Raw genomic sequence first — 56,014 nt, forward strand, 5'->3', positions numbered from 1 at the left:
CGCTCGACTTGCATGTATTAGGCACGCCGCCAGCGTTCGTCCTGAGCCAAGATCAAACTCTCCAAAAAAGTTTGTTTCAAATGATCAAAAATCATTTGAAGTTCTTAGCTTTTAGAGGAAAAACCTCTATTTTTTAAAAAGAAAAACGAGTTTCTTTTTCTTGACATACTGGTTGTTTTGTTCAGTTTTCAAAGAGCAATTCATGTCGTCTTTTAACGACAGATATTAATTTATCATACTACATTTGCTTTGTCAACAAGTTTTTGAATGAACTTTAAAATGTTCTTTCGTTTTTCTAGCGACAAGAAATAATATAGCACATGATTATAGTAAATTCAATAGAAAATATAGAAGAAAGAGTATTCTAATTTAAATATACAACTAACCCTACTATTTCCTAGACGCTTTCGGCATATATTTTATACAATCCTTTTCATTCCCTAATCGACGTAGCAATTGAAATAATACATGATACCTATCTTTCATTGCCGCTTTTACACTATTATCAATTCTAGTATCTTCTAAATCAATTCGTATTTCTTCCAATTCTCTTTTAACCATATACTCCATTTCCCTTTTTTCCATTTTATTAATAAGTAAGCCTAACATTTCCTTCACCTCTCCTAATAAATTCTTAAACATCTTCATTTACTATTCCCATTTTTTTATAAAAAGTATCCTCATTTTTAATTTTTATTAAAGTTCATCTAATAGCTTGTTCATATTTATATTTATCCCTCATAGAATCTTATAAGGGATAAAGTTACTTTGGGGGAATTATAATGAAACATTTTCATGTTTGGAAATTCGGTCGCTTAAAGCGATGGGGACTTATTGCAGTACTTGCATTTTTCACTGCTATGATATTGTGGATTAATGAAAATGGAAGTTTTTCCGTTATTTCATCGAAGGAATCGGCTGCTATAAGTAAAGGAAATGCAGATGATCCTAATATTGCATTAACGTTTAACATTAGTTGGGGTGAAGAAAAGGTACATGAGATTTTAGAAAAGCTTAAACAGAATAACATCCAAGCTACATTTTTTGTTAGTGGGGAATGGGCTGAGCGTCATCCAACTATATTAGACAAAATAGTAGAGGAAAAGCACGAAATTGGCATGCTAGGTTACCGTTATAAAAGTTATTTAGATCAGGATATAGAACAAGTTAGAAGAGACTTAATTAAAGCGCAGGAAATTTTTAATAAGCTTGGGTATGAAGATGTAAATCTTTTAAGACCACCAAGCGGAAAATTTAATAAAGAGATTCTTAAACTAGCTGAGGACATGAATTATCAAGTTATACATTGGAATGTTAATCCAAATGACTGGGAAAACCCAGGAACACAAACTATTGTGGACAACATAATGAAAAGCACGAAAAATGGGGATATCATCCTTCTTCATGCATCAGATTCCGTAAAACAAACTGTCGAAGCTTTAGACACCATACTACCAGGGCTTAAAAATAAAGGATATAACTTTATATCCATGACCGAGCTAATTAATCAAGCACACGCAGATTCAAAAATAGTGGATTAAGAAACAAAGGCGTAAGCGCCCGTTTAGCGACGTACGGACTGGACTGAGCCGTAGGAGATAAAGGAAACACGACGAACGGAGTGAGTCGATGTTGACTTATCGCACGAAGGTGAAGGAAGTCTCGCTAGTCGCTGGGCGCTGGAGCCGGACGTGGCCTTTTCTGAATAATTATCCACATGCAGCAAATTTTTTAATTTCGCTAAACCATAAAAAAACCACCAATACAGGTGGTTTTTTTAGGCTTTACTATGTGATGGTCTTTTATTATTGGAAGATGAAATATTCTTTTTGGAAGTGAGCTCACTAGACTTTTGATTCATTCGATGTAAGGCAAGTATTTGGTAAGTATTACACGCTAATAAGGGGGCAATCATTAACCATGCATATTCCGTGCCTTCTGCTTGGAGACCTGGAACCCACTCCACCGCAGTCATCACAATCATGAAAAACAATGCTGGTATAAATGCATTTTGCTTTGTTTCTTTTGCCTTTCTTTTCGCAACAAACCAACCGTAAACAAAGAACACAAGTACCATCAAGATATACCAACGAATAGAAACCTCACCTTTTGTTGCTTGATAAGGAAAGTATACTAAGTCAAACAGAACAAATGCAATTAATAATAGTTGAACCGTGGGCCAAAATGAACGAAACAAACTAATTCCATACCGATGAACGAATAAATAAGCAAAGAAACCGGTCATACTAAGTACACTAAAAGTTAAACCGAGACCAATATTAAAAATAAATAATCCAATTAATTCCCAATAATTAAATGGGCTTAAATATGATACATAAATATCAAATTGAACAAAAAAACTAATAATAAGTCCCGCAATTCCACCTATAACAGCTGTTTTAAATAAGAAATTCACCAAATAACGTGTTTTCAATCTCATAATCCTCCTGATCGTACACATCCTATAATGCGTATTCTAACATGAAAACGCATTTCTTTCCTTCATCATGGCTTATGATTCCAGTAAATTTCTTTAATCGGAATAACTAATGAAGTTTTCATCCTATAGGACGTATAGTTTATATTTTTAAAAACCATATTAAGAATATACGGAAGGAGGATTTCCTAATGTATCGCTTTATATATGTGACAATAATAGGATTTTGCCTCTTATTTTTAACCGCTTGTGGTGGAGGTAATGCTTCCACTAAGGATAGTGATTATGATCAAACGAAGAAAATGGTTATAGATATATTACAAACGGATGAAGGAAAAAAGGCACTTACCGACACATTATCTGATGAAAAATTAAAAAAGGAATTTGTCATCAATTCAGAAGAGGTAAAAAAGGCAATCAACGAAACACTTGTTTCCGATGAAGGAAAAAAGATGTGGCAAGAGATGTTTAAGGATCCAAAGTTTGCTGAAGCCTATGCTAAATCAATGGAAGATTCCCAAAAGGATTTACAAAAAAGCTTAATGAATGATTCTGAATATAAACAGCAAATGATTGACTTATTAAAGGATCCGCAAATGATGTCTCAGTTTTTAACTGTTTTAAAGAGCCAAGAATTTAGTTCTCATTTGGAGAAAAGTATACAAAGGACTATTGAGACCCCTACATTTCAGGCAAAAATACAAGAGATATTGTTAAAAGCGGCTGAAGAGCAAGCTAAAGGCCAAGGAGGAAAAAACTCCTCTGAAGGTGGCGGCGGTATTCAAGAAGGTGGCGGTAGTAACGAGAAGAAAGGCGGCGGTGGACAAGGTGAAGGCAACAGCGGAGGTGGATAGCTTCCTACAGAATAATAACAAAGGCGCAAGCGCCCGTTTAGCGACGTACGGACTGGACTGAGCCGTAGGAGATAAAGGAAACACGACGAACGGAGTGAGTCGATGTTGACTTATCGCACGGAGGTGAAGGAAGTCTCGCTAGTCGCTGGGCGCTGGAGCCGGACGTGGCCTTTTCTGAATAATTATCCACTTGCAGCGAACTTTATAATTTCCTAAACGAGGACAAAGAGGACGTCAGAAAACGTCCTCTTTGTTCATTTATTCTTCAATTTTAGCAATAATTTTTGCTGCCATTTTATGATATTCTTTACCATTTGGGTGGTCTTCCTGATACACTCCAGGAGCAAATTCTTCTTCATCCATATAAGGCTGCTGTAATTGCAAGCGACCAAGTACTTTTGTTTTAAGCACTTCGGCTAGCTTATCTCCGCCACCTTGGCCAAAAACATGTTCTTTTTCTCCAGTCTTCTTACTTACAAAATAAGACATATTTTCAACTACACCAAGAATTTCATGGTCCGTTTTCATTGCCATCTGTCCAGCACGAGCAGCTACAAATGCAGCGGTAGGATGTGGTGTTGTAACAATCACTTCTTTACATGTTGGAAGAAGTTCGTGAACGTCCATCGCAATATCACCTGTTCCTGGTGGTAGGTCAAGTAGTAAGTAATCTAAATCTCCCCATTCCACTTCAGAAAAGAAACTATTCAGCATTTTCCCTAACATCGGCCCTCGCCAAATAATAGGTGAATTATCTTCTACAAAGAATCCCATAGATATAACCTTTACACCAAAACGTTCAACAGGAATAATCTTTTTACCACGAACAACTGGACGTTCTTCAATACCCATCATATCTGGAACGCTAAATCCATATATATCGGCATCAATAATCCCTACTTTTTTACCCAAACGCGCTAAAGATACAGCCAAATTAACGGTAACAGTAGATTTTCCCACTCCACCTTTACCACTAGCAACTGCAACAAATTTTGTATTTGAGTTACCACCCATCAAGGAAGCTTCTTTAGCTTGATCAACAGCTGGCTGATATTTCTTAATGATTTCATCGGGTAATTGTTCAAAGCGTAGGCCTACCGTGTTGGCACCATTTCTTTTTAATATACCGACAATTTCTTGTTGCATCTGCATTTGTTCACCGGTATTTAATTTAGAAATACCAACTTTAACACTAACATGCTTTTTATCCTCTTTAATGTTTACATTAATTATTCCATCTGTTTCTTCTAACGTTTTATGTAAAAATGGGTCTTTTACCTGGCTAATTAGTTTTATTACTTCTTCATTTGTTAGCAAAGAACTCACCATCCCTTTATTCCATGTTAAGTCAACTTAGAAAACCTGGCATTCGCTTTAGGTGTACGAATGCCATAGTTGCACTTATGCAGACAAGAAGATTTTTATACCTTCCTACCTACTAAAATAAGTATAACATAAATTTTGGAAAACCTAAGGAAAGTGAATCCCCTTTCACTCATTATCTTCTGCTTTTATCTCCTCGGTTGTATATCGTAAAATCCCTTCGTAAATGCTTGCCGCCATTTTATCTTGATAATCTTCTTGTTTTAATAACTCTCTTTCATCTACATTTGATAGAAATCCAATTTCTACTAATGCACCAGGAACTTCCGCATGTTTCAATAGATACATTTCCGTTTTAGCGAGAGCCTCACGATTTGTATTTTCTAAATTACGAATGATTTCCGCTTGAATCATTTTGGCTAAATGTTTATTTTCATCTTTACCCGGATAATAGAAGGTTTGTGCACCACGCCACCTTGTTGAGGGTAATGCATTCAAATGAATACTAAGAAAAAAGTCTGCTTTATGATTATGGATAAAGTTCATGCGATTACGAATATCTTCAGCTTTTCTCCGAGAGAGTCCCTTTGATTCTTCACTAGCTAGGTCTTTATCCTCTTCTCTTGTTAAGTAGACAGTTGCACCAGCCTCTTTTAAATACGTACTTAATTTCTTTGAAACCGCGAGAGTGATTGCCTCTTCTGTAGTTCCGTCCTTACCAACAGCACCTCCATCCGGCCCACCATGCCCCGGATCAAGTACAATAGTTTTCCCTGATAGTGGCAAGGAAAATTTAGTTACATCTAAGCTCTTATTCATTGGAAATTGAATGAGAAATACTAATAAAGCTAATCCTAATAACCAAAAACCAACTTTTATCATTCGTTTCATCCTTCTCGCCCCTTAACTTGAAGTGCGTGTTCAAAAAGGAGGATGAAAAGGACCGAGCAGTTCGAGGCGGCGTAGCTTTGAGTACCGGAACGTATGCAGTAAATACGTGAGGAACGGAAAAGCAAGCCAACGAAGAAATGCGAAGTGTCATTTTCACCGGACTTTTTGAACAACCTCTTGAACTATGATTATTTTATGGGACAAGATAAAAGTTTATGACAGATTGCAAAATATGGTATGCTATTATAGTAATTGTAAAATCTATATATAATGCTATTTGTAATGGAAAAATTGAATAATCGGAAGGGGTTATTATATGCTTTGGCTAGGAATAGGCATTTTAGTAATAGGTGTGGCATTATTACTATTAGCTATCGTTTTAATTAAACCACTTTTTAAATTAGCAGGGGTTCTTAGTAATCTGCAGAAAACAACAGATACATTGCCAAATCAGTTAAAGGAGATCACTTCCCAAACAACGAATGTCATTGGAGCAGGAGTGGACACTTTAAATGAGATCAACACTCAAGTGAAAAAACTCAATCCTATCTTTAATACTATTAGAGATATTGGTCAGGCAACAAATAAACTTAGTTCATCCATCGTTAGTAAAGTTAATGGTATTAACAACAAAACTGAAGCCGCCGAGTCCATTTCAACCACAAAAGGATTGGAAGGTTTTTATGCATTAATCGCACTTGTATTTTTACTTTTTAAAAGAAAATAAGGATGCCCTCCCCTAGGGTCATCCTTATTTTAATCCTCTTTATCAATATCCCGCTTTATATCCTGTAATAAATCAGCACGTTTTTTACCTTCTAAATAAAGCTTCCGATCTAATGCTTTGATTCTATCCTTTACACGATTAGAACTACGAAGGTTTTTATGACTTTTTCCTTCCAATAAAGCAGCTGTAAGACCACTTGCGAAGGCTAGGACTATGGACAATCCTGATTTATTGTTCATCAAATTTAGTTCCCTCTTCCTTTTTTAATTCATTACGCTTCTTAAACCAGTAATAAGCGAGTGCAAATGTTCCATATAAACCGCCAACTTTATTTTTTTCTGCCACGTCTCGAGCGCCTTCTGTTTTTGACTTCATCGTATCCGTAACATTCGCAACAGAGGATGTGAATTTTCTCGTTACATTTCCAACATCACCAACCACATAAAATAGTGGACTTAATTGTTTTAATTTATCATTAACGTCTGCTAAGGTGTTATTACTCTCGCTAATCATATCTCCTGTTTTCTTCATAATATCATCCATTTGTTTCGGTAATTGTTCTACTGTCTGGTCCACGCCTTTGAGCACATTTGCCAAATTATTCAACGTATGTCCGATAAAAACAGCTAAAACTAACAAAGCCACACCTATTATAATTACTCCAATTCCAATTAGTGTCATATTCTCATCACATTCCTTCCTGTAACTAATTTACCCTTTTCCACTTCTTAATAACTTGCACAGCCGCTTCTCCCCATTTAATCGCTTCTACCGTTGGACGCAGCTGCTTTTTTATTTTTTCATCGGTTATTCCGTCTTTATAAACTCTATACGTATCATTGATACTATTAATAGAATTACCTACATTTCCAATCGTTTCAAATACACTATCTGTCGCTTTCATATCTTCTGAAATTTCATCAATGGTTGTATGTACTTCCTGAATGGTTTTTGTTAATTGGGGGGTTATGTATTCCAATTGTTTCTCTACATCTCTCATCGTTTCCCCTAGTGAGCTTGTAACATTAGCTAACCGTTTTAAGGTTATGGAAATATATATAGCAGCTATAAAAAATGCAATAGAACAAAGCAAAATACCAAAATAAATAATTTCCACCACGTTCCCTCCTTCTTTATAGATGTTATTATACCACTCACAATTAGAAATAAAAATGCTCCCACTTTATTTAGAAAAATATTCTTAGTAAACTTACCTATTTCTTATCATAAACCTTCTGAGCTTAGCATTTCCAATAAAGACTATCTAATTCAATAAGCGAACGCGGCTTTCACTATCGTCAACGTTCGCTTGTTAAATCTATATTAAGAAGATGTTCAAAAAGTCCAACTTCTACTAAGACCGCCCACGTCCTGTGGGCAGCGTAGAAGTCCTTTTCATCCTTCTTTTTGAACACGCATGTTAAAAGAAATCTGGAAAATAGGTTTGTTTCCTCGGTATTAATCTTTCAAGTATGTGGATATCCCTTTCATTTCCACCAATTAATCCTAACTCATATAATTCTGTTGGTCGTTTATATCCAAAGAACATTGTAGTAAGTTGTTGGATATTACAGCTAATACCTTTATTACTTTCGCTTATCCCTTTTTCGTGGATTACATCTATTTTACCATCTACTTCTTCAAGACAATATGTACCTGTATTATCTGGTAAAAAATCATCTTGGACATTAATTTGTAAGGAAATATCTTGAAGCCGGGTTTGACTTACATATTGCTTAAGATAGGAATTCACATCGACAATTCTAGCCATAAAATAGGGGGATACCTTTTGCTCAAACCTTGGTTCATCTATTAGAACTGGTAGATTATCATTTTCCGGCATCTCCATTTGTATTTGATCTGCCATGGAGTCGTGGTTGGCTATGAATTGAAGTAATACTTTTAACCCGTTTAATGAGCAAAAGATGAGTTCCTCCACTTTAAATACCCTGTTCTTTACGGAATAAAAGAGATATCCCTCTGGTTTATGTTCGTTGTTATAAGCTACTACCGTTAATGGTTTATTCTTCCATACACGTTGCTTCCACCATTTTTCATCTCTTATAAGTGAGCCATTAAATTTCTTCATATATGTGTGATAAATGGTATTAAAAGTGGCAATCTCAGCTTCTGTCCTTTTGACATACCCACTCCCATTCCAATTCTTTTTTATTCTTTCCATTGGTATCTGATATTTCTTTTTAGCAAAGGCAATCTCCCAACCGTATTTCCGGTAAAAAGGTACAGAAAAGGGATGGAGATAGGACACCAATTGTCCGTTTTCCTTCATTTTATGTAAGGCATGAGAAAGTAAATCCTTCACCATCCCATTTCTACGATACTCCGGCCATGTAGCGACAGAGCCAATACCTCCCATATCCATAGATATCCCATTCATATCTACAGATAAAGGAATAAGATGAAGCTTTGCAGCAATTTTATTTTGATCCTTTATCCCAAAAATCATATGTCGTTCTGCTTCTTCTTTTTTCTTTTGGAATTCTGCTTCTGTTAGTTCATATTGAAAAGCGAATTGGGATAAGGCAGATATCTCATCATAGTCATTTTCATTTAATGCTACTATTTTGTTCATACGAACTACCCCTTTCTTTAGTCGATAACATTTTCATGTTGTTCAATCGCATTACCCATACTAACTTATTATAATAATAAAGGAGACTAATAGAAATCTCCATTCATATAAGGCTAACTAATATAAAAAATGGCTTACCTTTTAAGGCAAGCTCATTTTTTACCCGTATTTTTAAATTGTCATACTTAAGTATCCACCATCAAGCAGAAACCCCACCATTCGTTTCCTATCTTAAATTACCATCCTCGTTAAATGGTATCTCATAAAGATCGGAGACTTGTTCCATATTTGGGTGTTCTTTCACGTAATCTAAAAGTGTCTCTGAAACCTCTATCTCACCTACATGTAAGGTATCCAAAATTCGCACCATTTTTACCTTTGAAAAATCAAGAATATTACATGTCTTAATTGCAGCTTGAATGGCTGCTTTGTCTGTTGGCATTGCTGTAGAGATATGAGTTGGCCCTACAACGGTGGACGTCAACCCATTTGCGTATGTAGCTTCTCTGTCCATCTTGTCAACAAGACGTTGGGTAGTGAAGTCTGCTGTACCAACACCATTGGCATTACCCTCTGTTTGTGGCGTTAAATCTAGTACAATCATTTTCGTAACGTCTGGTCCGCCATGTGCATACGGAGTTGGATACCTTCCTGTAATGTTCGGATCCATTCCATCTCCACTAATGTTCTTACCGATTTGATCGATAACTAGAACATCGATTTGATCAACAAAGATTTTTGGTAATAACTTTTTAGCTAAATCTAGTAATTCTGGTTCTTTCTCTTCAATTTCATTAGCACGCAGCACTTCAATCCTTGCCACTTTGTCAAATGCATTCTCAACTGTCGCAATACCGAATAAAATAGGCATCTTCTCAATGGTCATTTTTGCCATTGCAAGAACGTGCTCCGCCATATGCTTAAACCCTAGTTGATGACATGCTTCTGCCCCTTTTTGTTTCCCCAAACCAATACTAATCATCTTCATAATTCCACTTTCTACTTTACCACGGAAAGCAGTATGGGGTTTTACACGGTTAATTACTACAATTCCATCTGCTTTAGATGCATATTTGTCAATGTAAACCGGTAAACCATTCGGTAGTTCGCCAATTTTAATTACTTCCATCGAAGAGCGAATTTCTGCCCCAACACTCTCTTCTGTTACTCCCAAATGTTCTAATACTGCCTTTTGCCCTGGCCCTGTTGCACCACCATGACTTCCCATACTAGGAACAATAAATGGCTTTGCACCTAAATCTATTAGAAATTGAACTGTAGCTCTAGTAATATCAACTAAAGCATCTGTGCCCCTACTTCCAACTGCCAAGGCAATCTCAGCACCTGGTTTAACCATATCTTTCACTTTCTCTAATTCTTGGCTTAATGTTTCTACTACGTCATCTAGTTTTGATTCATCAAACGTTTGCTTCACCCTAGCCATTCTAGGTACCGGAATATCCTGAACCAGTTCTCTGAGAATACTCATAGAAAACCCACTCCCCACTTTAAAGTAATATATCTTTTAAAAAAATACATTTATATGTAAAAATAAAATCCCCTTATCAAATCCTATTCGTCTCACGACTAAAGTCATGAGTATTCTAGGCTAATTCATAAAATTTATCATATAGATTTTTTAATTTGTTTATTAAACAAATTATCAGCCTAAGAATATCATTGAGGGGTTTATGCGTCAAGAGAAAACGCTATCAACTAGCAGTAATTTTTATGAACAAAAGCGGAAGCGCCCGTTTAGCGACGTACGGACTGCGCCTGGCCATGCCAGGTGGTCCGATGTTGCCGCGCAAAGCGGCGGTTTTAATCGGACATTCCACCGCCGTAGGAGATAAAGGAAACACGACGAACGGAGTGAGTCGATGTTGACTTATCGCACGGAGGTGAAGGAAGTCTCGCTAGTCGCTGGGCGCTGGAGCTGGACGTGGCCTTCCCTATGACAAGATTTAATAAGCTGAATTTTTATATTCTTCTATCTTCCGTAAAAAAACACAAGAAGGTTTCACTTTTAACCCTCCTGCGCTTTTTCTCTTAATCAATTATATTTTTCATGAATAATTTCACGCCATTGTAAATCTCCACGGTCTAATGAATGTATTAATAACTCCGCGGTCCCCATGTTTGTTGCTAACGGAATATTGTAGACATCGCACAATCTCATTAATGCAGAAATATCTGGTTCATGGGGCTGGGCGGTTAAAGGATCCCTAAAGAAAATAACCATATCCATGTTGTTATCAGCAACAAGGGCCCCAATTTGTTGGTCTCCCCCTAATGGGCCAGATTGAAAGAGATGTATTGCAAGTCCCGTAGCCTCATTTATTCTAGACCCAGTAGTACCTGTTGCGAATAACTCATGCTTTTCTAAACTATATTTATACGCCTCCGTAAAACGGACCATATCATCTTTTTTCTTATCATGGGCAATTAAGGCAATTCTCATGGTATCTCCCCTATCTATGATATTAAAATGTACTCTAGATTAATAGACTTTGTATATACATCTAGTGGAAGGAATCCAGAAAATAGACACTTTTTGAAAACCCTTCCATAATTATTTTAAAATGTTATTATTATATTGAAACTTACTATAACTTTGTTTGATAGACAAATTATACTATTAAACAAGGAATAAATCAAAAGGGGAAAACAACGATGGTTACGGGAGACGGAGCGTATATAAAAAGAATTAATAGAAACCTTATACTCCAAGAGATTATGAATAATGGTCTCATATCTAGGGCAGAATTATCTAAAATAACTGGACTTAATAAAGCAACCATTTCCGTCCAGGTACAAGATTTACTCAAAAAAAAACTCATATACGAAACACAGCAAGAGCACCATGCTATTGGTAGAAGGCCTATTATGTTATCTATAAATGGTTCAGTAGGTTATGTACTAGGGATCGATATAGATTTTTCTTCTATCCAATTCGCTATTACCAACATAAAAGGAAAAGAAGTAGAATATATAAAAATAAATCCTGAGACAAAAGACTATGAGTCCATTGTTCAGTTATTAACTAAATATATCCAACATTATATGAATAAGTTCGCAAATAGTCCTTATGGTTTAATTAGTGTCATTATTGCCGTTCATGGCACAGTGAATAATGATGAAGTCATTAATTTTGTACCGAAATTACAATGGAAACGGAAAAATTTAAAAGCAGATCTGGAAAATCAGTTAGATATAGAGATTCACATAGTAAATAATGCAAATCTTTCCGCATATGCGGAGAAGGTTTATAGCGGGCAAAATGATAATCTAATGTCTCTTATGCTTACTTCTGGGATTGGTGCAGGAATTATTATGGACGACCAAATTCATAAAGGATTCAATGGTTATGCTGGGGAAATGGGACATATGATCATATCACCAGATGGAAAAAAGTGTCCTTGTGGAAATAATGGTTGTTGGGAACTTTATGCTTCAGAGTCTACTCTTTTAATGGAGTTGTCTCAATTGCTAAATCGACCAACTCTAACTTTAAAAGAGATTGCTGAGTTAATTGAAAGACGAGACTCGACAACCATGGAGTATATCAAACAATTCATTAAATATTTATCAATTGGTATTAATAATATGATTAATTTATATAATCCTGAAACAATTGTGATAAATAGTGGAATCTTACGTATTTATCCGAATACAGTAAAAGAAATTAAAAGCCATCTAAAATCTTCCATTAGTGATTATCGTGAAATTACCATTTCAAAGTTAGGGATAAAAGCTTGTGTAATTGGTGCATGTGCATTTGCAATAAGTAAGTTTTTAGGTATATCTAACCTTAGAATTCAGGATTCTGATCAGTTTAAAGAGCAAACTTCTGTAAATAATCAAACCCCTGAATTAGTGAATATATAAAGAAAGGACTTCCGCTTACAGGGAGTCCTTTCTTTTGTATAAATAGAGTTTTTTAGAACCAGTCTGCGTGGAACACGCCTTCCTTATCTTTACGTTGGAAGGTGTGTGCACCAAAGTAGTCTCTTTGTGCTTGAATTAAGTTAGCTGGTAAATCTTCTGAACGATAGCTATCATAATATGCAATTGCACTAGAGAAAGTTGGTACTGGTATACCGTGTTTCATTGCAACCGTGATTACTTCACGTAGTGCGGATTGATAGTTTTCAACAATTTCTTTGAAATATGGATCTAACATTAAGTTAGCTAGTTGTGGGTCACGATCAAATGCATCCTTAATCTTTTGTAAGAAATGAGCACGGATAATACATCCACCACGCCAGATCATTGCGATATCGCCGTATTTTAGATCCCAGCCATATTCTTCAGAAGCGGCACGCATTTGTGCAAAACCTTGTGCATAAGACGTAATTTTACTCATATATAGAGCTTTACGAATTGCCTCAATTAGTTCTTTACGGTCACCATCATATGAAGCCGCTTCTGGGCCGCTTAAAACCTTGCTTGCTTTCACGCGTTCATCTTTAAGACTTGAAATAAAGCGAGCAAATACAGATTCTGTAATTAATGGAAGTGGTACCCCTAGGTCTAAAGCATTCTTACTTGTCCATTTACCAGTACCTTTTTGTCCAGCTTTGTCCATAATTACTTCAACAAGAGGTTTCCCTGTTTCGTCATCCATCTTCGTAAAGACATCAGCTGTAATTTCAATTAGGTAACTATCCAACTCACCTTTATTCCATTCCTTGAATACTTCATGTAATTCACTTGCTTCCATTCCAAGAACATTCTTCATAATGTTGTAGGCTTCAGCAATTAATTGCATATCGCCATATTCGATACCGTTATGAACCATTTTCACAAAGTGTCCAGCACCATTTGGTCCAATATACGTTACACAAGGATCACCATCTACTTTTGCTGAGATAGCTTCAAAAATGGGAGCTACTAAATCGTATGCTTCTTTCTGACCGCCAGGCATTAGAGACGGACCCTTTAAAGCTCCTTCTTCTCCTCCTGAAACCCCAGTTCCAATAAAGTGAATTCCTGTTTCATCTAATCTCTGATTACGACGCATTGTATCTTCATATAACGTATTACCACCGTCAATTAAAATGTCGCCTTCTTCGAGATATGGTTGTAAAGATTCAATGGTAGCATCTGTAGCTGGCCCAGCTTGAACCATCATCATAATTTTTCGTGGTTTTTCAAGGGAATTAACAAATTCCTCTATTGTTTCTGCACCAACAAAGTTTTTACCCTTTGCTTCATTTTCTAAAAAGTCCTGTGTTTTTGCATACGTACGGTTAAATACTGCTACAGAGAAACCTCTACTTTCAATATTCAACGCCAAGTTTTTTCCCATTACTGCTAAACCGATAACACCAATTTGTTGTTTAGACATAGTTCTATCCTTTCTTCAATTACAAATTTTAATCTAATTTATTTATATACTATACAAACTTAGATTTCAAACTATATACTATACCTTTTGTGATTCGTAAAAAACTATGACGAAAATAATTCATTTTTAGTTAAGGATTAATTTCTTTCCTCTTCTCTACTTATTTAATAAATAACCCTGCTACTTCATCTTTATTGTCAAAACTTATTGTGAATACACGATTTTCATCACTGTATTTTGCAACAAGAACAACGATATAATAGCCATCTTTTTCTTCTACAGAGGATTTATCGATTTTTTCAAAGTCACCGGACTTTTCAATAATAGGAGTAAGTTCTTCCATTTGCTCTTCTGGTAATTCTGTTTTCATTTGTTCATTAAACATCTCATGAACTTCTTTATAATTAAGTTCATTTAAAAGTGAAACGACTTCTTCAGCTTTTGAAATATATTTTTCTGAAGTTGAATCATCCACTGCGTTTCCCCCACATGCGACAAGTGTAAATATAGCCACCAAACCTAATATAGCTGCTAAAAAATTCTTCATTGCAATCCTCCCCTTCTTTTTATCCCTAAACTATAACTGAAAACGGCCAATGCAATAATGGCTATCGTAACTTCCAAAACAATTAATACACTATCTTGTGGCACATATAACGGTATAATCCCTATCAATGCATCAACAATGCCATGAATTATAATGGCAAGAAAGATATATATAAATTTTTTTCGAACGACTCCTTGTAATACAATGATCGAAAGCCCGATATGTAATAACACGGCAAAGAAACGTTCGATACCACCAATAAAGAAATCTGTGCTGTATGCAATAGCAGTCGGTAAGAACAACAAGTTTATTGCACGAATTCCGACAAATAGCACTGCCTCGATTCCACCATGTCCTACACCAAACCAAAACCCAGATTGCCAATCTCGTTGTCTCATAAAAAAGTACATTGCGATAAAACGAGCGAGTTCTTCAACGATACCTGCTGATAATCCGATGACTATTGCAAATAAAACAGGTTGCGTAGCGTTAAACATTAAATAGGAAGTGCTGTGCTCTCCTAAATATTGCAATATTGGTATCCGTATCAAAACTTGTGATACAACAAATGCAAGTACACCCAATGCAAACGGAATATATCGCTTTTTATAAAACGAATATACTAAAGACATAAGTGGTATTCCCATACTTATAGTTAAAGCAAAAATAATACCAGCCATCCATGTCACTCCCTAATTGAAGTGTATAAAAGCTACCCCCTATATATGCTTGGATGTTGGAAAAATTATCAAGGACTATCTATTTCAAGCGAAAAGCAGTAAACTTTATATTTTACATAAAAATACCCCTTCCTGTACTTCTAGGAAGGGGTTGTAAAGCTAGGCAACCATGCTAGCCTCGCTACACTTTATAACTAGCGTAAGATTATAGATTCATATCCACTAAAATTTTACATTGACTACGATCTTTTGTTAGCAATTCAAAGCCTTTCTCAACAATGTCGTCTAAAGCAATTTTGCTTGTAATTACCGCTTGTCCATCAATGGCACCGCTCGCCAATAGTCGAATTACTTCAGGGAATAAACGGTTATACGCATAAGACCCACTGATCTTTGCTTCCGTCATGACAATCATATTTGGATTGAATTCTACTGGCTTTTCCCAAACACTTACAACTTTAAATTCACCGCCAGGACGAACGGCGCTAACTCCACTTGTAAATGTAGCTTGTACACCCGCAGCATCATTGGCCACGTTTACGCCACCATTTGTTTTTTCTCGGATAAAGGCTACCGCATCTGTATCAACTGGGTTAATACATGTGTTGTCCCAAGTTCTAGTGCCTTTTGTCGGCGTTCCTCAGATACTTCTACAACAAAGATTTCACTGACTCCCGCTGCTTTAACTGCTTGCAACAGCAATAATCCGATTGGTCCGGCTCCAAATATGGCTGCAGTATCCCCAAGCTTTAACTGACTTTGGCGAACAGCGTGAACCGCAACAGCTGTTGGCTCAACAAGTGCACCTAGCTCCAAACCCATCGTTTCTGGTAAAATTAAGCCTTCGACTAGCTTCCTTAAGGTGCCTTAAAAGGCATTTTGTATTCCAAATAAGGCCCTTTTATTGAATAAAGGATTAATTGGACTTTACTTTTGCTCGGCTTCATATAGCGCTTTAATCAGCTTCCAAAGATGATGAAAACCATGTTTATCGCAAAAGATGTTTATACCTATGCCCAAGAAGGAATTGAAAATAAAATTAAGAACGGATGGTTTGAAGAACCCCCGCAAATGGAAAACCGAATCGGAATTATTAAAGGAAGTGAATGAGTGGGACGAGGGGACAGGTTTTGTTGTCCCTCTGTCCCTTACATACTCCTGCTTAAAAATACTAGTCGTTCTATTTCAGAAAATCCGTGTTTTTTGTAAAAACCTTCAGCCGGTATCCCTCTGTCAGTTAATAGTGAAATCATACTTACTCCGTCTGATTTTAATTCTTTTATTAAGTTATTCATCATCTTTGATCCAATGCCAGAATTTTGTTTGTCTGCCACTACACACATTTCATTGATGAAAAATTCGTCGCCACTCCACCAATGTTTTAGATTTCCAAAAATAAATCCTATCATTTCTTCCCCGTCAAAAGCGACAATCCCTTTAAAACCCGGTGTATGTGTGAAATCTTCTAAATAATTCTTAGCCGTTTCCTTTGTCCATTCATCATTCCACGGTTCCTGATTAAAAACATCCATAAATGTACTCGTACATTCCGGGAGGTGTTTTTCTTCAAATAATGCTATTTCCATTTATTTCAACTCATTTCTAAGTGTAGTCGGTTTTTTATATTTAAAACTGTGTTTTTAAGATATGACGCGTAAGACCATGAATGAACAACACCTTTTTTATCTACATGTTTTGGATCAAAGGTGATTTCCACATTAATCCCTTTCGTTTTAAGGTAATCATGATTGTAAATGGTGTTTGCATAACGGTCCCCGCGATCCGGAAATATAGCCGCTATGCCAGCGTTTCATTGACGGACTTGCGACGAAGATGAAATATTTCAAGGATTATGGAAATCAAATGGACTTGCTGTTCCGCTACGCAAAGCGGAAGAAAATCATCAAGGAAAATCCGATGGATGAATTGATCTACCCAGCCTACGTGGACGAGTATAGCAGTCAGGAAGAAGATCAAGGGATCGAATTTTGGGAACGGGATACGGTCAATTATTTCTTGAACCGGACGGAGCAGGAATTTCCGTACCGCGTATATGCGATGTTTCGGACTTTACTATATACTGGCATCCGCAAAGGTGAACTTGGTGCGCTACTCGAATCGGATGTATGCAAAAAAAAAGGAATTGCAGATTAGTAAGAACCTCATTTGGATCAACGAGGAATATCTGTTGCTGCGTCCGAAAACGAAGAATTCGGTGCGCACAATGGTAAAGTTGAAGAAACTGAACAAACAACTACGGGAAGACCGTGGCAATCCCGAAATCGAGAAATTTTTTCCCGCGTCCAAGCGATCTGAAACCAATACGGCTCGCGCATCTGAACGAGCGACTTCATTTCGCCTATAAGAAATTCAAATTGAAAAATATCAGGGTGCATGGGCTGCGGCATACCCACGCTTCTATGTTGTTTGCATCCGGGGCAAGAATGAAAGACATTCAGCAAAGATTAGGACATGCACGTATCAGTACCACAATGGATATTTACACACACATCACCGAAGATGTAGACGGTAGTTTAAGTAAACTTTTGGCGAGCTACTTGAATAAAGAAACCTTCCCAAGCGAAGAAGAATAATGAGGTATAAAAAGGTGTGACACGCGCATGTTCGAATCCCTAAAAACAGCCGAGAGTGAGTCCTTCGAAATTTTTTCGAAAAAAATTACATTCAAATTACATTCACTCGGGTGTTTTTCACCGGTTTTTGGTAAAATAAAGCCCATTTGAAATAAATTCCAAATGGGCGAAATCCTTGATACGATTGGATTTTTAACGTTTTGAGAACTGAGGTGCACGACGCGCGCCTTTAAGACCGTATTTCTTACGTTCTTTCATTCTTGCATCACGAGTTAAGAATCCTTCACGTTTTAAAGTAGAACGATATTCAGGATCTGCTTCTAATAATGCACGAGAGATACCGTGACGAATTGCACCAGCTTGGCCAGTGAATCCACCACCATGAACGTTTACTAATACATCATAAGTTCCTTCTGTTTCTGTAGCAGCTAAAGGCTGGTTAAGAATTAGAAGTTGTGTTTCATATGGGAAATAGTCTCTTGCATCACGACCATTGATTTTAATGTTACCTGTACCTGGTACTAAACGTACACGAGCAGTTGACTTTTTACGACGACCTGTTCCATAATATTGTACTTGTGCCAAAATCATTTACCTCCTTTGATTACCCACGAAGCTCGTAAACTTCTGGTTTTTGTGCTTGATGATTGTGCTCAGATCCTTTGAACACATGAAGTTTCTTAGCCATTTTACGACCTAATGGACCTTTTGGAAGCATACCTTTAACAGTACGCTCAATCATTTCTTCTGTATATTTAGAACGCATTTCTTCAGCATTACGCGCTCTTAGTCCACCTGGATGACCTGAGTGGTTATAGTACATTTTGTCATTTAATTTGTTTCCACTTAATTCTACCTTTTCAGCATTAATGATGATAACATGATCACCAGTATCAACATGTGGAGTGTAAGTTGGTTTATGCTTTCCACGAAGGATAGCTGCAACTTCACTTGCTAGACGACCAAGGCGTTGGCCTTCAGCATCCACTACTAGCCATTTGCGTTCCGTATTAGCTTCATTAGCCATGAAAGTTGTACGCATGATAGTTTCCCTCCAAATTTCATTTAATCGTTCAATTTATTGTTATTCTTATTATTATCATAATTAGTTTCCGGGGCTAATCATGGTTTCTTAAGAAATAAAATGCCATAAATCATATTATAATACATGTGGGGCTGTTGTCAAGCTTCTTCGGTTGCTTTTTCTATTAATTGAGGCTTTACCCATAGGTAACTTTCCACATATAAAGTCCATGAGCGTCTATGGTTTTCCCCACAACTCGTCGATCCCTTTTTTCAAGTAGAATAGGTATATCTTCAGGCTCTCTTTTCCCTTGACCAATATCTAGTAAAACACTAACAAGTATTCTTACCATATTGTACAAAAAACCACTTCCTCGAAAGATAAATTCCACTTGATTATCTTCCCATTTACAAGAAGCTTCATAAATGGTTCTGACTTTATCGCCTTTAACCGTCGCCTTAGAAGAAGAAAATGTCGTAAAGTCATGAGTACCTTCTAAATATTGGCATGCTTCCTGCATTTTTTCCATATCCAGCGAATATGGAAAATGGTACATATAATTTCTCTTAAATAAATCAGGTGTTTCTTGATTTAATATGAAATAATGATATTCCTTCTCTATTACATCGAATCTTGCGTGAAAGTCGGGATGTACCTTCTCCACACTCAGGACATGAATATCATCCGGCAATTGCGCATTTAATGCCTTTTTCCAGCCTGTTTCATGGATCTCCATCGTAGAATCAAAATGTATCACTTGTCCCAATGCGTGTACTCCAGCATCTGTTCTACCTGCACCAATGATACGTATATCTTGACCCTTATGCATTTTACGGAGTACCTTTTCTATCTCACCTTGAACAGTCCGTTTATTTGGTTGTACTTGGTAACCGTTAAATAGGGTTCCATCGTATTGAATAGTACATTTAAACCTTCCCATAAGTGTCAATCCTCATCCATAGGTTCTAGTTACAAATAATAAAATAATGACCACGATAAAAATGATATATACGAATATATCCATTTTTTCAATCTTTAATTCTCTTAGTTTTGATCTTCCTTCTCCACCTTGATACCCCCGTGCTTCCATCGCCATTGCAAGTTCTTCTGCACGCTTAAACGCACTTACAAATAAAGGAACCAATAAAGGTATTACTGCTTTGATACGGTCTTTAATTGGTCCTGTTCTAAAGTCAACCCCTCTTGATGCTTGTGCTCTTGAAATCTTATCTGTTTCCTGCATAAGTGTTGGTATGAATCTTAAAGATATAGACATCATTAAAGCTAGTTCATGTACAGGGAACTTTATCTTTTTTAAGGGCCCTAGCATGTCTTCAATGGCATCTGTAATCTCAATCGGCGTTGTCGTTAGTGTTAAGAGGGAAGTTACTAGAATTAATAGAAAGAAGCGAATGGCTATGGCAATACCTCGAATAACACCACCAGAGTAAAATTTAAAAATCCAATGGTCAAAAACAAGAGTGCCTTCTTTCGTAACAAATAAATGTAGTAAAAAGGTAAATATAATAAGAAACCAGACAGGTGTTAAACCCTTCAGTATAAAACGAATTGGAACCTTTGAAGCAAACATACTAGCAAAAGCAAAAGCAACTAGGATCGCATAGCTTGGTAAATTATTTGCAAAGAATACAATAAAGACAAAAAAGAATATAATCGTAATCTTTGTTCTAGGATCTAGTCGATGTACAATGGAGTTTCCAGGAACATATTGTCCAATAATTAACGAATTATTCATTCCAATTCATCTCCAATCAGAGCCTGTTTGATTTGCTTTGCTAATTGTTCAGTAGATTGATTGGAAAACGGAATAGAAGTATTAAATTTATGATTAAAACTCGCTATAAACTGGACAATTTCTGGTACATCTAATTGAACTTGCTTCAAAGCATCCTTCTGTACAAAGACGTCCTCTGGGGTTCCTTCTAAATATTTCTTACCTTTATTTAAAATGATGACATGATCCGCATACTTTAAGGCATCTTCCATACTATGTGTAACAAGTACAGTGGTTAAACTCTGTTCTTGATGAAGCCTATAAAACATATCCATGATTTCTTTTTGACCTCTAGGATCGAGGCCAGCAGTTGGTTCATCTAAAACTAAAATATCTGGCTTTATTGCAAGAACTCCAGCTATGGCTACCCGACGCATTTGTCCACCACTTAAATCAAATGGGGATCGATCTAGAAGAGTCTCCGAAAGGCCTACCGCTGACAATGCCTCATGCGTTCTTTCTTTAATTTCACTTTCTGATACACCAAAGTTTTCTGGACCAAATCCTATATCCTTTTCAATCGTTTCTTCAAATAATTGATGCTCCGGATACTGAAATACCACACCAACTTTGCTTCGTAACTCTTTCAGGTCACCAGGCTTCTCGTCATGTGTTAATAAATACTTACCTACCTTAACTTTTCCGTCTGTTGGTATGGATAGACCATTTAAATGACTAATAAGTGTTGATTTTCCTGAACCTGTATGACCGACAATTGCTACAAAGGAACCTGATTTTATATGGAAAGATAAATCTTCTAATGCTTTATGCTCAAATGGGGTATTTCTTTGATAAGTATAGCTTACGTTCTCAAATGTAATGTCCATAGCTCCTCCAACAACTCTTCGTGGTTTAAAGGTTCCTTTGATATACTTACGCCAATATCCTTTAATGCGTCTGCTAAAGTAGTAACAAACGGTACATCAAGTCCAATCTTTCTCAGTTCTTCCTTCTCAGTGAAAATCTCCCTTGGTACAGATTCCTTCCATACTTCTCCCTTATTCATAACAATAACTCGATTTGCCTGAACGACTTCTTGTAAATCGTGAGTAATTGTGATGAGAGCTAAACCTTGCTTACTTTGCAGCTGTGATACAGTTTGCATAATCTCTTTACGACCATTAGGATCTAGCATGGCAGTTGCCTCATCTAAAATTAACACTCTTGGAGAAATCGCTAATACACCAGCAATTGCAACCCGCTGCTTTTGTCCACCAGATAATCGATGTGGTTCAGTAAACTGATAATCCGACATTCCTACAGCTTCTAGTGTTGATTGGATTCTTTCCACCATCACTTCTCTGGTTATACCACGGTTTTCCATACCAAAGGCTACATCATCTTGAACGGTTGCTCCAACAAACTGGTTATCCGGATTTTGAAATACCATTCCGACATCTTTACGTATATCCCAAATAGAATCCTCTGTTACTTTCTTTCCACCTATCAAAATTTCCCCTTCTTGAGGAAATAGTAAACCATTGATTAGTTTAGCGATAGTAGATTTCCCAGAACCATTATGACCTATGATTGCGACCCATTCATCTTCTTTAATTGTAAATGTTACATTCTTCAGTACCCAGGGATCTTGCTCACTATATCGAAATGATACATCTTTAAATTCTATTAAATTTCCTGCCATACATAGTCCCCCTGTTAATCTAGTTGGGAAATACAAACCATACAAAAGTATGATGCGAATATGTTGGTTTCCTAGCGTACAAAAAAAGGGCCTGGATTCACCTCGTGAGAGAATTGAGTCCTGCCCTTGCCGCATGTTGTATCATTAAACTAATTCAACGATAGCCATTTTTGCTCCATCACCTTGGCGTTCACCAAGTTTAAGAACACGTGTATAACCACCTTGTCTATCTTCGTAGCGTGCAGCAACATCATCAAATAGTTTTTGAACAACATTGTTGTCATCATCAGCTTCTTTATTATAAAGAAATGCTGCTGCTTGACGGCGCGCATGAAGATCACCACGTTTACCCAACGTAATCATTTTATCAACGATAGTTCTTAGTTCCTTCGCTTTTGCTTCTGTAGTTTCCACACGTTCATGAATAATTAAATCAGAAGCTAAGTTACGAAGAAGTGCCATACGGGCATCTGTAGTACGTCCTAATTTTCTAGCCATGGACTATAACCCTCCCTTTTTTGAAACTCTAGGTGACTGTAAGTATCAGTCGTCTTCACGTAAACCTAAACCAAGATCATTTAGTTTAAGCTTAACTTCTTCTAAAGATTTACGTCCTAAGTTACGTACTTTCATCATATCCTCTTCAGATTTGTTTGTAAGCTCTTGAACAGTATTAATTCCAGCACGTTTTAAGCAATTATAAGATCGAACGGAAAGATCCAATTCTTCAATTGTCATTTCCATTACTTTTTCTTTTTGGTCTTCTTCTTTTTCAACCATAATTTCAGCATTTTGAGCTTCATCTGTTAGGCTAACAAAAATATTAAAATGCTCCGTAATTATTTTTGCAGCTAAAGAAATAGCTTCTTCTGGACGAATGCTTCCATTAGTTGAAATATCTAATGTTAACTTATCAAAGTTAGCGTCTTGTCCTACACGTGTGTTCTCAACTTGGTAAGATACACGTGATACAGGAGTGAAGATGGAGTCAATTGGAATTACACCAATTGCTTGATCATCACGTTTATTTTCTTCAGCTTGACGATAACCACGTCCAGTTTCTGCCGTAATTTTCATATGCAAGTTACCCTTACTGTTTAAGGTAGCTATATGAAGATCTGGATTTAAAACTTCCACATCACTATCATAAGTAAGATCCCGTGCAGTTACTTGTCCTTCACCTTGAACATCAAGTTCTAATGTTTTAGGTTCATCCGAATAGATTTTTAAAGCTAAGTTTTTTAGATTCAAAACTATTTGTGTTACATCCTCTACTACTCCATCAATCGCAGAAAACTCATGCATTGCTCCGTCGATTTGAACGGATGTAACTGCAGCACCTGGAAGTGAGGATAGAAGGATACGACGCAAGGAGTTTCCTAGAGTGGCACCATATCCACGCTCAAGCGGTTCAACCACGAATTTGCCGAATGTAGCATCATCACTAACTTCAACCGTTTCAATTTTTGGTTTTTCAATTTCGATCATTAAATAAAACCCTCCTTTAAAACGTCGAAACCCCGGCTAGACAAAAGTCTAACCGAAATTCCCCAAAGGCAGTTGGCGTTTCTGCACTACCTTATTATTTTACGTACTGGTTTATCATCGATGCTGTAATAGTGACCATAATCACCGACATTTTAGCTATCATAACCCATTATTGACAGGGTGACAAATTCTATACGGTAAAATTAAACACGACGACGTTTTGGTGGGCGACAACCGTTATGAGGAACTGGTGTTACATCTACAATTGCTGTAACTTCTAAACCAGCTGCTTGAAGTGAACGAATTGCAGCTTCACGTCCAGCTCCTGGACCTTTAACAGTTACTTCTAAGTTTTTCATTCCATTTTCAATTGCAGATTTAGCAGCAGTTTCAGCAGCCATTTGTGCAGCAAATGGAGTAGATTTACGAGAACCTTTAAAGCCTAATGCACCTGCAGAACTCCAGCCAATTGCGTTCCCTTGTTTGTCCGTAATAGTAACAATAGTGTTGTTAAACGTTGAACGAATATGTGCTACACCTGATTCAACATTCTTTTTCACACGACGTTTACGAGTATTTGTTTTACGTGCCATTTATGTGAACCTCCTTTACTTATTTTTTCTTATTAGCCATCGTTTTACGTGGGCCTTTACGAGTACGTGAATTATTCTTTGTATTTTGTCCACGAACTGGTAATCCTCGACGATGACGTAATCCTCTGTAAGAACCAATTTCCATTAGACGCTTAATGTTTAATGAAATTTCACGACGTAGATCACCCTCGATAGTATATGCATCTACAGCTTTACGAATATTTGCTAATTCGTCTTCTGTTAAATCACGCACACGAGTGTCTTCAGAAACGCCAGCCTCTTTAAGGATTTTCTGTGCAGTCTTTTTGCCGATTCCATAAATATATGTTAATGAAATTACTACACGTTTTTCACGTGGAATATCAATACCTGCAATACGTGCCATGTATGGATAGCACCTCCTTATTAACCTTGTTTTTGTTTATGCTTCGGATTTTCGCAAATGACCATTACTTTGCCTTTGCGTTTAATAACTTTACATTTTTCGCATATTGGTTTAACAGATGCTCTTACTTTCATAAGTTATTCCTCCTTTTATATGGAGAGTCTATTTATAACGGTACGTAATTCGTCCTCTTGTTAAATCATATGGAGAAAGTTCAACCGTCACTTTATCTCCTGGTAAAATACGAATAAAATGCATGCGAATTTTACCAGAAACGTGAGCCAATACAGTATGGCCATTTTCAAGCTCTACATTAAACATTGCATTAGGCAATGTCTCGGTCACGGTACCTTCGACTTCAATTACATCATCTTTCGCCATCGTGTAGATCTCCCTTCTCAAGTTCAGTCACAATCTCATTTATAAACTTTGATATGGCAAATCGCAATTTCCCATTTGTGACACGACCAGTTTCTAGAAGGCTGTTTTGGACTTCAGGAGAAACATAATCCGTCATCTCAATGTGATGCAGATTCTTTTTCTTTGGTCGATTTGTTTTGCGTTTCTCCCCATCTGCTAGCAAGACATAACGATCATCTACTTGTTCAATAACAATCATATACTGGCCTGCTTCACGTCCTTGCAAAACACGAACAACCTGACCTAACGCGCCCTTAGCACCTTCGTTCAACAAGATCACCTGCACTTAGGCTATAGTTTGTTTGTCACCAATAAAGGTAAATTATAAATAGTGTCACTTTATAAAAAAGGTGTACATGAGTTTTCCCAAACTATCATATTTATTATAACGATTACCAAAGAGAAATGCATCTGTTCGGTGAGAACCGTTAAATTTCGGAATTACTTTTCAAGGAATTCTTGAATATCTTGGAAGACTTTATCTATCTCTTGATCTCCATTTACTTTAACAAGATACCCTTCTGATTCATAAAAATCAAGTAATGGTTGAGTTTGCTCTATATTAACTGATAAACGTTTTTTGACCGTTTCAGCTGTGTCATCGTCCCGTTGAACTAAATGTGAACCATCTTTGTCACAAATCCCTTCAACTTTCGGAGGATTAAATAAAACATGATAAGCTGTTCCACAAGTTGGACAAATTCTACGACCAGTAAGACGCTCCACTAATTTTTCTTCCGGTACATCTACATGAATAACATGATCAAGTGATAAACCTAATTCACTTAGAAGTTGTTGCAAAGCCTCTGCCTGTGCAATTGTTCTTGGAAAACCATCCAGTAAAAAGCCGTTTTTACAATCGTCTTTACTTAAACGTTCTTTTACTATTCCAACTGTAACTTCATCGGGAACAAGCTCACCTTGATCCATGAATTCTTTAGCTCTTTTCCCGAGTTCTGTTCCTTCTTTAATAGCTAGACGAAACATATCCCCTGTAGATATATGAGGGATGTTATATTTATTATTAATTTTGTCTGCCTGTGTACCTTTACCTGCACCAGGTAAACCCATTAATATTAAGTTCATCGTTTTCCCCTCGCTCTTTGTTGGCAGCAGGAAATTACTTAATAAATCCCTTGTAGTGACGTTTCACTAACTGACCTTCTAATTGTTTCATCGTTTGTAACGCAACACCTACAACGATTAGTAAACTTGTGCCGCCAATTTGTACTGCGGTAGGTAGATTAGCAAGACTACCTAAAACCATAGGTAAGACAGCAACAACAGCTAAGAAAATAGAACCAACAAAAGTTAGTCTATTAATTACTCTTGTCAAATATGTCTCTGTATTCTTCCCGGGCCTAATACCAGGAATGTATCCACCTTGCTTTTGTAAGTTTTCTGCCATTTGCTCTGGATTCACTTGAACAAATGTATAGAAATATGAGAAAGCTATAATTAACGCAATATAGATTACCATACCAATAGGTTGTGTATAATCAAATATCTGTGTAATTGTTGCTGCAACCTTTCCATCAAAGAAACTAGCAATCGTACGTGGCGCAATAATAAATGCAACAGAAAATATTACAGGAATAACACCAGCTGCATTTACTTTTATTGGTAGATGAGTTGATTGGCCACCAACCGTAGAACGATTTACCATTTTTTTTGCATATTGGACTGGTATTTTTCTTAATGCCTCGTTAACAAAAATAACGCCAACTATTACGGCCAAAGCAACCAGGGCAATTAAAGCAACAATAACAATATTGATAAACAATTGATCACCAGGATTAATAAAATACTGGCTATACAACTGTGCCACACCATTTGGTACTGCCGCAACAATACCCGCAAAAATGATGATAGAGATCCCATTGCCAACACCATGTTCAGTAATCTGTTCTCCTACCCACATCAAGAATGCAGTACCAGCAGTTAAAACTATAGCAATTACTAAGAACTTCGCAAAGTTAGGATTTTCAATTAACATTCCTCCAGCTAATGCATTAAATCCTATAGACATTGCAATAGCCTGGATAAATGCTAGCACGATTGTGAAATATCGGGTGAATTGAGCAAGCTTTTTGCGTCCCATTTCACCTTGTTTTTTCCATTCAGTAAACTTAGGAACAATATCCATCTGCAATAATTGCATAATGATGGATGCAGTAATGTAAGGCATAATTCCCATTGCAAAAATGGAGAAGTTTTGTAAAGCCCCACCACCGAATGTATTTAGAAATCCAAATACATTTTGCTGATTGTTCATAAAGTCAATAGCATCATTGTTTGTAAATGGTACTGGTATAAATGTACCTAGACGGAAGACAATTAACATAAGTAGAGTGAAAATTATTTTCCGTCTGATATCAGCAACGCGCCATAAATTGGAGAATGTACGAAACATTAAATCACCTCAGTTTTACCGCCCGCTGCCTCAATTGCTTCCTTTGCAGAAGTAGAGAACTTATGAGCTTTTACTGTTAGATTCTTTTCGATAGCGCCTTTTCCAAGTACTTTAATACCTGCATTTAGTTTGCTTACGATACCTTCTTCTAGTAATAGCTCTGGAGTAATTTCTGTTCCTTCTTCAAAGCGATTTAAAGTTTCTAAATTAACTATTGTATATTCTTTACGATTAATATTAGTAAAACCACGTTTTGGTAAACGTTGAAATAAAGGCATTTGTCCACCTTCGAATCCTGGGCGAACACCGCCGCCAGAACGTGCTTTTTGACCTTTATGTCCTCTACCAGAAGTTTTACCATTTCCTGAAGAAGTTCCACGACCAACACGATTTCTGTCTTTACGTGATCCTTCAGTTGCTTTTAATTCATGTAGTTTCATGCGAGCACCTCCTCTTTACACTTATGTTATTAAACTTCTTTTACCGCTACAAGATGAGATACTCTATTGATCATACCGCGTACGGATGGAGTATCTTCAAGAACTACGGATTGACTAATCTTTTTAAGTCCTAATGCTTCAACAGTTTTAACCTGTTTTTCTTTTCTACCTATAACACTCCGTGTGAGGGTGATCTCTAATTTTTTAGACATAGTATTTCCCTCCTTATTATCCTAACAGTTCTTCTATGGACTTACCGCGCAATTTAGCAACATCTGCAGCACGTTTAAGTTGAGTTAAACCATCCATAGTAGCACGAATCATATTGATTGGTGTATTAGAGCCTAAGGATTTAGTTAAAATATCACCTACACCAGCTAACTCTAAGACCGCACGGACTGGGCCACCAGAGATAACTCCAGTACCTTCAAGTGCTGGCTTCATCAATACTTTACCAGAACCATATCTACCATATACTTCGTGTGGGATACTAGTTCCAACTAAAGGCACAGTGATTAAGTTTTTCTTAGCGTCATCGACTGCTTTTTTAATAGCTTCTGGTACTTCTTGAGCTTTACCTGTACCAAAACCTACATGACCGTTTTTATCTCCGACTACAACGATTGCCGCGAAACGCATACGACGTCCACCTTTTACAACTTTCGAAACACGGTTTACCGCAACAACACGTTCTTCAAGATCAAGTTTATTCGGATCGATACTTGTATTCATCCTAGATTTCCCTCCTTCTTCCTTTAGAATTCTAATCCTGCTTCACGAGCTGAATCAGCTAATGCTTTTACACGTCCATGATAAAGGTATCCTCCGCGATCAAATACAACAGATTTAAATCCTTTATCTTGAGCTCGTTTTGCAATTAGTTCTCCGACTACTTTAGCTGCATCGGTATTTGACGTAGATTCAAGATTAACTTCTTTATCTTTAGTAGAAGCACTTGCAACTGTTACTCCAGTCATATCATCTATTAATTGAGCATAGATATGCTTATTTGAGCGATAAACGTTTAAACGAGGACGTTCCATTGTACCAGCTAAATTTCTACGTACACGGTTATGTCTTCTTTTACGTATAACATTTTTGTCAGGTTTTGTGATCATTTACGTCACTCCTTTCTGCTCTTAACCTTTATTACTTAGCAGTTTTACCTTCTTTACGGCGTACATATTCACCAGCATAGCGAATACCTTTACCCTTGTATGGTTCAGGTGGTCTGATCGCTCTGATGTTAGCTGCAACAGCACCAACTAGTTGTTTATCAATACCTTTTACAACAACTTCGGTATTCTTCGGTACATCGATTTCGATTCCTTCGATTTTTTCGATTTCAACTGGGTGAGAATAACCTGCATTAATAACAACTTTATTTCCTTGTTTTTGAACACGGTAACCAACACCAATGATTTCAAGAGATTTCTCAAAACCTTTACTTACTCCTTCAACCATGTTAGCGATGTTGCTTCGAGTAGTACCGTGTAGTGTGCGATGTTCTTTATGATCACTTGGGCGTTCAACAGTAAGAACATTACCATCTATATTAATCTTCATATCATGATGTATATCTAGTGTCAAAGTTCCTTTAGGGCCTTTAACAGTAATTGTATTCCCATCTTGTTTTACTTCTACACCTTCAGGGATTTCAATTGGCTTAAGTCCTATACGAGACATTCATGGCACCTCCTCTAATTAAAAATATTAATTACCAAACATATGCTAATACTTCGCCGCCTACTGCTTGAGAACGTGCTTCTTTATCAGAAAGCACTCCTTTAGAAGTGGAGACAATAGCAATTCCAAGGCCGTTTAGTACGCGAGGTACTTCGCTAGCTTTAGCATATACACGTAATCCTGGCTTACTGATACGTTTAATACCAGTAATAACCTTTTCTTCATTTTGACCGTACTTAAGGAAAATACGTAGAACACCTTGTTTGTTATCTTCAATTACTTCATAATCTTTAACGAATCCTTCACGTTTAAGAATATCCGCTATTTCAGCTTTAATTTTTGAAGATGGTAGTTCTAATTTTTCATGTTTAACCATGTTTGCATTACGAATACGAGTAAGCATGTCTGCAATTGGATCTGTCATAGTCATTACTAAAATACCTCCTTCCCGAATCGGGGATTACCAACTTGCTTTTTTGACACCAGGAATTTGACCTTTATAGGCAAGTTCACGGAAACAAATACGGCAAAGTTTAAATTTACGAATTACTGAATGTGGACGACCGCAACGTTCACAACGTGTATATTCACGAACTTGATATTTTTGTGGACGTTTTTGTTTCGCAACCATTGATTTTTTAGCCACAATTTTCCCTCCTTGTGTTAGCTCTTTAGCTTATTTTTGGAAAGGCATGCCTAGCCCAGCCAAAAGTTCACGAGCTTCTTCGTCAGTGTTAGATGTTGTAACAATAACGATATCCATACCACGAACTTTATTTACCTTATCATAGTTAATTTCTGGGAAAATTAGTTGTTCTTTAACACCCAATGTATAGTTACCACGACCATCAAAAGCCTTTTTAGAGATTCCACGGAAGTCACGTACACGTGGAAGTGATACTGAAATAAGTTTTTGTAGGAATTCGTACATGCGTTCTCCGCGAAGTGTTACCTTAGCGCCGATAGGCATACCTTCACGTAGACGGAAACCAGCGATTGATTTCTTAGCACGAGTAATAAGTGGTTTTTGACCAGAAATTAGAGATAATTCCTCAACTGCACTATCTAATGCTTTAGAGTTTTGAACAGCGTCACCAACACCCATATTGATAACAATCTTTTCTACTTTAGGCACTTGCATTACTGAATTGTAATTAAATTTATTCATTAAAGATGGTACAATTTCATCTTTGTATTTTTCTTGTAATTGATTCATCATGTCGCCCTCCTTCCTGCAGCGAATTATTTATCTAAAACTTCACCGGATTTTTTAGCGATACGTACTTTTTTTCCATCACGTAATTCATATCCTACGCGAGTTGGTTCACCAGTCTTTGGATCGATTGGCATTACATTAGAAACATGGATAGGTGCTTCAATGTTTAAAATTCCACCTTGTGGATTTTCTTGAGAAGGTTTTGCGTGTTTTTTAATCATATTTACGCCTTCTACTAGTACACGTTCCTTTTTAGGGAATGCTTCTAATATTACGCCTTCTTTACCACGATCTTTACCAGACAATACTTTAACTTTATCACCTTTTTTTACATGCATGCTTTACGCACCTCCTTGACACTAAGTTTACGATCTTATAGAACTTCTGGAGCTAGAGATACGATTTTCATGAATTTAGCATCACGTAATTCACGTGCAACAGGTCCAAAGATACGAGTTCCTCTAGGACTTTTATCGTCACGTACAATTACTGCGGCATTTTCATCAAAACGAATATATGATCCATCTTTTCGGCGAGCACCAGATTTGCTACGTACGATAACAGCTTTTACTACGTCACCTTTTTTGACAACGCCGCCTGGTGTTGCCTGTTTTACTGAACAAACAACAATATCACCGATGTTAGCCGTTTTACGACCTGAGCCACCTAATACTTTAATGGTTAACAATTCACGAGCACCAGAGTTATCTGCAACTTTTAAACGAGTTTCTTGTTGAATCATAACACTGTGACCTCCCTTCGGATTTTTTTAAGATCCGACTTATTATATAATTACAGCTTCTTCCACAACTTCGACTAGACGGAAACGTTTAGTAGCTGAAAGTGGACGAGTTTCCATGATTTGAACGATATCTCCAACTTTAGCTTGGTTATTCTCATCATGTGCTTTAAATTTCTTAGAATATTTCACACGTTTACCATATAATTTATGGTTTTTATAAGTTTCTACTAATACTGTGATAGTTTTATCCATTTTATCGGATACAACACGACCAGTGTAAACTTTACGATTATTACGTTCAGACATTTGAGGCTAACCTCCTCTCAGTTAATCAGTTATTAACGTTTAATTCACGTTGGCGAATGACTGTTTTCATTCTTGCAATTGCTTTTCTTACTTCACGAATACGTGCTGTGTTTTCCAATTGTCCAGTTGCAAGTTGGAAACGTAAATTAAATAGTTCTTCTTTTAATGATTTTACTTTTTGTTCAATTTCGGCAGTGGTTAGATCTCTAATTTCATTAGCCTTCATTGTTTTCACCACCAATTTCTTCACGTTTTACAAATTTAGTTTTAATCGGTAGTTTATGAGAAGCAAGACGCAGTGCTTCACGTGCAACCTCTTCAGATACACCAGCGATTTCAAACATAATTTTTCCTGGCTTAACGATAGCCACCCATCCTTCAGGAGCACCTTTACCGGAACCCATACGTACTTCTAAAGGTTTTTTAGTATACGGTTTGTCTGGGAATATTTTAATCCAAACTTTACCGCCACGTTTCATATAACGAGTCATCGCAATACGAGCAGCCTCGATTTGACGACTTGTAATTCTAGCAGGTTCAACTGCTTGTAAACCATACTCACCAAACGCTACGGAAGTACCACCTTTAGCTTGGCCAGTTAATTTAGCACGATGTTGCTTACGATGTTTTACACGTTTAGGCATTAACATAATGCAATTGCCCCCTTCCTTTATTTTTCTTTTTTAGTTGGAAGGACTTCACCACGATAAATCCACACTTTAACACCTAGCTTACCATAAGTAGTGTCAGCTTCTGCAGTGCCATAGTCAATGTCAGCACGTAGAGTGTGTAATGGTACCGTTCCTTCACTATAATGTTCCGCACGAGCGATATCCGCTCCTCCAAGACGACCAGATACTTGTGTTTTAATTCCTAATGCGCCACCACGCATAGCACGTTGAATCGCTTGTTTTTGAGCACGACGGAATGAGATACGATTTTCTAATTGACGTGCAATATTATCAGCTACTAATTTAGCGTTAATATCAACTTTTTTAACTTCCACAATGTTGATGTGTACTCTTTTACCAGTTAGTGCATTTAAAGATTTACGTAGAGCTTCTACTTCAGATCCGCCTTTACCAATTACCATACCAGGTTTACCTGTATGAATAGTAATATTTACACGATTTGCCGCACGTTCGATTTCAATAGAAGAAACAGCAGCAATCTTTAGGCGATTTTCAAGATATTCTCTAATCTTGATATCTTCATGTAATAAGTCTGCATAGTCTTTTCCAGCATACCATTTTGATTCCCAGTCTTTAATAATTCCCACACGAAGACCGGTTGGATGTACTTTTTGACCCACTAACTATCCCTCCTTCTTTTCTGTTACAACCACTGTAATGTGGCTTGTGCGTTTATTTATTCTGCTTGCGCGTCCTTGTGCACGTGGACGGAAACGTTTCAATGTTGGACCTTCATTTACATAAGCTTCTGATACTACTAAGTTATCAGTGTCCATTTCATAGTTGTGTTCTGCATTAGCAATAGCAGATTTTAATACTTTTTCTACTACTGGAGAAGCACCACGTTGTGTATGTTTTAAAATCGCAACTGCTTCACCAACGTTTTTTCCTCGAATTAGATCAACAACTAAACGAACTTTACGAGGAGCAATACGAACTGTTTTTGCAACGGCTTTAGCTTGCATGCATTAACGCCTCCTCTCATTAACGTTTTGTTTTCCTATCATCGCCAGCATGCCCTTTATAAGTACGAGTTGGCACGAATTCACCTAATTTATGTCCGACCATATCTTCGGTAATGTATACAGGAACGTGTTTACGTCCATCATAAACTGCGATTGTATGACCGATAAATTGTGGGAAGATTGTTGAACGACGCGACCAAGTTTTAACAACTTGTTTTTTATCAGTTTCGTTCAATGTATCAATCTTTTTTAATAAATGGTCATCTGCAAAAGGTCCCTTTTTTAAACTACGACCCATGGATAAACCTCCTTCCGCAATTGAAAGACGGGTGATATTTCCCGTCTGTGATTTCGTTTATTTTTTACGTTTACGAACAATATATTTATCAGACGGTTTGTTACGTTTACGAGTTTTGTAACCAAGTGTTGGTTTGCCCCAAGGAGACATCGGTGATTTACGTCCGATTGGTGCACGTCCTTCACCACCACCATGTGGGTGATCATTCGGGTTCATTACAGATCCACGAACAGTTGGGCGTTTACCTAACCAGCGAGAACGTCCCGCTTTACCGACTCTAATCAATTCATGTTCGACATTTCCTACTTGACCAACAGTTGCGCGGCATGTACTTAAGATAAGACGAGATTCACCAGATGCTAAACGAACTAGTGTGTATTTACCTTCACGTCCTAGAATTTGAGCCTCAGTACCAGCCGAACGAGCAAGTTGACCACCGTTTCCTGGCTTCAATTCAACATTATGAATGATAGTACCAACGGGGATATTTTCTAAAGGAAGTGCATTACCAACTTTAATGTCAGCATTTTCTCCTGATTCAACCTCTTGGCCTACTTTAAGTCCTTTTGGTGCTAAAATATAACGTTTTTCTCCATCAACATAATGGATTAATGCAATATTAGCAGTACGGTTTGGATCATATTCAATCGTAGCAACACGTCCTGGTATTCCATCTTTGTTGCGTTTGAAGTCAATAACACGATATTGACGTTTATGTCCACCGCCTTGATGACGAACCGTTAATTTCCCTTGGTTATTACGACCACCACGTTTATATAACGGAGCTAGTAGGGATTTTTCTGGTTGGTCTGTTGTGATTTCTGCAAAATCAGAAACAGACATATTACGACGACCGTTAGAAGTCGGTCTGTATTTTTTAATCGCCATCTTGTTTCCCTCCTTCTCTTAATTTACTTATTAAGCTTCAAAGAAATCTAGTTCTTTACTATCTTCTGATAGTTGAACGATAGCTTTCTTACGATTTGGGCGAAATCCGCCATAACGTCCCATACGTTTAAACTTACCTTTAAGGTTTAATGTGTTAACTTTAATTACTTTGACACCAAAGATAGATTCTACGGCATCTTTAATTTCAGTTTTATTTGCTTTAGTGGATACTTCAAAAGTGTATTTTTTTTCTCCCATTAAATCTGCGGAATGCTCTGTAATGACAGGGCGCTTAATAATATCACGTGGATCTTTCATTATGCAAGCACCTCCCCTGCTTTAACAGCTGCATCTTTAGTTAAGATTAGCTTGTCATGCGTAAGCAAGTCTAAAACATTTAATTCTTCTACTGTTAATACCTTAACAGATTGTAGGTTATTTGCTGAACGAGCAACAACTTCATCTCTATTATCAGTAACGATTAAAGCTTTATCTGCTACTTTTAATGCTTCTAACATGTTAACAACTTCTTTTGTTTTAGGGGCTTCAATAGAGATACCGTCTAAAACTACTAAGTTATCTTCTTTAACCTTAGAAGATAATGCAGATCTAAGAGCTAAACGACGAACCTTTTTCGGTAGTTTATAGCTATAGCTACGTGGTGTAGGTCCGAAAACAGTTCCACCGCCTACCCATTGAGGAGATCGAATTGATCCTTGACGAGCACGTCCAGTTCCTTTTTGACGCCACGGTTTACGTCCACCGCCGCTAACTTCTGAACGATTTTTAACTTTATGAGTTCCTTGACGTAAAGAAGCTCTTTGCATTACAACTGCTTCGTGTAATACATGAGTATTAGGTTCAATACCGAACACCGCATCGTTTAATTCAACTTCTCCTGCATTACTTCCATCTTGATTAAATAGTGCTACTTTAGGCATGACATATCCTCCCTTCGTCTGTAATTAGTTACCTTTTATCGCACTTGTGATTTTAACGTAAGATTTTTTCGCACCTGGAACATTACCTTTAATTAATAGTAGATTTTTTTCAGCATCTACACTAACAATTTCAAGGTTTTGGATTGTAACTTTTTCAGATCCCATATGTCCTGGTAGTTTTTTACCTTTAAATACACGCATAGCATCAATCGCACCCATAGAACCTGGTCCTCTGTGATAGTGCGAACCGTGTCCCATTGGTCCACGTTGTTGTCCGTGACGTTTAATTGAACCTTGGAATCCTTTACCTTTAGAAGTTCCTGTTACATCCACTTTTTCTCCAGCTTCGAAAACATCAACCTTAATTTCTTGACCTATTTCATAATCGTCAAGATTTGCGTTACGGAATTCACGAACGTAGCGCTTAGGGGCTGTATTTGCTTTTTCAGCATGACCTACTTCTGGTTTTTTTGTGCGAGATTGTTTTTTATCTGCAAAACCGATTTGTAGAGCCTCATAGCCGTCGTTTTCTAATGATTTCTTTTGTAAAACTACGTTTGGCTCAGCTTGAATAACAGTAACTGGTACTAATTCACCATTTTCCGTAAATAGTTGAGTCATGCCAATTTTACGACCTAAGATTCCTTTCGTCATCCGTTACACCTCCTATAATTAAACTTAGTTTTATAATTTAATTTCAATGTCCACACCAGACGGTAAGTCAAGTCTCATTAATGAATCAACCGTTTTTGGTGTTGGATCAACAATATCGATTAGACGTTTATGTGTACGCATTTCGAATTGTTCACGTGAATCCTTATATTTATGAACCGCACGTAAGACTGTATAAACTGATTTTTCTGTAGGCAATGGAATCGGTCCAGATACATTCGCTCCAGAACGTTTTGCTGTGTCTACGATTTTTTCAGCAGATTGATCTAATACACGGTGATCATATGCCTTTAAACGGATTCTGATTTTCTCTTTTGCCATTATTTTCCCTCCTTTACGCCCATATCATAACAGACATTCTCCGTGAAAATTCCTTGACAGCCAGCCATGGCAAAGGGGCCGGGCGTGCCAACAACCTCTCACATCATCACTTTATATGACCAACATTAATAGTATATCAAAAGCGATTGGCCAATGCAACCATTACTTTTAGGCTTTTTTTCGGTCACACATCTAGGTATTATACATACTCATATCAACAATTGCAAGTGATTATGGGATTTTTTTAATTTCGGAAACAAAATGCAGCATGATATTTCCTCCCAATGATAAATGGTATAAAAAAACAGGTAACGCAATTATTGCGTCACCTGTTTCAAAATAAGCATTTATTTAATGATTGTTGTTACAACACCTGATCCAACAGTACGTCCACCTTCACGGATAGAGAAGCGAGTACCTTCTTCAATAGCGATTGGAGAGATAAGCTCAACTGTCATTTCAGTGTTATCTCCAGGCATTACCATTTCAGTTCCTTCAGGAAGATTAATAACTCCTGTTACGTCAGTTGTACGGAAGTAGAACTGAGGACGGTAGTTAGAGAAGAATGGAGTGTGACGTCCACCTTCGTCTTTTGACAAAACATAAACTTCAGCTTTGAAGTTAGTATGTGGAGTGATTGAGCCTGGTTTAGCAAGCACTTGTCCACGGTTGATATCTTCACGAGCAACACCACGAAGTAGCGCACCGATGTTGTCACCAGCTTCAGCATAGTCAAGAAGCTTACGGAACATTTCAACACCAGTTACTGTAGTTTTGCTAGACTCTTCGTTAAGACCGATGATTTCAACTTCGTCCCCAACTTTAACTTGTCCACGTTCAACACGACCAGTTGCAACAGTACCACGACCAGTGATTGAGAATACATCCTCTACTGGCATCATGAACGGTTTGTCGTTGTCACGTTCTGGAGTTGGAACATATTCATCAACTGCGGCCATTAGGTCTACAATTGCTTGTTCGTATTTTTCGTCACCTTCAAGTGCTTTTAGCGCAGAACCGCTAATAACTGGTACATCATCACCAGGGAAGTCATATTCAGATAATAAATCACGAACTTCCATTTCTACTAATTCTAGTAATTCTTCATCGTCTACCATATCAACTTTGTTTAAGAATACAACGATTGAAGGTACACCTACGTTACGAGAAAGTAGGATATGCTCACGAGTTTGTGGCATTGGACCATCAGCAGCAGATACTACTAAGATAGCTCCGTCCATTTGTGCAGCACCAGTGATCATGTTTTTAACATAGTCAGCGTGACCTGGGCAGTCTACGTGTGCATAGTGACGAGTTTCAGTTTCATATTCAACGTGAGAAGTTGCAATTGTAATTCCACGTTCTTTTTCTTCTGGAGCACCATCAATTTGATCGTACGCCATAGCAGTACCAGATCCGTTTTTCTTATTCATTACTGTTGTAATCGCAGCAGTTAAAGTAGTTTTACCATGGTCAACGTGTCCAATTGTACCAACGTTAACGTGACTTTTAGAGCGGTCAAATTTTTCTTTAGCCATTTATAGTTCCTCCTTTAAGTAACAAAAATTATATTTTAAATTTTTATGTGTAACTAAGAAATAATAATTAAACTATTATTTCTTAGCCTTCATACATTTGTTATACGTTACATCTACAAAAAAATCAATTATTCTCCTGCATTTTTCTTAATAATTTCTTCAGCAATTGATTTTGGAACTTCTTCAAAGTGATCAAAATGCATTGAATATGTTCCGCGTCCTTGTGTATTAGAACGTAGAGCTGTAGCATAACCAAACATTTCAGATAATGGTACAAACGCTTTGATAATTTGTGCATTACCGCGAGCTTCCATACCCTCTACACGTCCACGGCGTGATGTAACATCACCCATAATGTCTCCCATGTATTCTTCTGGAATAGTAATTTCTACTTTTTCAATTGGCTCTAGAATAACAGGGTTACATTTGTTTTTGGCAGCTTTAAGTGCCATAGATGCAGCAACCTTAAACGCCATTTCGTTAGAGTCAACATCATGGTAGCTACCATCATATAGTGTAGCTTTTACGTCAATTAATGGATAACCAGCTAATACCCCATTTTCCATTGCTTCTTCAACACCTTGTTGAACAGCTGGAATGTATTCACGAGGTACAACCCCACCAACAATGTTGTTAACAAATTCAAAGCCAGCGCCTTCTTCATTTGGTTCAAATTTGATCCAAACGTGACCGTATTGTCCACGTCCACCAGACTGACGTACGAATTTACCTTCAACTTCAGCCGCTGCTCGGAATGTTTCACGATATGCAACTTGTGGGGCACCAACATTTGCTTCAACTTTGAATTCACGTTTTAAACGGTCAACAATAATATCTAGATGTAGTTCACCCATACCAGAGATGATTGTTTGACCAGTTTCTGGGTTTGTTTCAGTTCTGAATGTTGGATCTTCTTCAGCAAGTTTACCTAAAGCAATACCCATTTTATCTTGGTCAGCTTTTGTCTTAGGCTCAATAGCTACTGAAATAACTGGTTCTGGGAATTCCATGGATTCCAAGATTACTAAGTTCTTTTCATCACATAATGTATCCCCAGTTGCTGTGTCTTTCAAACCAACTGCTGCAGCGATTTCTCCAGAATAAACTGTTGAAATTTCCTCACGGTGGTTTGCATGCATTTGTAGAATACGTCCAACACGTTCACGTTTATCCTTCACAGAGTTCTTCACATAAGAACCAGAATCTAATGTTCCGGAATATACACGGAAGAATGTAAGTTTACCAACGTACGGGTCAGTCATTACTTTAAATGCAAGTGCAGAAAATGGTTCACTATCATCTGATGGGCGAGTTACTTTTTCTTCAGTTCCTGGAATGATACCTTCGATTGGAGGAATATCCGTTGGAGCTGGAAGATAATCAATAACTCCGTCCAACATCAATTGAACACCTTTATTTTTAAATGCTGATCCACAAAATACTGGATAGAATTCAACATTCAAAGTAGCTTTACGAATAGCGGTTTTTAACTCATCGATACTGATTTCTTCACCTTCAAGATATTTTATCATTAGGTCTTCATCAGATTCTGCTACCGCCTCAATAAGATTAGCTCGTAATTCTTCAGCTTGATCTCTTAATTCTTCAGGAATTTCACGAGATTCATCAGTAGTACCTAAGTCATCTAGGTAATAATGAGCTTCCATGTTGATTAGGTCGATGATTCCCTCGAATTGATCTTCAGCACCGATTGGTAACTGAACTGGGTGTGCGTTAGCACCTAGACGGTCTTTCAAAGTCTTTGTAGAATATAAGAAATCCGCACCAGTTTTATCCATTTTATTAATGAATACTATTCTTGGTACACCGTATGTTGTAGCTTGGCGCCAAACTGTTTCTGTTTGAGGTTCTACACCAGATTGTGCATCAAGTACTGTAACCGCACCATCAAGCACACGTAATGAACGTTCAACTTCAACTGTGAAGTCTACGTGACCAGGTGTGTCGATAATGTTAATGCGGTGACCTTTCCACTGAGCTGTTGTTGCAGCAGAAGTAATCGTAATACCACGTTCTTGCTCCTGCTCCATCCAGTCCATTTGCGAAGCACCTTCATGTGTTTCACCAATTTTATGAATACGTCCTGTATAGAAAAGAATACGTTCGGTAGTTGTTGTTTTACCGGCATCAATGTGTGCCATAATACCGATATTACGCGTCTTTTCCAAGGAGAACTCTCTAGCCATGTATTTCTCTCCTTTCTATTACAAACTAACTAATGTTCGTATACTATTACCAACGGTAGTGAGCAAATGCTTTGTTAGCTTCAGCCATTTTATGCATTTCTTCACGTTTCTTAACAGATGCACCTGTATTATTAGAAGCATCTAGAATTTCATTAGCAAGACGTTCTTCCATAGTTTTTTCTCCACGAAGACGTGAATAGTTTACTAGGTAACGTAATCCTAATGCTTGACGTCTCTCAGGACGCACCTCAACTGGTACTTGGTAGTTTGAACCACCAACACGACGAGCGCGAACTTCAAGTACAGGCATTACATTCTTCATTGCCTGTTCAAACACTTCCATTGGATTTTGTCCACTTCTCTCTTGAACAAGCTCAAATGCTTTATAAAGGATTTTTTGAGCTTTACCACGTTTACCATCAACCATGATTTGGTTAATTAAACGTGTAACTAATTTTGAATTGTATAGCGGATCTGGCAATACATCACGTTTTGGTACTGGACCTTTACGAGGCATATGACATCCTCCTTTCACTTAATGTTGATTTGAAATTAATTATTTTTTCGCTTTTGGCTTTTTAGTTCCGTATTTAGAACGACTTTGCATACGTCCTTCTACACCTGCAGTGTCAAGCGCACCACGAACAATATGGTAACGTACCCCTGGTAAGTCTTTAACACGACCTCCACGGATTAATACAACACTGTGTTCTTGTAGGTTATGGCCAATCCCTGGGATGTACGCAGTTACTTCCATGTTGTTTGATAAACGTACACGTGCATATTTACGTAATGCAGAGTTTGGTTTTTTAGGAGTTAGTGTACCAACACGAGTACAAACACCACGTTTTTGTGGAGAATTTACATCAGTTAATGATTTTTTAAAGCTGTTGTAACCTTTGTTAAGTGCTGGAGAGTCAGAAGCTTTAGATTTACTAACTCGACCTTTGCGTACAAGTTGGTTAATTGTAGGCATTTTTGTTTTCCTCCCTTCCTTGTTTAATACTGTAATATAATTGCAGTAACTAGATAGTTTTTCGGCATTTGTAATCCCACACATCCAGGCGGTTCATTTTATAGTAAAAAAATCCAGAGGCTTGACCTCTTAATTAATTACCTTTACCGCAACTACAGACGCATCAACTTCAATGCCACATACGACACCCAACTTCCTTTTGGAATCGACTGACTTACGTGGTATATCAAGTTCATCCGCTAAACTAGCTACTTTTTGCGTTATATGCTCATCAGCATCATTAGCAATAAACACTTCACTTACTTCGCCATTTTTCATAGCTTTCAGTGTTTGTTTAGTCCCAATTATTAGACGTGATTTGACTTGTGTTACTTTATCATAAGACATCTATCATCGTATCCTCCAAAGCAACAAGAATAATCGGAAGCACCTTGAATATAGTACCATTCTACTTTTTTAATGTCAATATCAAATGTCTATTTTTTTTGGTGCTTCCTAACAATTATTCCTTTTTGGTTAGATTAATTATTGTACTATTTCCGTTTCTATCTCTTCTGAAACTTCTTCTTCAGGTTTATCTAATATTGGTTTAATGCGACGATATTGTTGCATCCCTGTACCCGCTGGAACGAGTTTACCAATAATAACATTTTCTTTAAGTCCAAGTAATTCATCACGTTTACCTTTAATCGCAGCATCTGTAAGAACTCTTGTCGTTTCTTGGAAGGATGCAGCTGATAAGAATGAATCTGTTTCAAGAGATGCTTTCGTAATACCAAGTAATACTGGTCTACCTGTTGCAGGGTTACCGCCGTCAAGTAACACAGATTTGTTCGCTTCTTTAAATTGATGTAACTCAAGTAACGAACCTGGCAATACATCCGTATCTCCCGAATCAACAACTCTAATCTTACGTAACATTTGTCGTACCATTACTTCAACGTGTTTGTCGCCAATTTCTACCCCTTGCATACGATATACACGTTGAACTTCGCGTAGAATATAAGCTTGAACACCTTCTACACCTTTAACACGTAATAAATCTTTCGGATCAATGGAACCCTCTGTCAATTCTTGCCCAGCTTCTACTGCGTCACCTATAGATACCTTAAGTCTAGCATTATAAGGTACCGCATAAGAACGCTGTTCCACATCGCCTTGGATAACAATCTCTTGTTTATCTTTGTTTTCATTTATCTCTAGGACACTACCGTAAATTTCAGTAATAACCGCTTGTCCCTTAGGATTACGTGCCTCGAATAATTCTTGGATACGAGGTAAACCTTGTGTAATATCATTACCTGCTACCCCACCTGTATGGAATGTACGCATTGTTAACTGTGTACCTGGTTCCCCGATAGATTGTGCTGCGATAATACCCACAGCTTCACCCACTTCCACATCAGAACCTGTAGCAAGGTTACGTCCATAACATTTTTGACATACACCGTGTTTAGTATTACATGTAAATGCTGAGCGGATAGTAACCTTTTCAATACCTGCTTCAACAATTTCTTTAGCTTGGTCTTCTGTCATTAACTCATTCTTGTTAACTATTACCTTGCCAGTTTCAGGGTGTTTAACAGTCATAAATGCAGTACGTCCTATTAGTCGGTCAATTAATGGTTCAATAACTTCGGTACCATCAACTAATGCTTCTACCTCTAGTCCGCGATCCGTTCCACAATCTTCCTCGCGAATAATAACGTCCTGTGCAACATCTACCAAACGACGAGTTAGATATCCAGAATCCGCAGTCTTAAGCGCGGTATCAGCAAGCCCTTTACGTGCACCGTGAGTTGAAATAAAGTATTCCAATACCGTTAACCCTTCACGGAAGCTAGATTTAATCGGTAGTTCAATAATCTTACCAGCCGGGTTAGCCATTAGTCCACGCATACCAGCAAGCTGTGTAAAGTTAGACGCGTTACCACGTGCACCCGAATCACTCATCATGAATATTGGGTTTCGGTTACTTAGGGATTCCATAAGTTTAGCTTGGATCGTATCCTTTGTAGTGGTCCAGATAGAGATAACACGGTCATAACGTTCCTCTTCTGTAATAAGACCACGACGGAATTGTTTTAGCACTTTATCTACCTTTTCTTGTGCCTCATCTAAGATTGCTTGTTTTTCAGGTAATACTACAATATCAGCGATACCTACTGTCATCCCAGCTTTTGTAGAATAGCTGAAACCCAAATCTTTCATTCGGTCAAGCATTTTAGATGTTTCTGTAATTTTATATCGTTTAAATACTTCCGCAATAATGTCTCCTAAGAAACCTTTCTTAAATGGTTTAACTAATTCACGATTCTTAATTTCATCTTTAATATTTGTTCCCATACTAACAAAATAATTCTCTGGAGTTTTTTCCTCTAGATTCAATCGTGTTGGTTCGTTTATAAACGGGAACGATGCTGGTAAAATTTCATTGAAAATTAGTTTTCCAACAGTAGTTAGCAATAACTGGCTATTTTGTTCTTCAGTGAAAGTTTGGTTGTTTAAACTTGAAGCCTTAACCGCAACTCTCGTATGAAGGTGAACATAACCATTTTGATAAGCTATCCTTGCTTCATTGATATCTTTAAATACACTACCCTCACCAACTGCATTTTCACGTTCAAGTGTTAAGTAGTAGTTACCTAATACCATATCCTGGGACGGTGTAACAACCGGTTTTCCATCCTTTGGATTAAGAATATTTTGAGCCGCAAGCATAAGAAGTCGTGCCTCAGCCTGTGCTTCAGCTGATAGTGGAACGTGAACAGCCATTTGGTCACCATCAAAGTCCGCATTGTATGCAGTACATACTAGTGGATGCAAACGAATTGCTCGACCCTCAACCAAAGTTGGCTCAAATGCTTGAATACCTAATCTATGCAAAGTCGGTGCGCGGTTTAGTAATACCGGATGTTCTTTAATGACATCTTCAAGCACATCCCATACATCTGGATGAACGCGTTCGATTTTACGCTTAGCTGATTTAATGTTATGAGCTAGACCTCTTTCCACTAACTCTTTCATTATAAATGGTTTGAATAATTCTAATGCCATCTCTTTAGGAAGTCCACATTGATACATTTTAAGGTGAGGACCAACAATAATAACAGAACGTCCAGAATAGTCTACACGTTTACCAAGAAGATTTTGACGGAATCTTCCTTGTTTCCCTTTCAACATATGAGACAGTGATTTAAGTGGTCTATTACCTGGTCCTGTGACAGGACGTCCCCTTCTACCATTATCAATCAAGGCGTCAACAGCTTCTTGTAACATACGTTTTTCGTTTTGCACAATAATGCTTGGCGCACCTAAATCTAATAGTCGTTTCAAACGATTATTACGATTAATAACACGTCGATATAGATCATTTAAATCAGAGGTTGCAAAACGTCCACCATCAAGTTGTACCATCGGACGAATTTCCGGTGGAATGACAGGTAGAACATCTAGTACCATCCAATCAGGTTTATTACCTGAATTACGGAATGCTTCTAATACTTCTAGTCGTTTGATTGCTCTAGTACGACGTTGTCCTTGAGCAGTTTTTAACTCTTCTCTTAGAGTTTCCACTTCTTTTTCTAAATCAATATCTTGCAATAATTTACGAATTGCTTCCGCACCCATTTGTGCCTTGAATGTATTGCCGTATTTTTCATAATATGCTCGATATTCTTTTTCAGAAAGAAGTTGTTTTTTCTCTAACGGTGTACTTCCTTGATCAGTCACAATATAGGCAGCAAAGTAGATTACTTCTTCTAGCGCTCTTGGCGACATATCTAATACTAGACCCATACGGCTAGGAATTCCTTTGAAATACCATATATGAGATACAGGTGCAGCTAATTCAATATGCCCCATACGTTCGCGACGCACTTTAGATTTGGTGACTTCAACTCCACAGCGATCACAAACTACACCCTTATAACGTACACGTTTGTATTTACCGCAATGACATTCCCAGTCTTTTGTTGGGCCAAAAATACGCTCGCAGAAAAGGCCATCTTTCTCCGGTTTTAACGTACGGTAATTTATGGTTTCTGGTTTTTTAACCTCACCATATGACCAAGAGCGGATTTTTTCCGATGAAGCTAAGCCAATTTTCATATACTCAAAATTATTTACATCTAGCAAGGAGCCTTCCTCCCTTTTAATGTGCGTTTTTTCATCCAATTTTCAAATAGAGAATTGATGGTATGATGAACCATCAATTCTCTTATATATTCTATTTTCCTTCTACTTCAACTTCCAAGTTCAGTTTACTAGCAGAGTGGGTATCATCTTCTTCTAAATCACGCATGTCGATTTCGTCTTCATGGCTGTTAAGCATTTTAACATCCATACCAAGACTTTGTAGTTCTTTAATTAAAACTTTAAACGATTCTGGTACACCAGGCTCAGGGACGTTATCGCCTTTAACAATGGATTCATAGGTCTTAACACGGCCTACAATGTCATCCGATTTAACTGTTAGGATTTCCTGTAATGTGTATGCAGCACCATAAGCTTCTAAGGCCCACACTTCCATTTCTCCAAACCGTTGTCCACCGAACTGTGCTTTACCACCAAGTGGTTGTTGCGTTACTAATGAATAAGGTCCAGTTGATCTCGCATGCAGCTTATCATCGACCATGTGAGCCAATTTAATCATATACATTACTCCGACAGAAACACGGTTGTCAAAAGGGACACCTGTTCTACCATCATAAAGTACGGTTTTCGCATCTCTTGACATGCCAGCCTCTTCTAGGGTTTCATATACATCTTCTTCTGTTGCACCATCAAATACTGGTGTAGCAACATGAATGCCTAAAAGTCTAGCTGCCATACCTAAGTGAAGCTCAAACACCTGTCCGATATTCATTCGCGATGGTACACCTAGTGGGTTTAACATGATATCAACAGGCGTTCCATCTGGTAAGAATGGCATATCTTCTTCAGGTAATATTTTGGAGATTACCCCTTTATTACCGTGTCGACCAGCCATCTTATCTCCTTCATGGATTTTACGTTTTTGCACAATATACGCACGCACCAATTGGTTTACTCCAGGTGGTAACTCATCGCCGTCTTCACGGTTAAAGATTTTAACATCTAATACTATACCGCCTGCACCATGTGGAACACGCAAGGATGTATCACGTACTTCACGCGCTTTTTCACCAAAGATAGCATGCAATAATCTTTCTTCTGCAGATAATTCCGTAACTCCCTTAGGCGTTACTTTCCCAACTAGGATATCCCCATCAGTAACTTCAGCACCAACACGGATTATTCCATTCTCATCCAAGTTCTTCAATGCATCTTCACCGACGTTAGGAATATCACGAGTAATTTCTTCAGGTCCCAGTTTTGTATCACGAGATTCGGATTCATATTCTTCAATATGAATAGATGTGTAAACATCGTCCTTTACAAGCCTTTCACTCATGATGATCGCATCTTCATAGTTGTAACCTTCCCATGTCATGAAAGCAACTAGAACGTTTTGACCTAATGCCATTTCTCCGTCTTGCATAGATGGGCCGTCTGCTAAAACTTCACCCTTTGTTACACGATCGCCTTCTTTAACAATTGGGCGCTGGTTAATACATGTTCCTGCATTCGAACGAATAAATTTTTGAAGTTTGTATCGATCTAGATCACCTTGAACTTCTTTCCCGTTCACTTCAGATACACGACGCACAAGCACTTCTTTCGCTTCAACTCGTTCTACAATCCCCTCATGCTTACAAATCAATGCAGCACCTGAGTCTTTACCATTCACATATTCCATTCCCGTACCAACAATTGGTGCTTGTGGTTTGATTAACGGCACTGCTTGTCGTTGCATGTTCGCTCCCATAAGGGCACGGTTTGAGTCATCATTCTCTAAGAAAGGAATACACGCCGTTGCAGCAGATACAACCTGCTTAGGGGAGACATCCATATAGTCTATTTTCTCTCGATCAACAACAATGTTTTCCCCTCTAAATCTTGCAATTACTTCATCGTTTTCGAATATATTCTCCTCATTTAAAGGAGCGTTTGCTTGAGCGACAATGTAATTATCCTCTTCGTCAGCAGTTAAATAATCAATTTTATTCGTAACTTTACCAGTATCTGGGTCAACTCGACGATACGGAGTTTCAATAAATCCGTAATCATTCACTTTTGCAAAGGATGATAAAGAGTTAATTAGACCGATGTTTGGTCCTTCAGGTGTTTCGATAGGACACATACGACCATAGTGTGAATAGTGAACATCTCGCACTTCCATACCAGCACGCTCACGAGTCAAACCACCAGGTCCTAATGCAGATAGACGACGCTTGTGCGTAAGCTCTGCCAATGGATTCGTTTGGTCCATAAACTGAGATAACTGGGAACTACCAAAGAACTCCTTAATAGAAGCAATTACTGGTCTAATATTAATTAGCTGTTGCGGCGTTACACTTGACGTATCTTGTATGGACATTCTCTCACGGACTACACGTTCCATACGTGAAAGTCCAATACGGAATTGGTTTTGTAATAACTCACCAACGGATCGCAACCTACGATTACCTAGGTGATCAATATCATCTGTATCCCCAACTTCATGAAGGAGATTAAAGAAATAACTAATTGAGGCTAAGATGTCAGCTGTTGTAATATGCTTCGTATCTTTGTCAACATTACCATTTCCGATTACATTAAGTACTCTTTCTCCACTTGGGTCTGTTGGGTCAATGATTTTCACCGTTTGCAAAGTGATTTCATCATCTAGAACCCCATCATGTGGTTGAAACGTGTTTTCGCCAAGCATATTTTCAGTACGTTCTAAATATGGAATTAACTTATTCAATAATTTACGTTCTAATCGGTCGCCTTTTTCAGCTAAAACTTCACCAGTTTCCGGATCAACTATTGTTTCAGCTAAAACTTGGTTAAATAAGCGATTTTTTATATTAAGCTTTTTATTCATTTTATAACGACCTACATGTGCAAGATCGTAACGTTTCGGATCGAAAAATCTAGAAACTAGTAGACTTTTAGCGTTTTCCACTGTTGGTGGCTCACCAGGACGTAATCGCTCATAAATCTCGAGCAAGGCCTTTTCAGAAGTCTCTGTATTATCTTTTTCTAATGTATTTTTAAGGTAATCATTTTCACCAAGTAAATCTATGATTTCCTGATCGGTACCGAATCCAAGTGCACGTAAAAGTACAGTTATTGGCAATTTTCTTGTACGGTCAATTCGTACATGGGCTACATCCTTAGCATCCGTTTCAAATTCAAGCCATGCGCCTCGATTCGGGATAACTGTTGCTCCAATACCGCGCTTACCATTTTTATCGATCTTATCATTAAAATAAACGCTTGGAGAACGTACAAGCTGAGATACAATGACACGTTCAGCACCATTTATAATAAATGTTCCTGTATCAGTCATTAATGGGAAGTCTCCCATAAACACTTCTTGTTCTTTTACTTCACCGGTCTCGTTATTAATTAAACGAACCTTCACACGAAGGGGAGCATTATACGTAACATCTCTAGACTTTGACTCATCCACATCATACTTCGGCTCACCTAAACTATAATCTACGAATTCAAGTGATAAATTTCCTGCGAAATCCTCAATAGGAGAAATATCCTTGAACATCTCTCTTAATCCTTCTTCTAAAAACCAATCATATGAAGAAGTTTGAATCTCAATTAAATTTGGTAGCTCTAATACCTCATTAATACGTGCATAGCTCCTACGTTTTCGGTGCCGTCCATATTGAACTAGTTGACCTGCCAACTGCTTCACCCCTTAAATAATACGTTTTGTAGAAGTTAATTCTACTATTTTACAAAGGCATGTATATATATAAAACACAGCCAATCAAAAATTGGATATGTTTTGACACAAGATTCACACCTCATAACAATGAGGTTTATAGAAATGCTTTATAAAACAGAAATATGTAGCCACCTATCTATTAGAGCGTATGATCTATAGGATGAAAACTATAACCCCTCTAAAGTTGTAACCTTTTTCGCAAATAATAGTTTACAGATAGATTGATTAAACGTTATAATAAGAAAAAGTAAAAGTAATATTTTCTTTAAAAACCCCGTTTACCTTCCATTATAACAGTTTTTCCTATCATCCATTAATTATACATATTTATTTTATAAAGATCCCTTGACATAAAAATCCCATTATTAGCATCTTCCAATGTTAACACAAGAGGCCTGTTTGGTCAAACATTTATTGCCTTAAAAATATAATAACCTTTATCCCTGGCCATGATATCTACCTCGCCAAATAGCGTTTCAAGTTTCTTTTTCGCCGATGGGGCTCCTTGCTTCTTTTGAATTACCACCCACAACTCGCCATTCGGAAGTAAAACATCTTTTGAATCTCCAAACATATCGTGAACAAGCTTTTTTCCAGCTCTAATTGGAGGATTAGTTATAATAGAGGCGAACTTTCGATCCTTAACATTTGTTGTACTATGACTTTGGATAATTTCAGTGTTATTCTCCACATGATTTTCCATAGCATTTCTTTTTGCTAATTCCAGTGCTCTATTATTAACATCGACCATAATAACATTACGTTTTTGGAAGCTTTTAGCTAAGGAAATACCTATTGGGCCATAGCCGCATCCTAGATCTAAAAAATCACCATCAATTGAAGGTTCGTTAAAGGTTTCAATTATTAATCTAGAACCGAAATCTACTTCATTTTTCGAAAAGACACCTATGTCGCTAGTAAAAGTAAATTCCTTTTCTCTTAAATTATATTTCCAAGTCTTTGGTGAACTTTTTGATTGAGGTTGTTGTGAAAAGTAATGCTCTGACATTCGGCACCTACTTTACTAATATAATAGCGTAAGTCCAGTTCTTATTTGGACTGAAAAACAGAAGAATTTATTATAGTTGAAAAGAGCTCGGTCGAATATCGACGAGCTCTATTATTTTTATATACTTTAATTATTTAACTTCTACAGATGCTCCAGCTTCTTCAAGTTTAGCTTTAACTTCTTCAGCTTCATCTTTAGAAACGGCTTCTTTAACAGCTTTAGGAGCGTTATCTACTAGATCTTTAGCGTCTTTCAAACCAAGACCAGTGATTTCGCGTACAGCTTTAACAACTTTGATCTTAGATGCTCCAGCACTTTCAAGTACAACATCAAATTCAGTTTTTTCTGCAGCAGCGTCTCCACCTGCAGCTGCGCCTGCAACAGCAACTGGTGCTGCAGCTGTAACTCCAAATTCCTCTTCGATTGCTTTAACTAAGTCGTTCAATTCTAAAACAGTCATTTCTTTGATCGCGCTAATCATTTCTTCTTTAGTCATGATATATTGCCTCCTAATTTATAATTTAATATATTTATTATTTTCCAGTTATTAAGCACCTTGTTCTTCTTTTTGTTCTGCAACAGCTTTAGCCGCATAAGCAAAGTTGCGAATCGGTGCTTGTAGTACGTTAAGCAACATAGAAACCATACCTTCGTAGTTTGGTAGGTCTGCAAGTTCGTTGATTTGATCAAGAGTAGCAATTTTACCTTCGATGATGCCACCTTTAATCTCTAAAGCTTCATGTTCTTTGCCGAATTCCTTTAAAATTCTAGCAGGAGCAACCGCATCATCATTACTGAATGCTAGAGCAGTTGGTCCAACTAAAGTTTCGTTTAGTTCACTTAGTTCAGCTGCATCTGCCGCACGACGAGTCATAGTATTTTTATATACTTTGAATTCAACTCCTGCTTCACGTAATGTTTTACGTAATTCAGTAAGCTCACTAACGTCAAGTCCACGATAATCCACAACTACTGTAGTTTGGCTATTACGGAATTTATCAGTAATTTCCTCTACTAGTTGTTTCTTTTGTTCGATAATACCAGACATTGTTCCACCTCCCAATTATTCTCATATACCGTAGCTATAGTTAATCTAGAGCGATCATATCGAAAAAGCCCTCATGTAGACATGAGGGCTTTTTATTACAAACGTAAATTATCCATTCCAGAAAATTTGTTTATAAAAACCTCGGTAGGATCATTAAGCTTTATATAGCCCCTACTGTCTACGGTATAACATATTATTTTATAACAACGGAAATTATTATAACAAACCCATAAAAGGATGTCAATAACTAATTAACGAAAATCAGAAACATCTACTCTGATTCCAGGTCCCATTGTAGATGAGATAGAAACATTCTTCAAGTATGTTCCTTTTGCAGATTGTGGTTTAACTTTAACAATCTGTTCTACTAATGCTTTGAAGTTATCAGCTAGTTTTTCATTATCAAATGAAATTTTACCGATTGTAACATGAATATTTGATGATTTATCTACACGATATTCGACTTTACCAGCTTTAATTTCATTAACTGCTTTTTCTACATCAAAAGTAACTGTTCCAGTTTTAGGGTTTGGCATTAAACCTTTAGGTCCTAATACACGTCCTAATTTACCAACTTCTGCCATCATATCTGGAGTAGCAACGATAACATCAAACTCGAACCAACCTTGGTTGATTTTGTTAATGTATTCAGCATCTCCAACATAATCAGCGCCTGCAGCTTCAGCTTCTTTTACTTTATCGCCTTTAGCGAACACTAGTACGCGTTGTGTTTTACCAGTACCATGTGGTAAAACCATAGCACCACGGATTTGCTGGTCTGCTTTCTTAGGGTCTACCCCTAAACGAAACGCTACTTCAACTGTTTCATCAAATTTAGCTTTAGCAGCATCTTTTGCTAGTTGAACAGCTTCTGTAATTTCATAAGATTTACTACGATCAATAAGCTTTGTAGCTTCTTGATACTTTTTACCTCTTTTAGCCATTATATTTCCTCCTCTATTGTGGTTATAACGGTAATACCTCCCACTTATAAAAGCGTGATAACTTTTATAAATCGTGTGATCGTTTTATCACACTCACGAAAAAGGTTGCGATTTATGGCAATACTCGCAACCCTATACCGTATTAAGAAATCATTCTAGCAGTTTAGCGACCTGCTAGATTAGTCTTCAATAACAATTCCCATACTTCTTGCAGTACCTTCAACCATACGCATCGCTGATTCTACATCAGCTGCATTAAGGTCAGGCATTTTTGTTTCTGCAATTTCTTTTACTTTATCGCGTTTAAGCGTAGCAACTTTATTACTATTTGGTTCACCTGACGCTTTATCAATTCCAGCTGCTTTTTTAAGTAATACAGCTGCAGGTGGAGTTTTAGTGATAAATGTAAATGAACGGTCTTCAAATACTGTAATTTCTACAGGAATGATTAGACCTGCTTGTTCTTGTGTACGCGCATTAAACTCTTTACAGAATCCCATAATGTTAACACCCGCTTGACCTAATGCTGGTCCAACTGGTGGCGCTGGATTAGCTTTACCTGCTGGGATTTGCAATTTAACTACTTTAATTACTTTTTTAGCCACGAGACACACCTCCTTAAAGTCCGTGATGTGGTAATAGGGGTAATATGTCCCCTCCCACTCATATTAAACACTCATACTCAGAGTGTGAATTAACATAGGAATTTTATCATGAATAATAAAATAATGCAAGGTTTTGTCTAAACAATATATAAGGTTGTTCAAACAGTCCGGTGAAAATGACTCTTCGCATTTCTTCGTTGGCTTGCTTTTCATCCTCTTTTTTGAACACACATTATAGCTATAACTTTTCTACTTGAGAGAAGTCAAGTTCTACAGGAGTTTCCCTACCAAACATATTCACATGGACTTTGATCTTTTGCTTATCAACGTCAATGTTTTCAATGGTTCCTGTGAAGTCAGTAAATGGTCCTTCTTTCACACGGACATTTTCTTGCAATTCGAAGTCAACTTCAACACGGGTTTCGTCAACACCCAACTGTTTTAATAGAGTGTCTACTTCATCCGGTAAAAGAGGTGTTGGCTTCGATCCATGTCCACTTGATCCAACAAACCCAGTTACTCCTGGGGTATTACGTACAACATACCATGAGTCATCTGTCATGATCATTTCTGTCAAAACATACCCAGGGAAAAACTTCTTTTTCACTACTTTTTTCTTACCATTTTTAATTTCAGTTTCTTCCTCTTCTGGTACAATGACACGAAAGATTTTTTCTTCCATGCCCATTGTTTCAACACGTTTTTCTAAATTCATTTTTACTTTATTTTCATATCCTGAATACGTATGAACTACATACCATTGTTTCTCCATTAAACTAGGGCGATTTAGCCCTTCCCTCCCTTAGATACTTTTAGAATTTTATGCAATTTAAAAAACCCGTTTTTTTGCGGGTTTTTGCGTCATCATTATTTATTATTAATTATTAACATTATAACATAATTATAACACAATTATTCAAAAGGTTACTAAAGGAGATTTAATCCTAAAGATATTAACTGATCTATAACCATAAAGAATATGGACATTAACACTACAGTAGTAACGACTATAATTGTATAGTTGATTAATTCTTTCCCTTTAGGCCAACTAACCTTCTTCATTTCTCTCGAAACATTATTTAAGAATTTAAACAAAGTTGTACCCCCCTACTCTACCAAATGCATTCACTAAAGAACCCATTTATTTCGTCTCGCGATGCAATGTGTGTTTTCCACATATCTTGCAAAATTTGCGTACTTCTAAACGAGTAGATTTTGTAGATACATTTTTATTAGTTGAATAGTTTCTACTTGAACATATTGCACACGCTAGAGTAACCTTTTTGTTCATATTTTCACCTTTATACTGAAGTTTCTCTTCTTTTAAATGTAGCATGGTATACTACATGATGTCAATAAATCAACATTTTACACATACTTTCATTATAGCTTAATCTCAATTTCATTAAATTCTAATAGCTGTTCTAACTTTTTCTTCACCCGCTGAAGCGCATTGTCAATTGACTTCACATGTCTTTTTAAATCAATAGAGATCTCTTGATAGGTTCTACCGTCAAGGTATAATTGAAGTACTTTCTTCTCTAACTCGCTAAGTAGTTCAGATAACTTCAATTCCATATCTCCCATTTTTTCTCTATTAACTAATAATTCTTGCGGGTCACTTGCTTTTGAACCCTCAATAATATCCATTAAAGTACGCTCTGACTCTTCATCATAAATAGGCTTGTCCAAAGAAACGTAAGAATTTAGCGGTATATGTTTTTGCCTTGTAGCAGTTTTAATCGCAGTAATAATTTGACGAGTAATACAAAGCTCTGCAAACGCTTTAAAAGAGGTTAACTTGTCCTCATTATAGTCACGAATGGCTTTATATAAACCAATCATCCCTTCCTGGACAATGTCCTCTTTATCCGCTCCAATAAGAAAATATGTCCGTGCTTTTGCTCGTACAAAATTTCTGTATTTTTGTATTAAATAGTCAAGAGCATGACTATTCCCCTGATGAATTAGAGCTAAAATTCCTTCATCATCAAGCAAGTGTATGCTTTTATTTTCTTCTTCTAATCGCTCGATATTCAAGAAAAAAGCCCTCCCAATCCCACACAGTGCGCTTTAAGGAACATTATACAGTCCGTTTAAACAAGCGTCAATACTCGTTCCGGGTGATTTTTAAAATATATAGAAAAAACAAAAATGATTAAAAATTATTCGACCTTTTTCGTATTCTGTCGACAATATTCCGCAATACCTACTCGGAAAACTCCCCTCTTCTCATTTTTTCGAACTTGTTTAAGATAGATTCATCCAACTCTATTTTCGTTTGAGGTTTGATTTGTTTATGACTTTCAATATTTTCTATAATTTGCCGTTCAACATCTTTTAGTTCAATATATAATTCGCGTGCTGACTTTCTTAATGCACCTTGCGCAAAAATGGTACGTTGCTCTGTATAGTCTGAGGTTGCCACATATACTTGAGTTTTAACGTTCTTTAGTTTTTTCACTAATTTTTCAATACATTCGTCGGCTGTTTCCTTTTCTTTGGTGTAAATTACTTCAACGTTGAATTCCTGTAACTTACTTTCAGTACCTCTAACATAGTAAGCGTCAAATACAACGATGACTCGATATCCCGAATATGACTGATACTCGGCCATCAACTCAATCAAGCGATCCCGTGCTTGACCTATGTCTTTATCCTTTAATTGCTTTAATCCGTCCCATGCCCCAATAATATTATACCCATCTACTACAACGATAACCATTAGTGCTCTCCTATGGGATGCCGTCTTCGATATACTTCATATAGTAATAGACCACAGGCTACAGAGGCATTTAATGAGGAGACCTTTCCTCCCATTGGAAGACTCACTGTCCAGTCACATTTCTTTTTAACTAATCTACTAATCCCTTTTCCTTCGTTCCCTATAACAACCGCAATTGGTAAAGTGCCATCTAACTTTCGGTAATCTTCTGTTGCTTCTGCTTCTG

The 56,014-nt window shown here is 37.3% G+C and carries 75 protein-coding genes, 1 rRNA gene, 1 pseudogene and 1 other annotated feature (1 of these 78 cut by a window edge); of the genes and pseudogenes, 7 read left to right on the forward strand and 70 right to left on the reverse strand.

Annotated elements, in window-relative coordinates; translation table 11 throughout:
* Both ACFQ18_RS13015 and ACFQ18_RS13020 read right to left on the reverse strand, forming a co-directional pair.
* Positions 1-68, reverse strand: a 16S ribosomal RNA gene (locus tag ACFQ18_RS13015); the annotation flags it as partial.
* Positions 69-390: 322 nt separating this feature from the next.
* Entirely contained in the window at positions 391-648 is a 258-nt protein-coding gene (locus tag ACFQ18_RS13020; RefSeq protein WP_370447419.1) for a hypothetical protein, read from the reverse strand.
* Positions 649-782: 134 nt separating this feature from the next.
* Between ACFQ18_RS13020 and pdaB the strand changes: the two genes are divergently transcribed.
* On the forward strand, positions 783-1,541 hold the full coding sequence (gene pdaB / locus ACFQ18_RS13025) for a polysaccharide deacetylase family sporulation protein PdaB (RefSeq protein ID WP_204798438.1): 759 nt from the start codon (positions 783-785) through the stop codon (positions 1,539-1,541).
* Between the two features lie 236 nt (positions 1,542-1,777).
* On the opposite strand, the gene ACFQ18_RS13030 is transcribed toward pdaB, so the two are convergent.
* Positions 1,778-2,434, reverse strand: a complete 657-nt coding sequence (locus ACFQ18_RS13030; RefSeq protein WP_204798439.1) for a KinB-signaling pathway activation protein — start codon at positions 2,432-2,434, stop codon at positions 1,778-1,780.
* A gap of 194 nt (positions 2,435-2,628) precedes the next feature.
* On the opposite strand from ACFQ18_RS13030, the gene gerD reads away from it, so the two are divergent.
* Positions 2,629-3,291, forward strand: coding sequence for a spore germination lipoprotein GerD (gene gerD, locus ACFQ18_RS13035; protein WP_047185856.1), 663 nt, complete (start codon positions 2,629-2,631; stop codon positions 3,289-3,291).
* Between the two features lie 258 nt (positions 3,292-3,549).
* On the opposite strand, the gene ACFQ18_RS13040 is transcribed toward gerD, so the two are convergent.
* Positions 3,550-4,608, reverse strand: a complete 1,059-nt coding sequence (locus ACFQ18_RS13040) for an Mrp/NBP35 family ATP-binding protein (RefSeq protein ID WP_060669250.1) — start codon at positions 4,606-4,608, stop codon at positions 3,550-3,552.
* Positions 4,609-4,782: 174 nt separating this feature from the next.
* A complete protein-coding gene (gene cwlD / locus ACFQ18_RS13045; RefSeq protein WP_204798440.1) occupies positions 4,783-5,505 on the reverse strand; it encodes an N-acetylmuramoyl-L-alanine amidase CwlD in 723 nt (240 codons plus the stop codon).
* Between the two features lie 316 nt (positions 5,506-5,821).
* Here cwlD and ACFQ18_RS13050 point away from each other — a divergent pair, with 316 nt between their 5' ends.
* Positions 5,822-6,232, forward strand: a complete 411-nt coding sequence (locus ACFQ18_RS13050) for a DUF948 domain-containing protein (RefSeq protein ID WP_047185859.1) — start codon at positions 5,822-5,824, stop codon at positions 6,230-6,232.
* A 29-nt stretch (positions 6,233-6,261) separates the two neighbouring features.
* Here the strand turns inward: ACFQ18_RS13050 and ACFQ18_RS13055 are convergent, their stop codons facing one another.
* The 6 genes from ACFQ18_RS13055 to mgsA form a co-directional block, all read right to left on the reverse strand.
* A complete protein-coding gene (locus tag ACFQ18_RS13055; protein WP_047185860.1) occupies positions 6,262-6,474 on the reverse strand; it encodes a hypothetical protein in 213 nt (70 codons plus the stop codon).
* A complete protein-coding gene (locus ACFQ18_RS13060) occupies positions 6,461-6,913 on the reverse strand; it encodes a DUF948 domain-containing protein (RefSeq protein ID WP_047185861.1) in 453 nt (150 codons plus the stop codon). Before ACFQ18_RS13060 ends, ACFQ18_RS13055 begins: the two co-directional genes overlap by 14 nt.
* A 25-nt stretch (positions 6,914-6,938) precedes the next feature.
* Positions 6,939-7,349 carry a DUF948 domain-containing protein gene (locus ACFQ18_RS13065; protein WP_047185862.1) on the reverse strand — a complete coding sequence of 137 codons (411 nt, stop codon included), beginning with the start codon at positions 7,347-7,349 and terminating at the stop codon, positions 6,939-6,941.
* A 303-nt stretch (positions 7,350-7,652) separates the two neighbouring features.
* On the reverse strand, positions 7,653-8,825 hold the full coding sequence (locus tag ACFQ18_RS13070; protein ID WP_060669249.1) for a GNAT family N-acetyltransferase: 1,173 nt from the start codon (positions 8,823-8,825) through the stop codon (positions 7,653-7,655).
* Positions 8,826-9,051: 226 nt separating this feature from the next.
* Positions 9,052-10,314, reverse strand: coding sequence for a lactate racemase domain-containing protein (locus ACFQ18_RS13075; RefSeq protein WP_204798441.1), 1,263 nt, complete (start codon positions 10,312-10,314; stop codon positions 9,052-9,054).
* Positions 10,315-10,878: 564 nt separating this feature from the next.
* Positions 10,879-11,286 carry a methylglyoxal synthase gene (gene mgsA / locus ACFQ18_RS13080; RefSeq protein WP_047185864.1) on the reverse strand — a complete coding sequence of 136 codons (408 nt, stop codon included), beginning with the start codon at positions 11,284-11,286 and terminating at the stop codon, positions 10,879-10,881.
* A gap of 212 nt (positions 11,287-11,498) precedes the next feature.
* Here mgsA and ACFQ18_RS13085 point away from each other — a divergent pair, with 212 nt between their 5' ends.
* The gene (locus tag ACFQ18_RS13085; protein ID WP_047185865.1) at positions 11,499-12,713 is read left to right on the forward strand and encodes an ROK family transcriptional regulator; all 1,215 of its coding nucleotides are present in this window, start codon (positions 11,499-11,501) and stop codon (positions 12,711-12,713) included.
* A 52-nt stretch (positions 12,714-12,765) separates the two neighbouring features.
* On the opposite strand, the gene gndA is transcribed toward ACFQ18_RS13085, so the two are convergent.
* The 4 genes and pseudogenes from gndA to ACFQ18_RS13105 form a co-directional block, all read right to left on the reverse strand.
* Positions 12,766-14,175 carry an NADP-dependent phosphogluconate dehydrogenase gene (gndA, locus tag ACFQ18_RS13090; RefSeq protein ID WP_047185866.1) on the reverse strand — a complete coding sequence of 470 codons (1,410 nt, stop codon included), beginning with the start codon at positions 14,173-14,175 and terminating at the stop codon, positions 12,766-12,768.
* A gap of 160 nt (positions 14,176-14,335) precedes the next feature.
* Positions 14,336-14,722, reverse strand: a complete 387-nt coding sequence (locus ACFQ18_RS13095) for a DUF3887 domain-containing protein (RefSeq protein WP_145523550.1) — start codon at positions 14,720-14,722, stop codon at positions 14,336-14,338.
* Positions 14,719-15,402 carry a YhfC family glutamic-type intramembrane protease gene (locus ACFQ18_RS13100; RefSeq protein ID WP_204798442.1) on the reverse strand — a complete coding sequence of 228 codons (684 nt, stop codon included), beginning with the start codon at positions 15,400-15,402 and terminating at the stop codon, positions 14,719-14,721. Before ACFQ18_RS13100 ends, ACFQ18_RS13095 begins: the two co-directional genes overlap by 4 nt.
* 205 nt (positions 15,403-15,607) lie before the next feature.
* A pseudogene (locus ACFQ18_RS13105) lies at positions 15,608-16,224 on the reverse strand (zinc-binding dehydrogenase).
* A 162-nt stretch (positions 16,225-16,386) separates the two neighbouring features.
* On the opposite strand from ACFQ18_RS13105, the gene ACFQ18_RS13110 reads away from it, so the two are divergent.
* Complete coding sequence (locus ACFQ18_RS13110; protein ID WP_216883864.1) at positions 16,387-16,512, forward strand: DUF3231 family protein; 126 nt, start codon at positions 16,387-16,389, stop codon at positions 16,510-16,512.
* 38 nt (positions 16,513-16,550) lie between these two features.
* On the opposite strand, the gene ACFQ18_RS13115 is transcribed toward ACFQ18_RS13110, so the two are convergent.
* Positions 16,551-16,988 carry a GNAT family N-acetyltransferase gene (locus ACFQ18_RS13115; protein ID WP_047185869.1) on the reverse strand — a complete coding sequence of 146 codons (438 nt, stop codon included), beginning with the start codon at positions 16,986-16,988 and terminating at the stop codon, positions 16,551-16,553.
* 247 nt (positions 16,989-17,235) lie between these two features.
* Between ACFQ18_RS13115 and ACFQ18_RS13120 the strand changes: the two genes are divergently transcribed.
* A complete protein-coding gene (locus ACFQ18_RS13120) occupies positions 17,236-17,556 on the forward strand; it encodes a hypothetical protein (protein WP_204798443.1) in 321 nt (106 codons plus the stop codon).
* Positions 17,557-17,669: 113 nt separating this feature from the next.
* On the forward strand, positions 17,670-17,996 hold the full coding sequence (locus ACFQ18_RS13125; protein WP_204798444.1) for a tyrosine-type recombinase/integrase: 327 nt from the start codon (positions 17,670-17,672) through the stop codon (positions 17,994-17,996).
* Positions 17,997-18,188: 192 nt separating this feature from the next.
* Here ACFQ18_RS13125 and rpsI read toward each other — a convergent pair whose 3' ends face one another.
* The 54 genes from rpsI to rlmB all read right to left on the reverse strand — a co-directional run.
* A complete protein-coding gene (rpsI, locus tag ACFQ18_RS13130) occupies positions 18,189-18,581 on the reverse strand; it encodes a 30S ribosomal protein S9 (RefSeq protein ID WP_047185871.1) in 393 nt (130 codons plus the stop codon).
* A gap of 19 nt (positions 18,582-18,600) precedes the next feature.
* Positions 18,601-19,038, reverse strand: coding sequence for a 50S ribosomal protein L13 (gene rplM / locus ACFQ18_RS13135; RefSeq protein ID WP_047185872.1), 438 nt, complete (start codon positions 19,036-19,038; stop codon positions 18,601-18,603).
* A gap of 178 nt (positions 19,039-19,216) precedes the next feature.
* Positions 19,217-19,960 carry a tRNA pseudouridine(38-40) synthase TruA gene (truA, locus tag ACFQ18_RS13140; RefSeq protein WP_047185873.1) on the reverse strand — a complete coding sequence of 248 codons (744 nt, stop codon included), beginning with the start codon at positions 19,958-19,960 and terminating at the stop codon, positions 19,217-19,219.
* A gap of 12 nt (positions 19,961-19,972) precedes the next feature.
* Positions 19,973-20,776, reverse strand: a complete 804-nt coding sequence (locus ACFQ18_RS13145) for an energy-coupling factor transporter transmembrane component T family protein (protein WP_204798445.1) — start codon at positions 20,774-20,776, stop codon at positions 19,973-19,975.
* Positions 20,773-21,642 carry an energy-coupling factor ABC transporter ATP-binding protein gene (locus ACFQ18_RS13150; protein ID WP_047185875.1) on the reverse strand — a complete coding sequence of 290 codons (870 nt, stop codon included), beginning with the start codon at positions 21,640-21,642 and terminating at the stop codon, positions 20,773-20,775. Before ACFQ18_RS13150 ends, ACFQ18_RS13145 begins: the two co-directional genes overlap by 4 nt.
* Entirely contained in the window at positions 21,618-22,457 is an 840-nt protein-coding gene (locus ACFQ18_RS13155) for an energy-coupling factor ABC transporter ATP-binding protein (protein ID WP_047185876.1), read from the reverse strand. Before ACFQ18_RS13155 ends, ACFQ18_RS13150 begins: the two co-directional genes overlap by 25 nt.
* A gap of 144 nt (positions 22,458-22,601) precedes the next feature.
* A complete protein-coding gene (gene rplQ, locus ACFQ18_RS13160) occupies positions 22,602-22,955 on the reverse strand; it encodes a 50S ribosomal protein L17 (RefSeq protein ID WP_047185877.1) in 354 nt (117 codons plus the stop codon).
* Positions 22,956-23,000: 45 nt separating this feature from the next.
* Entirely contained in the window at positions 23,001-23,945 is a 945-nt protein-coding gene (locus tag ACFQ18_RS13165) for a DNA-directed RNA polymerase subunit alpha (RefSeq protein WP_047185878.1), read from the reverse strand.
* 203 nt (positions 23,946-24,148) lie between these two features.
* Positions 24,149-24,538: a 30S ribosomal protein S11 gene (rpsK, locus tag ACFQ18_RS13170; RefSeq protein ID WP_047185879.1), complete on the reverse strand. Its 390-nt coding sequence runs from the start codon at positions 24,536-24,538 to the stop codon at positions 24,149-24,151.
* Positions 24,539-24,557: 19 nt separating this feature from the next.
* A complete protein-coding gene (gene rpsM, locus ACFQ18_RS13175) occupies positions 24,558-24,923 on the reverse strand; it encodes a 30S ribosomal protein S13 (RefSeq protein ID WP_047185880.1) in 366 nt (121 codons plus the stop codon).
* A gap of 20 nt (positions 24,924-24,943) precedes the next feature.
* Positions 24,944-25,057 carry a 50S ribosomal protein L36 gene (gene rpmJ, locus ACFQ18_RS13180; protein WP_010095733.1) on the reverse strand — a complete coding sequence of 38 codons (114 nt, stop codon included), beginning with the start codon at positions 25,055-25,057 and terminating at the stop codon, positions 24,944-24,946.
* A gap of 28 nt (positions 25,058-25,085) precedes the next feature.
* Positions 25,086-25,304: a translation initiation factor IF-1 gene (gene infA / locus ACFQ18_RS13185; RefSeq protein ID WP_010095735.1), complete on the reverse strand. Its 219-nt coding sequence runs from the start codon at positions 25,302-25,304 to the stop codon at positions 25,086-25,088.
* The gene (locus ACFQ18_RS13190) at positions 25,291-25,614 is read right to left on the reverse strand and encodes a KOW domain-containing RNA-binding protein (RefSeq protein ID WP_047185881.1); all 324 of its coding nucleotides are present in this window, start codon (positions 25,612-25,614) and stop codon (positions 25,291-25,293) included. Before ACFQ18_RS13190 ends, infA begins: the two co-directional genes overlap by 14 nt.
* Before the next feature lie 170 nt (positions 25,615-25,784).
* Positions 25,785-26,429: an adenylate kinase gene (locus ACFQ18_RS13195; protein ID WP_047185882.1), complete on the reverse strand. Its 645-nt coding sequence runs from the start codon at positions 26,427-26,429 to the stop codon at positions 25,785-25,787.
* Between the two features lie 34 nt (positions 26,430-26,463).
* A complete protein-coding gene (secY, locus tag ACFQ18_RS13200; RefSeq protein ID WP_060668145.1) occupies positions 26,464-27,756 on the reverse strand; it encodes a preprotein translocase subunit SecY in 1,293 nt (430 codons plus the stop codon).
* On the reverse strand, positions 27,756-28,196 hold the full coding sequence (gene rplO, locus ACFQ18_RS13205) for a 50S ribosomal protein L15 (protein ID WP_047185884.1): 441 nt from the start codon (positions 28,194-28,196) through the stop codon (positions 27,756-27,758). The genes secY and rplO overlap by 1 nt, the downstream gene beginning before the upstream one ends.
* A gap of 29 nt (positions 28,197-28,225) precedes the next feature.
* Entirely contained in the window at positions 28,226-28,408 is a 183-nt protein-coding gene (rpmD, locus tag ACFQ18_RS13210) for a 50S ribosomal protein L30 (protein WP_047185885.1), read from the reverse strand.
* 16 nt (positions 28,409-28,424) lie between these two features.
* Positions 28,425-28,928, reverse strand: a complete 504-nt coding sequence (rpsE, locus tag ACFQ18_RS13215) for a 30S ribosomal protein S5 (protein WP_047185886.1) — start codon at positions 28,926-28,928, stop codon at positions 28,425-28,427.
* A gap of 23 nt (positions 28,929-28,951) precedes the next feature.
* Entirely contained in the window at positions 28,952-29,314 is a 363-nt protein-coding gene (gene rplR / locus ACFQ18_RS13220) for a 50S ribosomal protein L18 (protein ID WP_047185887.1), read from the reverse strand.
* Positions 29,315-29,345: 31 nt separating this feature from the next.
* A complete protein-coding gene (gene rplF / locus ACFQ18_RS13225) occupies positions 29,346-29,882 on the reverse strand; it encodes a 50S ribosomal protein L6 (RefSeq protein ID WP_047185888.1) in 537 nt (178 codons plus the stop codon).
* A gap of 31 nt (positions 29,883-29,913) precedes the next feature.
* The gene (gene rpsH, locus ACFQ18_RS13230) at positions 29,914-30,312 is read right to left on the reverse strand and encodes a 30S ribosomal protein S8 (RefSeq protein ID WP_047185889.1); all 399 of its coding nucleotides are present in this window, start codon (positions 30,310-30,312) and stop codon (positions 29,914-29,916) included.
* Between the two features lie 30 nt (positions 30,313-30,342).
* The gene (locus ACFQ18_RS13235) at positions 30,343-30,528 is read right to left on the reverse strand and encodes a type Z 30S ribosomal protein S14 (protein ID WP_047185890.1); all 186 of its coding nucleotides are present in this window, start codon (positions 30,526-30,528) and stop codon (positions 30,343-30,345) included.
* Positions 30,529-30,558: 30 nt separating this feature from the next.
* Positions 30,559-31,098, reverse strand: a complete 540-nt coding sequence (rplE, locus tag ACFQ18_RS13240) for a 50S ribosomal protein L5 (RefSeq protein WP_047185891.1) — start codon at positions 31,096-31,098, stop codon at positions 30,559-30,561.
* A 26-nt stretch (positions 31,099-31,124) separates the two neighbouring features.
* On the reverse strand, positions 31,125-31,436 hold the full coding sequence (gene rplX, locus ACFQ18_RS13245) for a 50S ribosomal protein L24 (RefSeq protein ID WP_060668146.1): 312 nt from the start codon (positions 31,434-31,436) through the stop codon (positions 31,125-31,127).
* A 35-nt stretch (positions 31,437-31,471) separates the two neighbouring features.
* A complete protein-coding gene (rplN, locus tag ACFQ18_RS13250) occupies positions 31,472-31,840 on the reverse strand; it encodes a 50S ribosomal protein L14 (protein WP_047185893.1) in 369 nt (122 codons plus the stop codon).
* Positions 31,841-31,882: 42 nt separating this feature from the next.
* Positions 31,883-32,146, reverse strand: coding sequence for a 30S ribosomal protein S17 (gene rpsQ / locus ACFQ18_RS13255; protein ID WP_047185894.1), 264 nt, complete (start codon positions 32,144-32,146; stop codon positions 31,883-31,885).
* Positions 32,147-32,171: 25 nt separating this feature from the next.
* Positions 32,172-32,372, reverse strand: a complete 201-nt coding sequence (gene rpmC, locus ACFQ18_RS13260) for a 50S ribosomal protein L29 (protein ID WP_047185895.1) — start codon at positions 32,370-32,372, stop codon at positions 32,172-32,174.
* On the reverse strand, positions 32,362-32,796 hold the full coding sequence (gene rplP / locus ACFQ18_RS13265; RefSeq protein ID WP_047185896.1) for a 50S ribosomal protein L16: 435 nt from the start codon (positions 32,794-32,796) through the stop codon (positions 32,362-32,364). Before rplP ends, rpmC begins: the two co-directional genes overlap by 11 nt.
* 20 nt (positions 32,797-32,816) lie before the next feature.
* Complete coding sequence (gene rpsC / locus ACFQ18_RS13270; RefSeq protein ID WP_047185897.1) at positions 32,817-33,458, reverse strand: 30S ribosomal protein S3; 642 nt, start codon at positions 33,456-33,458, stop codon at positions 32,817-32,819.
* 3 nt (positions 33,459-33,461) lie between these two features.
* A complete protein-coding gene (gene rplV, locus ACFQ18_RS13275) occupies positions 33,462-33,803 on the reverse strand; it encodes a 50S ribosomal protein L22 (RefSeq protein WP_047185898.1) in 342 nt (113 codons plus the stop codon).
* Positions 33,804-33,822: 19 nt separating this feature from the next.
* Positions 33,823-34,101, reverse strand: coding sequence for a 30S ribosomal protein S19 (gene rpsS / locus ACFQ18_RS13280; protein ID WP_060668147.1), 279 nt, complete (start codon positions 34,099-34,101; stop codon positions 33,823-33,825).
* A gap of 57 nt (positions 34,102-34,158) precedes the next feature.
* Positions 34,159-34,989, reverse strand: coding sequence for a 50S ribosomal protein L2 (gene rplB / locus ACFQ18_RS13285; protein ID WP_047185900.1), 831 nt, complete (start codon positions 34,987-34,989; stop codon positions 34,159-34,161).
* 30 nt (positions 34,990-35,019) lie between these two features.
* Positions 35,020-35,307 (reverse strand): 50S ribosomal protein L23, encoded by a 288-nt coding sequence (gene rplW, locus ACFQ18_RS13290; protein WP_047185901.1) that lies wholly within the window; start codon positions 35,305-35,307, stop codon positions 35,020-35,022.
* Positions 35,307-35,930, reverse strand: coding sequence for a 50S ribosomal protein L4 (gene rplD / locus ACFQ18_RS13295; protein WP_047185902.1), 624 nt, complete (start codon positions 35,928-35,930; stop codon positions 35,307-35,309). The genes rplW and rplD overlap by 1 nt, the downstream gene beginning before the upstream one ends.
* Positions 35,931-35,954: 24 nt before the next feature.
* Positions 35,955-36,584 carry a 50S ribosomal protein L3 gene (rplC, locus tag ACFQ18_RS13300; RefSeq protein WP_047185903.1) on the reverse strand — a complete coding sequence of 210 codons (630 nt, stop codon included), beginning with the start codon at positions 36,582-36,584 and terminating at the stop codon, positions 35,955-35,957.
* A 30-nt stretch (positions 36,585-36,614) separates the two neighbouring features.
* Positions 36,615-36,923, reverse strand: a complete 309-nt coding sequence (gene rpsJ / locus ACFQ18_RS13305; RefSeq protein WP_047185904.1) for a 30S ribosomal protein S10 — start codon at positions 36,921-36,923, stop codon at positions 36,615-36,617.
* 347 nt (positions 36,924-37,270) lie between these two features.
* The gene (gene tuf, locus ACFQ18_RS13310; RefSeq protein ID WP_047185905.1) at positions 37,271-38,461 is read right to left on the reverse strand and encodes an elongation factor Tu; all 1,191 of its coding nucleotides are present in this window, start codon (positions 38,459-38,461) and stop codon (positions 37,271-37,273) included.
* A gap of 128 nt (positions 38,462-38,589) precedes the next feature.
* Positions 38,590-40,668: an elongation factor G gene (gene fusA, locus ACFQ18_RS13315; RefSeq protein WP_060668149.1), complete on the reverse strand. Its 2,079-nt coding sequence runs from the start codon at positions 40,666-40,668 to the stop codon at positions 38,590-38,592.
* 46 nt (positions 40,669-40,714) lie between these two features.
* Positions 40,715-41,185, reverse strand: a complete 471-nt coding sequence (gene rpsG / locus ACFQ18_RS13320; protein ID WP_047185907.1) for a 30S ribosomal protein S7 — start codon at positions 41,183-41,185, stop codon at positions 40,715-40,717.
* Positions 41,186-41,224: 39 nt separating this feature from the next.
* Positions 41,225-41,644, reverse strand: coding sequence for a 30S ribosomal protein S12 (gene rpsL, locus ACFQ18_RS13325; protein WP_047185908.1), 420 nt, complete (start codon positions 41,642-41,644; stop codon positions 41,225-41,227).
* Between the two features lie 129 nt (positions 41,645-41,773).
* Positions 41,774-42,031 (reverse strand): ribosomal L7Ae/L30e/S12e/Gadd45 family protein, encoded by a 258-nt coding sequence (locus tag ACFQ18_RS13330; RefSeq protein WP_047185909.1) that lies wholly within the window; start codon positions 42,029-42,031, stop codon positions 41,774-41,776.
* A 138-nt stretch (positions 42,032-42,169) separates the two neighbouring features.
* Positions 42,170-45,781, reverse strand: coding sequence for a DNA-directed RNA polymerase subunit beta' (gene rpoC, locus ACFQ18_RS13335; protein WP_204798446.1), 3,612 nt, complete (start codon positions 45,779-45,781; stop codon positions 42,170-42,172).
* A gap of 91 nt (positions 45,782-45,872) precedes the next feature.
* Positions 45,873-49,415, reverse strand: a complete 3,543-nt coding sequence (rpoB, locus tag ACFQ18_RS13340; RefSeq protein ID WP_204798447.1) for a DNA-directed RNA polymerase subunit beta — start codon at positions 49,413-49,415, stop codon at positions 45,873-45,875.
* Positions 49,416-49,860: 445 nt separating this feature from the next.
* Entirely contained in the window at positions 49,861-50,466 is a 606-nt protein-coding gene (locus tag ACFQ18_RS13345) for a class I SAM-dependent methyltransferase (protein WP_204798448.1), read from the reverse strand.
* A gap of 130 nt (positions 50,467-50,596) precedes the next feature.
* On the reverse strand, positions 50,597-50,962 hold the full coding sequence (gene rplL / locus ACFQ18_RS13350; RefSeq protein WP_047185913.1) for a 50S ribosomal protein L7/L12: 366 nt from the start codon (positions 50,960-50,962) through the stop codon (positions 50,597-50,599).
* Positions 50,963-51,013: 51 nt separating this feature from the next.
* The gene (gene rplJ, locus ACFQ18_RS13355) at positions 51,014-51,514 is read right to left on the reverse strand and encodes a 50S ribosomal protein L10 (protein WP_204798449.1); all 501 of its coding nucleotides are present in this window, start codon (positions 51,512-51,514) and stop codon (positions 51,014-51,016) included.
* 52 nt (positions 51,515-51,566) lie between these two features.
* Positions 51,567-51,716, reverse strand: a sequence feature (ribosomal protein L10 leader region).
* A gap of 49 nt (positions 51,717-51,765) precedes the next feature.
* Positions 51,766-52,458: a 50S ribosomal protein L1 gene (gene rplA / locus ACFQ18_RS13360; protein ID WP_204798450.1), complete on the reverse strand. Its 693-nt coding sequence runs from the start codon at positions 52,456-52,458 to the stop codon at positions 51,766-51,768.
* A gap of 179 nt (positions 52,459-52,637) precedes the next feature.
* Positions 52,638-53,063 carry a 50S ribosomal protein L11 gene (rplK, locus tag ACFQ18_RS13365; RefSeq protein ID WP_047185916.1) on the reverse strand — a complete coding sequence of 142 codons (426 nt, stop codon included), beginning with the start codon at positions 53,061-53,063 and terminating at the stop codon, positions 52,638-52,640.
* 238 nt (positions 53,064-53,301) lie between these two features.
* On the reverse strand, positions 53,302-53,835 hold the full coding sequence (gene nusG, locus ACFQ18_RS13370) for a transcription termination/antitermination protein NusG (RefSeq protein ID WP_047185917.1): 534 nt from the start codon (positions 53,833-53,835) through the stop codon (positions 53,302-53,304).
* A gap of 155 nt (positions 53,836-53,990) precedes the next feature.
* On the reverse strand, positions 53,991-54,158 hold the full coding sequence (gene secE / locus ACFQ18_RS13375) for a preprotein translocase subunit SecE (protein WP_060668154.1): 168 nt from the start codon (positions 54,156-54,158) through the stop codon (positions 53,991-53,993).
* Between the two features lie 46 nt (positions 54,159-54,204).
* Entirely contained in the window at positions 54,205-54,354 is a 150-nt protein-coding gene (rpmG, locus tag ACFQ18_RS13380; protein ID WP_083452522.1) for a 50S ribosomal protein L33, read from the reverse strand.
* A 92-nt stretch (positions 54,355-54,446) separates the two neighbouring features.
* Positions 54,447-55,103, reverse strand: a complete 657-nt coding sequence (sigH, locus tag ACFQ18_RS13385; protein WP_060668155.1) for an RNA polymerase sporulation sigma factor SigH — start codon at positions 55,101-55,103, stop codon at positions 54,447-54,449.
* A gap of 169 nt (positions 55,104-55,272) precedes the next feature.
* Positions 55,273-55,788, reverse strand: coding sequence for an NYN domain-containing protein (locus tag ACFQ18_RS13390; RefSeq protein WP_047185920.1), 516 nt, complete (start codon positions 55,786-55,788; stop codon positions 55,273-55,275).
* Positions 55,788-56,014, reverse strand: the end of a protein-coding gene (rlmB, locus tag ACFQ18_RS13395; RefSeq protein ID WP_204798451.1) for a 23S rRNA (guanosine(2251)-2'-O)-methyltransferase RlmB. The gene runs 520 nt beyond the window's last position; only the last 227 of its 747 coding nucleotides appear in the window; its start codon lies beyond the right edge, outside the window — the gene reads right to left on this strand; the stop codon is at positions 55,788-55,790. Before rlmB ends, ACFQ18_RS13390 begins: the two co-directional genes overlap by 1 nt.

It is taken from the genome of Oceanobacillus caeni (assembly GCF_042678465.1).
In the GTDB taxonomy this organism is placed as follows: Bacteria; Bacillota; Bacilli; order Bacillales; family Amphibacillaceae; genus Oceanobacillus; species Oceanobacillus caeni.

Coding starts and splice junctions, on each gene's coding strand:
- ACFQ18_RS13020 (WP_370447419.1), bottom strand. CDS start 648: ATGAAGATGTTTAAGAATTTATTAGGAGAGGTGAAGGAAATGTTAGGC.
- pdaB (WP_204798438.1), top strand. CDS start 783: ATGAAACATTTTCATGTTTGGAAATTCGGTCGCTTAAAGCGATGGGGA.
- gerD (WP_047185856.1), top strand. CDS start 2,629: ATGTATCGCTTTATATATGTGACAATAATAGGATTTTGCCTCTTATTT.
- cwlD (WP_204798440.1), bottom strand. CDS start 5,505: ATGAAACGAATGATAAAAGTTGGTTTTTGGTTATTAGGATTAGCTTTA.
- ACFQ18_RS13050 (WP_047185859.1), top strand. CDS start 5,822: ATGCTTTGGCTAGGAATAGGCATTTTAGTAATAGGTGTGGCATTATTA.
- ACFQ18_RS13060 (WP_047185861.1), bottom strand. CDS start 6,913: ATGACACTAATTGGAATTGGAGTAATTATAATAGGTGTGGCTTTGTTA.
- ACFQ18_RS13070 (WP_060669249.1), bottom strand. CDS start 8,825: ATGAACAAAATAGTAGCATTAAATGAAAATGACTATGATGAGATATCT.
- ACFQ18_RS13075 (WP_204798441.1), bottom strand. CDS start 10,314: ATGAGTATTCTCAGAGAACTGGTTCAGGATATTCCGGTACCTAGAATG.
- mgsA (WP_047185864.1), bottom strand. CDS start 11,286: ATGAGAATTGCCTTAATTGCCCATGATAAGAAAAAAGATGATATGGTC.
- ACFQ18_RS13085 (WP_047185865.1), top strand. CDS start 11,499: ATGGTTACGGGAGACGGAGCGTATATAAAAAGAATTAATAGAAACCTT.
- gndA (WP_047185866.1), bottom strand. CDS start 14,175: ATGTCTAAACAACAAATTGGTGTTATCGGTTTAGCAGTAATGGGAAAA.
- ACFQ18_RS13095 (WP_145523550.1), bottom strand. CDS start 14,722: ATGAAGAATTTTTTAGCAGCTATATTAGGTTTGGTGGCTATATTTACA.
- ACFQ18_RS13100 (WP_204798442.1), bottom strand. CDS start 15,402: ATGGCTGGTATTATTTTTGCTTTAACTATAAGTATGGGAATACCACTT.
- ACFQ18_RS13110 (WP_216883864.1), top strand. CDS start 16,387: ATGTTTATCGCAAAAGATGTTTATACCTATGCCCAAGAAGGAATTGAA.
- ACFQ18_RS13115 (WP_047185869.1), bottom strand. CDS start 16,988: ATGGAAATAGCATTATTTGAAGAAAAACACCTCCCGGAATGTACGAGT.
- ACFQ18_RS13120 (WP_204798443.1), top strand. CDS start 17,236: ATGAAATATTTCAAGGATTATGGAAATCAAATGGACTTGCTGTTCCGC.
- rplM (WP_047185872.1), bottom strand. CDS start 19,038: ATGCGTACAACTTTCATGGCTAATGAAGCTAATACGGAACGCAAATGG.
- truA (WP_047185873.1), bottom strand. CDS start 19,960: ATGGGAAGGTTTAAATGTACTATTCAATACGATGGAACCCTATTTAAC.
- ACFQ18_RS13145 (WP_204798445.1), bottom strand. CDS start 20,776: ATGAATAATTCGTTAATTATTGGACAATATGTTCCTGGAAACTCCATT.
- ACFQ18_RS13150 (WP_047185875.1), bottom strand. CDS start 21,642: ATGGACATTACATTTGAGAACGTAAGCTATACTTATCAAAGAAATACC.
- ACFQ18_RS13155 (WP_047185876.1), bottom strand. CDS start 22,457: ATGGCAGGAAATTTAATAGAATTTAAAGATGTATCATTTCGATATAGT.
- rplQ (WP_047185877.1), bottom strand. CDS start 22,955: ATGGCTAGAAAATTAGGACGTACTACAGATGCCCGTATGGCACTTCTT.
- ACFQ18_RS13165 (WP_047185878.1), bottom strand. CDS start 23,945: ATGATCGAAATTGAAAAACCAAAAATTGAAACGGTTGAAGTTAGTGAT.
- rpsK (WP_047185879.1), bottom strand. CDS start 24,538: ATGGCACGTAAAACAAATACTCGTAAACGTCGTGTGAAAAAGAATGTT.
- rpsM (WP_047185880.1), bottom strand. CDS start 24,923: ATGGCACGTATTGCAGGTATTGATATTCCACGTGAAAAACGTGTAGTA.
- rpmJ (WP_010095733.1), bottom strand. CDS start 25,057: ATGAAAGTAAGAGCATCTGTTAAACCAATATGCGAAAAATGTAAAGTT.
- infA (WP_010095735.1), bottom strand. CDS start 25,304: ATGGCGAAAGATGATGTAATTGAAGTCGAAGGTACCGTGACCGAGACA.
- ACFQ18_RS13195 (WP_047185882.1), bottom strand. CDS start 26,429: ATGAACTTAATATTAATGGGTTTACCTGGTGCAGGTAAAGGTACACAG.
- secY (WP_060668145.1), bottom strand. CDS start 27,756: ATGTTTCGTACATTCTCCAATTTATGGCGCGTTGCTGATATCAGACGG.
- rplO (WP_047185884.1), bottom strand. CDS start 28,196: ATGAAACTACATGAATTAAAAGCAACTGAAGGATCACGTAAAGACAGA.
- rpmD (WP_047185885.1), bottom strand. CDS start 28,408: ATGTCTAAAAAATTAGAGATCACCCTCACACGGAGTGTTATAGGTAGA.
- rpsE (WP_047185886.1), bottom strand. CDS start 28,928: ATGAATACAAGTATCGATCCGAATAAACTTGATCTTGAAGAACGTGTT.
- rplR (WP_047185887.1), bottom strand. CDS start 29,314: ATGATCACAAAACCTGACAAAAATGTTATACGTAAAAGAAGACATAAC.
- rplF (WP_047185888.1), bottom strand. CDS start 29,882: ATGTCTCGTATAGGACTTAAGCCAATTGAAATCCCTGAAGGTGTAGAA.
- rpsH (WP_047185889.1), bottom strand. CDS start 30,312: ATGACTATGACAGATCCAATTGCAGACATGCTTACTCGTATTCGTAAT.
- rplE (WP_047185891.1), bottom strand. CDS start 31,098: ATGAATCAATTACAAGAAAAATACAAAGATGAAATTGTACCATCTTTA.
- rplX (WP_060668146.1), bottom strand. CDS start 31,436: ATGCATGTAAAAAAAGGTGATAAAGTTAAAGTATTGTCTGGTAAAGAT.
- rplN (WP_047185893.1), bottom strand. CDS start 31,840: ATGATTCAACAAGAAACTCGTTTAAAAGTTGCAGATAACTCTGGTGCT.
- rpsQ (WP_047185894.1), bottom strand. CDS start 32,146: ATGTCTGAACGTAATAATCGTAAAGTTTACACTGGTCGTGTTGTATCC.
- rpmC (WP_047185895.1), bottom strand. CDS start 32,372: ATGAAGGCTAATGAAATTAGAGATCTAACCACTGCCGAAATTGAACAA.
- rplP (WP_047185896.1), bottom strand. CDS start 32,796: ATGTTAATGCCTAAACGTGTAAAACATCGTAAGCAACATCGTGCTAAA.
- rplV (WP_047185898.1), bottom strand. CDS start 33,803: ATGCAAGCTAAAGCCGTTGCAAAAACAGTTCGTATTGCTCCTCGTAAA.
- rpsS (WP_060668147.1), bottom strand. CDS start 34,101: ATGGGTCGTAGTTTAAAAAAGGGACCTTTTGCAGATGACCATTTATTA.
- rplB (WP_047185900.1), bottom strand. CDS start 34,989: ATGGCGATTAAAAAATACAGACCGACTTCTAACGGTCGTCGTAATATG.
- rplW (WP_047185901.1), bottom strand. CDS start 35,307: ATGAAAGATCCACGTGATATTATTAAGCGCCCTGTCATTACAGAGCAT.
- rplD (WP_047185902.1), bottom strand. CDS start 35,930: ATGCCTAAAGTAGCACTATTTAATCAAGATGGAAGTAATGCAGGAGAA.
- rplC (WP_047185903.1), bottom strand. CDS start 36,584: ATGACGAAAGGAATCTTAGGTCGTAAAATTGGCATGACTCAACTATTT.
- rpsJ (WP_047185904.1), bottom strand. CDS start 36,923: ATGGCAAAAGAGAAAATCAGAATCCGTTTAAAGGCATATGATCACCGT.
- tuf (WP_047185905.1), bottom strand. CDS start 38,461: ATGGCTAAAGAAAAATTTGACCGCTCTAAAAGTCACGTTAACGTTGGT.
- fusA (WP_060668149.1), bottom strand. CDS start 40,668: ATGGCTAGAGAGTTCTCCTTGGAAAAGACGCGTAATATCGGTATTATG.
- rpsG (WP_047185907.1), bottom strand. CDS start 41,185: ATGCCTCGTAAAGGTCCAGTACCAAAACGTGATGTATTGCCAGATCCG.
- rpsL (WP_047185908.1), bottom strand. CDS start 41,644: ATGCCTACAATTAACCAACTTGTACGCAAAGGTCGAGTTAGTAAATCT.
- ACFQ18_RS13330 (WP_047185909.1), bottom strand. CDS start 42,031: ATGTCTTATGATAAAGTAACACAAGTCAAATCACGTCTAATAATTGGG.
- ACFQ18_RS13345 (WP_204798448.1), bottom strand. CDS start 50,466: ATGTCAGAGCATTACTTTTCACAACAACCTCAATCAAAAAGTTCACCA.
- rplL (WP_047185913.1), bottom strand. CDS start 50,962: ATGACTAAAGAAGAAATGATTAGCGCGATCAAAGAAATGACTGTTTTA.
- rplJ (WP_204798449.1), bottom strand. CDS start 51,514: ATGTCTGGTATTATCGAACAAAAGAAACAACTAGTAGAGGAAATTACT.
- rplA (WP_204798450.1), bottom strand. CDS start 52,458: ATGGCTAAAAGAGGTAAAAAGTATCAAGAAGCTACAAAGCTTATTGAT.
- nusG (WP_047185917.1), bottom strand. CDS start 53,835: ATGGAGAAACAATGGTATGTAGTTCATACGTATTCAGGATATGAAAAT.
- rpmG (WP_083452522.1), bottom strand. CDS start 54,354: ATGAACAAAAAGGTTACTCTAGCGTGTGCAATATGTTCAAGTAGAAAC.
- ACFQ18_RS13390 (WP_047185920.1), bottom strand. CDS start 55,788: ATGGTTATCGTTGTAGTAGATGGGTATAATATTATTGGGGCATGGGAC.